At 33.9% G+C, this 57671-nt stretch carries 51 protein-coding genes and 1 riboswitch (2 of these 52 running past the window's edge); of the genes, 30 read left to right on the top strand and 21 right to left on the bottom strand.

Annotation, left to right across the window (positions count from 1 at the left end; all coding sequences use genetic code 11):
- Positions 1-176: the 5' portion of a hypothetical protein gene (locus STERM_RS07455; RefSeq protein ID WP_012860975.1), read on the bottom strand. Its footprint begins 373 nt before the window's first position; the window shows 176 of its 549 coding nt (coding positions 1-176); it begins with the start codon at positions 174-176; its stop codon lies beyond the left edge, outside the window.
- A gap of 237 nt (positions 177-413) precedes the next feature.
- Between STERM_RS07455 and STERM_RS07460 the strand changes: the two genes are divergently transcribed.
- From STERM_RS07460 to STERM_RS07520, 13 genes are all read left to right on the top strand, one after another.
- Positions 414-1442, top strand: coding sequence for a LacI family DNA-binding transcriptional regulator (locus tag STERM_RS07460; RefSeq protein ID WP_012860976.1), 1029 nt, complete (start codon positions 414-416; stop codon positions 1440-1442).
- A gap of 200 nt (positions 1443-1642) precedes the next feature.
- A complete protein-coding gene (locus STERM_RS07465; RefSeq protein WP_012860977.1) occupies positions 1643-2737 on the top strand; it encodes an ABC transporter ATP-binding protein in 1095 nt (364 codons plus the stop codon).
- Positions 2738-2803: 66 nt separating this feature from the next.
- Positions 2804-4489 (top strand): sugar phosphorylase, encoded by a 1686-nt coding sequence (locus STERM_RS07470; protein ID WP_012860978.1) that lies wholly within the window; start codon positions 2804-2806, stop codon positions 4487-4489.
- Between the two features lie 23 nt (positions 4490-4512).
- The gene (locus STERM_RS07475; RefSeq protein ID WP_012860979.1) at positions 4513-5832 is read left to right on the top strand and encodes an ABC transporter substrate-binding protein; all 1320 of its coding nucleotides are present in this window, start codon (positions 4513-4515) and stop codon (positions 5830-5832) included.
- A gap of 142 nt (positions 5833-5974) precedes the next feature.
- Positions 5975-6853: a carbohydrate ABC transporter permease gene (locus STERM_RS07480; RefSeq protein ID WP_012860980.1), complete on the top strand. Its 879-nt coding sequence runs from the start codon at positions 5975-5977 to the stop codon at positions 6851-6853.
- Positions 6840-7691 (top strand): carbohydrate ABC transporter permease, encoded by an 852-nt coding sequence (locus STERM_RS07485; protein WP_012860981.1) that lies wholly within the window; start codon positions 6840-6842, stop codon positions 7689-7691. Before STERM_RS07480 ends, STERM_RS07485 begins: the two co-directional genes overlap by 14 nt.
- Before the next feature lie 64 nt (positions 7692-7755).
- Complete coding sequence (locus STERM_RS07490) at positions 7756-8826, top strand: zinc-dependent alcohol dehydrogenase (RefSeq protein WP_012860982.1); 1071 nt, start codon at positions 7756-7758, stop codon at positions 8824-8826.
- Positions 8819-9613: a sugar phosphate isomerase/epimerase family protein gene (locus tag STERM_RS07495; protein ID WP_012860983.1), complete on the top strand. Its 795-nt coding sequence runs from the start codon at positions 8819-8821 to the stop codon at positions 9611-9613. The genes STERM_RS07490 and STERM_RS07495 overlap by 8 nt, the downstream gene beginning before the upstream one ends.
- A gap of 9 nt (positions 9614-9622) precedes the next feature.
- Positions 9623-10669, top strand: a complete 1047-nt coding sequence (locus tag STERM_RS07500; RefSeq protein ID WP_012860984.1) for a Gfo/Idh/MocA family protein — start codon at positions 9623-9625, stop codon at positions 10667-10669.
- On the top strand, positions 10666-12945 hold the full coding sequence (locus STERM_RS07505; RefSeq protein ID WP_012860985.1) for a glycoside hydrolase family 65 protein: 2280 nt from the start codon (positions 10666-10668) through the stop codon (positions 12943-12945). The genes STERM_RS07500 and STERM_RS07505 overlap by 4 nt, the downstream gene beginning before the upstream one ends.
- 77 nt (positions 12946-13022) lie before the next feature.
- Positions 13023-13667 carry a beta-phosphoglucomutase gene (gene pgmB, locus STERM_RS07510; RefSeq protein WP_012860986.1) on the top strand — a complete coding sequence of 215 codons (645 nt, stop codon included), beginning with the start codon at positions 13023-13025 and terminating at the stop codon, positions 13665-13667.
- A 520-nt stretch (positions 13668-14187) separates the two neighbouring features.
- A complete protein-coding gene (locus tag STERM_RS07515) occupies positions 14188-15312 on the top strand; it encodes an NADH-dependent flavin oxidoreductase (protein WP_012860987.1) in 1125 nt (374 codons plus the stop codon).
- 292 nt (positions 15313-15604) lie between these two features.
- On the top strand, positions 15605-19360 hold the full coding sequence (locus tag STERM_RS07520) for an autotransporter domain-containing protein (RefSeq protein WP_012860988.1): 3756 nt from the start codon (positions 15605-15607) through the stop codon (positions 19358-19360).
- 60 nt (positions 19361-19420) lie between these two features.
- On the opposite strand, the gene STERM_RS07525 is transcribed toward STERM_RS07520, so the two are convergent.
- From STERM_RS07525 to STERM_RS07565, 9 genes are all read right to left on the bottom strand, one after another.
- On the bottom strand, positions 19421-20155 hold the full coding sequence (locus STERM_RS07525) for a helix-hairpin-helix domain-containing protein (protein ID WP_012860989.1): 735 nt from the start codon (positions 20153-20155) through the stop codon (positions 19421-19423).
- Between the two features lie 39 nt (positions 20156-20194).
- A complete protein-coding gene (locus STERM_RS07530; protein WP_012860990.1) occupies positions 20195-20605 on the bottom strand; it encodes a hypothetical protein in 411 nt (136 codons plus the stop codon).
- 23 nt (positions 20606-20628) lie between these two features.
- Positions 20629-21576: an AEC family transporter gene (locus STERM_RS07535; protein ID WP_012860991.1), complete on the bottom strand. Its 948-nt coding sequence runs from the start codon at positions 21574-21576 to the stop codon at positions 20629-20631.
- A 26-nt stretch (positions 21577-21602) separates the two neighbouring features.
- Entirely contained in the window at positions 21603-22298 is a 696-nt protein-coding gene (locus STERM_RS07540; protein ID WP_012860992.1) for a ComEA family DNA-binding protein, read from the bottom strand.
- An 83-nt stretch (positions 22299-22381) separates the two neighbouring features.
- Entirely contained in the window at positions 22382-23284 is a 903-nt protein-coding gene (locus tag STERM_RS07545) for a hypothetical protein (protein WP_012860993.1), read from the bottom strand.
- 128 nt (positions 23285-23412) lie between these two features.
- The gene (locus tag STERM_RS07550; protein ID WP_012860994.1) at positions 23413-24264 is read right to left on the bottom strand and encodes a transporter substrate-binding domain-containing protein; all 852 of its coding nucleotides are present in this window, start codon (positions 24262-24264) and stop codon (positions 23413-23415) included.
- A 2-nt stretch (positions 24265-24266) separates the two neighbouring features.
- Positions 24267-25037 carry an amino acid ABC transporter ATP-binding protein gene (locus tag STERM_RS07555; protein ID WP_012860995.1) on the bottom strand — a complete coding sequence of 257 codons (771 nt, stop codon included), beginning with the start codon at positions 25035-25037 and terminating at the stop codon, positions 24267-24269.
- Between the two features lie 12 nt (positions 25038-25049).
- Positions 25050-25706 carry an amino acid ABC transporter permease gene (locus tag STERM_RS07560; RefSeq protein WP_012860996.1) on the bottom strand — a complete coding sequence of 219 codons (657 nt, stop codon included), beginning with the start codon at positions 25704-25706 and terminating at the stop codon, positions 25050-25052.
- Positions 25699-26352 (bottom strand): amino acid ABC transporter permease, encoded by a 654-nt coding sequence (locus tag STERM_RS07565; RefSeq protein ID WP_012860997.1) that lies wholly within the window; start codon positions 26350-26352, stop codon positions 25699-25701. Before STERM_RS07565 ends, STERM_RS07560 begins: the two co-directional genes overlap by 8 nt.
- Positions 26353-26562: 210 nt before the next feature.
- Here STERM_RS07565 and STERM_RS07570 point away from each other — a divergent pair, with 210 nt between their 5' ends.
- Positions 26563-26997, top strand: a complete 435-nt coding sequence (locus tag STERM_RS07570; protein WP_012860998.1) for an RrF2 family transcriptional regulator — start codon at positions 26563-26565, stop codon at positions 26995-26997.
- Between the two features lie 157 nt (positions 26998-27154).
- On the opposite strand, the gene STERM_RS07575 is transcribed toward STERM_RS07570, so the two are convergent.
- Entirely contained in the window at positions 27155-27355 is a 201-nt protein-coding gene (locus tag STERM_RS07575) for a hypothetical protein (RefSeq protein WP_012860999.1), read from the bottom strand.
- A 489-nt stretch (positions 27356-27844) separates the two neighbouring features.
- On the opposite strand from STERM_RS07575, the gene recQ reads away from it, so the two are divergent.
- Positions 27845-29623: a DNA helicase RecQ gene (gene recQ / locus STERM_RS07580; protein ID WP_012861000.1), complete on the top strand. Its 1779-nt coding sequence runs from the start codon at positions 27845-27847 to the stop codon at positions 29621-29623.
- A 107-nt stretch (positions 29624-29730) separates the two neighbouring features.
- Here the strand turns inward: recQ and glmS are convergent, their stop codons facing one another.
- Positions 29731-31560, bottom strand: coding sequence for a glutamine--fructose-6-phosphate transaminase (isomerizing) (gene glmS / locus STERM_RS07585; protein ID WP_012861001.1), 1830 nt, complete (start codon positions 31558-31560; stop codon positions 29731-29733).
- Between the two features lie 599 nt (positions 31561-32159).
- Between glmS and tkt the strand changes: the two genes are divergently transcribed.
- Together tkt and STERM_RS07595 are read left to right on the top strand one after the other, a co-directional pair.
- A complete protein-coding gene (tkt, locus tag STERM_RS07590; protein WP_012861002.1) occupies positions 32160-34139 on the top strand; it encodes a transketolase in 1980 nt (659 codons plus the stop codon).
- 360 nt (positions 34140-34499) lie between these two features.
- Positions 34500-34889, top strand: coding sequence for a hypothetical protein (locus tag STERM_RS07595; protein WP_012861003.1), 390 nt, complete (start codon positions 34500-34502; stop codon positions 34887-34889).
- Between the two features lie 107 nt (positions 34890-34996).
- On the opposite strand, the gene STERM_RS07600 is transcribed toward STERM_RS07595, so the two are convergent.
- Positions 34997-35794: a tetratricopeptide repeat protein gene (locus tag STERM_RS07600; RefSeq protein WP_012861004.1), complete on the bottom strand. Its 798-nt coding sequence runs from the start codon at positions 35792-35794 to the stop codon at positions 34997-34999.
- A gap of 84 nt (positions 35795-35878) precedes the next feature.
- A complete protein-coding gene (gene trhA / locus STERM_RS07605) occupies positions 35879-36514 on the bottom strand; it encodes a PAQR family membrane homeostasis protein TrhA (protein ID WP_012861005.1) in 636 nt (211 codons plus the stop codon).
- Between the two features lie 81 nt (positions 36515-36595).
- Between trhA and glpQ the strand changes: the two genes are divergently transcribed.
- Positions 36596-37600, top strand: a complete 1005-nt coding sequence (gene glpQ / locus STERM_RS07610; protein WP_012861006.1) for a glycerophosphodiester phosphodiesterase — start codon at positions 36596-36598, stop codon at positions 37598-37600.
- A gap of 106 nt (positions 37601-37706) precedes the next feature.
- Here glpQ and STERM_RS07615 read toward each other — a convergent pair whose 3' ends face one another.
- Entirely contained in the window at positions 37707-38003 is a 297-nt protein-coding gene (locus STERM_RS07615) for a DUF6506 family protein (protein WP_012861007.1), read from the bottom strand.
- Positions 38004-38307: 304 nt separating this feature from the next.
- Here STERM_RS07615 and STERM_RS07620 point away from each other — a divergent pair, with 304 nt between their 5' ends.
- Positions 38308-39696 carry a DKNYY domain-containing protein gene (locus STERM_RS07620; protein ID WP_012861008.1) on the top strand — a complete coding sequence of 463 codons (1389 nt, stop codon included), beginning with the start codon at positions 38308-38310 and terminating at the stop codon, positions 39694-39696.
- A 111-nt stretch (positions 39697-39807) separates the two neighbouring features.
- On the opposite strand, the gene STERM_RS07625 is transcribed toward STERM_RS07620, so the two are convergent.
- The 4 genes from STERM_RS07625 to guaA form a co-directional block, all read right to left on the bottom strand.
- Positions 39808-40818 carry a hypothetical protein gene (locus STERM_RS07625; protein ID WP_012861009.1) on the bottom strand — a complete coding sequence of 337 codons (1011 nt, stop codon included), beginning with the start codon at positions 40816-40818 and terminating at the stop codon, positions 39808-39810.
- A 79-nt stretch (positions 40819-40897) separates the two neighbouring features.
- Positions 40898-42604, bottom strand: a complete 1707-nt coding sequence (gene ade, locus STERM_RS07630) for an adenine deaminase (protein ID WP_012861010.1) — start codon at positions 42602-42604, stop codon at positions 40898-40900.
- 139 nt (positions 42605-42743) lie between these two features.
- Entirely contained in the window at positions 42744-44204 is a 1461-nt protein-coding gene (gene guaB / locus STERM_RS07635) for an IMP dehydrogenase (protein ID WP_012861011.1), read from the bottom strand.
- 142 nt (positions 44205-44346) lie between these two features.
- Positions 44347-45885 carry a glutamine-hydrolyzing GMP synthase gene (gene guaA, locus STERM_RS07640; protein ID WP_012861012.1) on the bottom strand — a complete coding sequence of 513 codons (1539 nt, stop codon included), beginning with the start codon at positions 45883-45885 and terminating at the stop codon, positions 44347-44349.
- Between the two features lie 74 nt (positions 45886-45959).
- Positions 45960-46057, bottom strand: a riboswitch (purine riboswitch).
- 402 nt (positions 46058-46459) lie between these two features.
- Here guaA and STERM_RS07645 point away from each other — a divergent pair.
- Positions 46460-46735 carry an HU family DNA-binding protein gene (locus STERM_RS07645; protein ID WP_012861013.1) on the top strand — a complete coding sequence of 92 codons (276 nt, stop codon included), beginning with the start codon at positions 46460-46462 and terminating at the stop codon, positions 46733-46735.
- Between the two features lie 146 nt (positions 46736-46881).
- Here the strand turns inward: STERM_RS07645 and STERM_RS07650 are convergent, their stop codons facing one another.
- Positions 46882-48054, bottom strand: a complete 1173-nt coding sequence (locus STERM_RS07650) for an iron-containing alcohol dehydrogenase (protein ID WP_012861014.1) — start codon at positions 48052-48054, stop codon at positions 46882-46884.
- 158 nt (positions 48055-48212) lie between these two features.
- On the opposite strand from STERM_RS07650, the gene STERM_RS07655 reads away from it, so the two are divergent.
- The 9 genes from STERM_RS07655 (at position 48213) to STERM_RS07695 (ending at position 55168) form a co-directional block, all read left to right on the top strand.
- Entirely contained in the window at positions 48213-48668 is a 456-nt protein-coding gene (locus tag STERM_RS07655) for a MerR family transcriptional regulator (protein ID WP_012861015.1), read from the top strand.
- Positions 48669-48934: 266 nt separating this feature from the next.
- Entirely contained in the window at positions 48935-49522 is a 588-nt protein-coding gene (locus tag STERM_RS22375; protein WP_012861016.1) for a ribonuclease domain-containing protein, read from the top strand.
- Between the two features lie 25 nt (positions 49523-49547).
- Positions 49548-49835, top strand: coding sequence for a barstar family protein (locus tag STERM_RS07665; RefSeq protein WP_012861017.1), 288 nt, complete (start codon positions 49548-49550; stop codon positions 49833-49835).
- Positions 49829-50986 carry an ABC transporter permease gene (locus STERM_RS07670; RefSeq protein WP_012861018.1) on the top strand — a complete coding sequence of 386 codons (1158 nt, stop codon included), beginning with the start codon at positions 49829-49831 and terminating at the stop codon, positions 50984-50986. The genes STERM_RS07665 and STERM_RS07670 overlap by 7 nt, the downstream gene beginning before the upstream one ends.
- Positions 50979-51659 (top strand): ABC transporter ATP-binding protein, encoded by a 681-nt coding sequence (locus STERM_RS07675; protein WP_012861019.1) that lies wholly within the window; start codon positions 50979-50981, stop codon positions 51657-51659. Before STERM_RS07670 ends, STERM_RS07675 begins: the two co-directional genes overlap by 8 nt.
- Before the next feature lie 61 nt (positions 51660-51720).
- Complete coding sequence (gene hpf / locus STERM_RS07680) at positions 51721-52041, top strand: ribosome hibernation-promoting factor, HPF/YfiA family (protein ID WP_012861020.1); 321 nt, start codon at positions 51721-51723, stop codon at positions 52039-52041.
- Between the two features lie 114 nt (positions 52042-52155).
- Positions 52156-53130 carry an SMI1/KNR4 family protein gene (locus STERM_RS07685; RefSeq protein WP_012861021.1) on the top strand — a complete coding sequence of 325 codons (975 nt, stop codon included), beginning with the start codon at positions 52156-52158 and terminating at the stop codon, positions 53128-53130.
- A 392-nt stretch (positions 53131-53522) separates the two neighbouring features.
- Positions 53523-53948, top strand: coding sequence for a MarR family winged helix-turn-helix transcriptional regulator (locus STERM_RS07690; RefSeq protein WP_012861022.1), 426 nt, complete (start codon positions 53523-53525; stop codon positions 53946-53948).
- 143 nt (positions 53949-54091) lie between these two features.
- On the top strand, positions 54092-55168 hold the full coding sequence (locus STERM_RS07695) for a gluconeogenesis factor YvcK family protein (protein WP_012861023.1): 1077 nt from the start codon (positions 54092-54094) through the stop codon (positions 55166-55168).
- A 178-nt stretch (positions 55169-55346) separates the two neighbouring features.
- Here the strand turns inward: STERM_RS07695 and hydF are convergent, their stop codons facing one another.
- A complete protein-coding gene (gene hydF / locus STERM_RS07700; RefSeq protein WP_012861024.1) occupies positions 55347-56570 on the bottom strand; it encodes a [FeFe] hydrogenase H-cluster maturation GTPase HydF in 1224 nt (407 codons plus the stop codon).
- Positions 56571-56877: 307 nt separating this feature from the next.
- Here hydF and mreC point away from each other — a divergent pair, with 307 nt between their 5' ends.
- Positions 56878-57671, top strand: the 5' portion of a protein-coding gene (mreC, locus tag STERM_RS07705; RefSeq protein WP_012861025.1) for a rod shape-determining protein MreC. It continues 85 nt past the right edge of the window; only the first 794 of its 879 coding nucleotides appear in the window; it begins with the start codon at positions 56878-56880; its stop codon lies beyond the right edge, outside the window.

Raw genomic sequence — 57671 nt, forward strand, 5'->3', positions numbered from 1 at the left:
TTTATTAATTTTTTTTCTTCCAGTACCTGCGGTGTGTTTTTAAAAACAGGTTTTTCTATTTTCTGATTCTTAAGGGAAGAAGCGGTTACTAGATGTTTAGCAGCAACAGAACCTAATGCAAGAATTATAAAAATAAGAATTCCTGTGATCAGAGTAATTTTTTTCTTTTTTGTCATGTGAACTCCTTAATGAAATTTTATGATATTTTATCATGAAGAAAAAAATAATGCAATTTTGCAGAAAAAAATTCTAAAAACAGAAAAAAATATCTGAAGGCTAAAAAAATAAAACTGCAGAATAATCAGATAAATACCAGTATTCCAAATAACAGAGAGGAAAATAGAATTGTTGAAATATTGACACAAAATAGAATTTATGCTAACATAGAAAAAACGTTTTCTGTAAGGAGAATTATGAGTAAAATAACAATAAAGGATGTGGCAAAAGAAGCCGGAGTTTCTGTTTCTACAGTTTCACGCGCTTTGTCCAAACCTGAAAATGTAAAAAAAGAATATGTAAAAAAAGTTTTGAAAGCTGCGGAAAAGCTTAATTATACACCAAGCATAACTGCTCAAAACCTAAAGGGAAAGCTTAATAATATAGGTGTCATACTGAATGCGAATACTGACGAGTCTTTTCTTTCTCCTTATCTCTCGGAGGTTTTGCGGGGAATAATGACTATAACTCAGCAAAAGCATTATTTTATACAGCTTTTATCATGTGAAAGAAGCGCAGAAAAAACCAAAGAACTGATTTCACTTTATAACAGCGGAAGAGTGGACGGATTTATACTTTTAAGCAGTAAGCTGGATGATATGTTTATAAAAAGCTTTGTAGAAAATGACGTGAAATTCATAATAAACGGAAATGTATATGATGAAAATCTGATAAATAAGGTCTATACAGTGGATACATTAAATGAAGAGGATTCTTTTCTTGCAGTAAGCTATCTGATTAAGCTGGGACACAGAAAAATAGCAATGGTAAATTCTTCTGCTGAATTCACTGTAAATTATGAAAGATATATGGGATATAAAAGAGCATTGAGTGAAAATAACATAGAGGAAGATAAGGAAATAATACTGGAGACAGGGGACAGCATAGAAAGTATAACGAGTATTGTAAGAGGGCTTTTACTGAAAAGAGGAGATATCACGGCAATATTTTGCAAAAATGATATAAAAGCAAGAATAGTAATGAATATTGCTGACGAGCTCGGTATAAAAATTCCCGAAGAGCTGTCAATAGTGGGGCATAATGATACATATATGTCAGAAATAGCAAAACCGAAGCTGACTACCGTAAAAGTACCGATTTATGAGATGGGAGTAGAGCTTGCCGAAAGATTAATGCTTCTTTTGAACGGAACAGAGGTAGAAAAAAGAAAAATATTTGAAACGGAATTAAAATTAAAAGATTCATGTGCAAAGATAAAATTATAGAGTTGCTTTTGTTATAAAAGCAGCTCTTTTTTTAGTTTTTATAAAAATAAGATGATTTTTTCTATTGACAGAATAAAAAACTTGAGGTATTATCATATTGAAAACAATTTCTCTAATAAGGCTTAATTTAGAAAATGTTTTCTCATAAAATTTTAGATTCATAAAAAAGATTAATAAATAAAGTAGCTGGAGGAGTTAAAATGGCCAAAGTAACATTAAAAGGGGTAGAAAAACAGTATCCAAATGGATTTAAAGCAGTACACGGGATAAATCTTGATATTAAAGACGGGGAGTTTATGGTCTTTGTCGGTCCCTCGGGATGTGCTAAATCAACTACGCTTAGAATGGTAGCAGGTCTTGAAGAGATCACGGGAGGGGAAATATATATCGGTGATAAGCTCGTTAATGATGTGGCACCAAAAGATAGAGGAATAGCAATGGTTTTCCAGAACTATGCCCTTTATCCGCATATGAGCGTTTATGATAATATGGCTTTCGGGCTGAAGCTAAAGAAAACACCGAAAGCAGAAATAGACAAAAGAGTAAGGGATGCAGCAGAAAAGCTTGAAATAACAGATCTGCTGGACAGAAAACCAAAGGATATGTCAGGAGGACAAAGACAAAGGGTAGCACTTGGAAGAGCAATAGTAAGAGAGCCGGAAGTATTCCTTTTTGACGAGCCTTTAAGTAATCTTGATGCAAAGCTGAGAGTATCCATGAGGGTAAGAATAAGCCAGCTTCATAAAGAGCTGGGGTCTACAATGATTTATGTAACACATGATCAGGTTGAGGCAATGACAATGGGAGACAGAATATGTGTCTTAAGAGAAGGAAAGATCATGCAGGTGGATACACCGTTAAATCTGCATAACCATCCAGCGAATAAGTTCGTAGCAGGCTTTATAGGATCACCGACAATGAATTTTTTGAACGGAGTAATAGAAGAAAAAGACGGGAAGCTGTTAATGAAGGTAAAGGGGACAGAGCTGGAATTTCCAGAGAGCATGAGAGAGAAGATAAAAGGACATACAGGAAAAGAGGTGTCATTTGGAATAAGACCGGAACATATCTCACTGGGAAAAGAAGGAGAGCAGAATGCACTGAGAGGGAATATACTGGTAAAAGAACAGATGGGAAATGAAGAGATAGTGTATTTTGAGAGTGAAGGAAACCAGATAACGGCAAGACTGACGCTGAATCAGGAGGAAAGTCTGAGCCTGAAGGAGAGCGGAATATTTAAGATAGATATGGAAAAATGTCATTTATTTGATACAGATACTGAAAAGGTACTCTGAATATCATACTTAAAAAAATAAGTTTATAGAAAAATAAAATATTTAAACAGAAGGGAGCATATTAAATTGGCAGCGATTAGAGAAAGACTGATAAAAGTGTACGGAGAAGAAACGGCCGGAAAATATACAGAAATAATAGAAACCATGATAAATAATGCCCAGAAAAAACAAAAGGAACAGAAAAAAGTGAAATGGGATGAAAAGGATGTAGTTTTGATAACATACGGAGACCAGATATACAAAACAGGCGAAAAAACACTGAAAACATTTGATGACTTTTCAGAGAAATATTTTAAAAATGTATTTGAATTGGTGCATTTTCTTCCATTTTTTCCATATTCATCAGATGACGGATTTTCTGTAATTGATTATAAAAAAATACATGAAAATATGGGAGATTGGGCTGATATAGAAAAAATCAGGAAGAATTTCAGATTAATGTTTGATTTTGTATGCAATCATATATCTGCGAAAAGTGAGTGGTTTCAGGAATATTTGAAATGTAATCCCGAGTATGATAATTTTTTCATAGCAATAGATAAGAATACTGATCTTAGTCTGGTTACAAGACCCAGAACACTTCCGCTGCTTTCGGAATTTGATACTGCCTGCGGTAAAAAATATATCTGGACAACATTTAGTGATGATCAGATAGATTTGAATTTCGAAAATCCTGAGGTTCTGATAAAAATGCTTGATGTATTACTCTTTTATCTGGAAAAAGGTGCAGACTGGATAAGACTGGATGCTGTGGGATTTATGTGGAAGGAAGCGGGGACTACCTGCATACACCATGAAAAGACACATGAAATAATAAAGCTTTTCAGGGATGCAGCGGAACAAACTGCTCCGGGAACTGTAATAATAACTGAGACAAATGTTCCTCATAAAGATAATATTTCATATTTCGGGAACGGAAGAGACGAAGCACAGATGGTATATCAGTTTCCGCTTCCTCCGCTGGTGATTTACACATTTATGCACGGGGACAGCTCGGCAATCAGCAGATGGGCTTCGAATCTGGAAGTTCCAGGTGATGAAGTGACATATTTTAATTTTCTTGCTTCGCATGACGGAATAGGGATAAATCCTGTAAGAGGTATTATTGAAGAAGAAGAAATTTTGGAAATGGTAAGAAATCTTGAAAAAGAAGGTGCATTGGTTTCTTATAAAAAAAATACAGACGGGACATTAAGCCCTTACGAAATAAATTCTTCATACATAAATGCAGTATCAAGAAAGAATGATACAGATGAGATGAAAACAGGGAAATTTTTAAATGCACAGGCTGTTTTACTTGCATTTAAGGGTGTACCCGCAATATATGTACATAGTATACTCGGTTCCGAGAATTACTATGAGGGTGTAAAAATTACTGGAATGAACCGTACAATAAACAGGGAAAAGCTGGAATACGGAAAAATTACTTCGGAACTGGAAAATAAAAACGGAATCAGAAGCAGAATTTATAACCGTCTAAAAGAACTGATAAAAGCAAGAAAGACCGAAAAATCTTTTAATCCTGATGCGGAACAAATAATTCAGAATTTTGGCAGTGAGGTATTTTCTTTTATCAGAATATCTGTGGATAAAGAGGAAAAAATTCTGATTATCAATAATATTTCAGATAAAGAGATCACATTGAAAATTCCTTATGAAATAAAACGTACAGTGATCGCTGAAAATTCTCTGACTGATGAAAATCATATCAGGCTTGCATCTTATGGATTTACATGGCTGGAAATTAAATAATATTTAGATAAAGGAGAGAGATTATGAAAAAAATAAGTATGAGGTTAATGATTTTAATTACTGGAATTATTTTTCTGACTGCCTGCGGAAAAAAAGATGATACAGGAACAACTGAAACAGGTGCAGCAGCCGGCGGGCAGGTAACTGTGGAATTTATGCATTCAATGGTAGAACAGGAAAGACTTGATCAGATAAATGAAATAATAGCAGAATTTGAGAAAGAAAATCCGGATATAAAAATAAAACAAATACCGGTAGATGAAGACTCTTACCAGACTAAAGTAACTACACTCGGATCAAGCGGAAAGCTTCCGGCAATAATAGAAGTGAGCAATGATTATGCAAAAGTAATGGCTAAAAATGAGTTTGTAGATTATGAGGCAGTAAATAAAGTAATACAGGATAAAGGTGCTGACAGTTTTTATGACGGGGCATTAAGAGTATTAAAGACAGAAGACGGGGCTAATTATGCAGCTGTTCCTATCAGCGGATGGGTTCAGGGTGTATGGTATAACAAAAAAGCCTTTCAGGAAAAAGGACTAAAAGAGCCTGAAACATGGGAAGATATTCTGGCAGCAGCCAAAGCATTCAATGATCCTGCGAATAAAAAATACGGGATAGCACTTGCTACTGCAAAAAGTGTAATGACAGAACAGGTATTTTCACAGTTTGCATTATCAAACGGGGCAAATGTACTGAACGGAGAAGGAAAAGCAGCACTTGACACTCCTGAAATGAAAGAAGCGATAGAATATTACCAGGAGCTTGCAAAATATACAATGCCCGGATCAAATGACGTATCACAGGTAAAGGATGCGTTTTTAAACGGATCGGCTCCTATGGTGATTTATTCTACTTATATACTTCCGGCTGCATATAAAGAAGGAATAACAGATGATCTTGGGTATGCTGTTCCTACAAAAAAACAAGGAGCGGCTTTCGGGGTAGTTTCTGCACTTACTATTACAAATGGTCTTGATGATAATCAAAAGGCAGCGGCAGAAAAATTTGTAGCATTTATGTTAAAAGATCAGTCTAATGCAAAATGGATACTTATGTCTCCGGGCGGATTACAGCCTGTAATAAAATCTGTAGCTACGAGTCCTGAATATACATCTAACGAAGTAATAAAAACATTTTCGGCATTCAGTAGTGATCTGACATCTTCATTTAATAACCTTCAGATGTTTGGTGTAGTGGACGGGAAAAATTTCATAGTAATGGGAGATATTACCAATGCAGGAATTATAGGCGGAATGATTAATGAAATAGTGGTAAATAACAAGGATATAGCTGCCGGTATGAAAGCAGCACAGGAGCAGATAGCTGAAATTGCACAATAAAAAAATAACAGAATTAGGATAAAATTTACATTTTATATTAGTGTTGTGAACCTGACAGTTTAATTAAAAATAAACAGGTCACAGCACTAGTTCTGTGTTTATATAAAAACAGCGGCAATAAATAAAAAAATAGGAGAAAATTATGAAAAAACATAAAGTTTATAAGGATACAAAGCTGGCTGTGGCACTTCTTGCTCCAAGCATATTATTAATAGTTCTTTTGATAGGTTATCCTATGATTTATAACTTTATAATAAGTTTTCAAAAAATTCCTTTAAATCCAAGACTGACACCTAAATTAGTGGGATTAAAAAATTATTCTACGGTTATAACAGATATAAATTTTTATAAATCACTGCTTCTTACTATTTTGTATACATTTTTTTCTGTAGCGGGAAGTACTGTGGTAGGATTAGGAGCAGCCATTTTTGTAAACAGAAACTTCAAATTTAAAGGAACAGCAAGATCATTGATAATACTTCCTTATATAGTTCCTTCAATATCTCTGGTATTTGCATGGAAATATATGTTTAATAATATATACGGAATCATAAATTATATGCTTGTAGATAAACTGCATATTTTGAAAGAGGCTCCGCTATGGTTTGATAATCCCACAAGTGCCTTTATACTGGTAGTATTATTTTCAGTATGGAAATTTTTCCCGTATGCATTTTTATCATTTCTGGCGATATTACAGACACTGGACAGTACACTGTATGAAGCGGCAGAAATAGACGGGGCAAATAAATGGCAGCAATTTCTGGCTATTACCATTCCGTGTATAAAGCCTGTGCTTATGGTAGTAATAACACTGAGAACCATCTGGGTATTTTATATGTTTGCGGATGTATATCTGCTTACCAAAAAAGTAAATATACTGGGAGTATATCTATATGAAATGGCCTTTGCAAGAAATGATCTCGGTAAAGCGGCGGCAATTTCCATACTGCTCTTTGTAATAATATTCTCATTTATAATATTTATAAGAAAGAAGGTGGATATAAATGAACAGAAATAGTAAAACAGCGAGAAGAATAAATAAAATAGTGTTTTATGTATCACTGGTATTTATGCTTTTTATAATTTTATTTCCTTTTATAATTATGCTGTCTACATCTCTAAAAGGAGCGAAAGAAGCAATACAGTATCCGCCGACTATAATACCCAAAAATATAACATTTGAGCATTACAGGGATATATTTAATCCGAAAATATTTCCGTTTCTGAATTATTTTAAGAACAGTCTTTATGTGGCGGTATTTACAGCAATAATATCTGTAGCTGCGGGAATTTTCGGAGGATACAGCTTGTCAAAGCTGAATTTTATGGGAAAAACAGTTATAAATGACAGTTTTTATACTGTCTATATGTTTTCGGGAATTCTTCTGGTAGTACCGCTGTTCAGAATAATGTCAAAGCTCGGGCTGCATGATACGAAGACAGCATTGATAATAACACTGGTGGTACAAACACTGCCGACATCAATTTATATGCTGAAAAGTTACTTTGATACAATACCTAAGGATCTGGAAGAAGCCGGAATGATAGACGGGCTGAACAGAATACAGATTATTTTCAAAATAATAATACCACTTTCCCTTGCAGGGATTGCATCTGTATTTATATATTGTTTTATGATTGCATGGAATGATTATTTATTTGCAGTGGTATTCATATCATCACCGGAATATTTTACACTCCCTATAGGGCTTAATGCATTATTTAATACACCTGATTATATTTGGGGAAGAATGATGGCAGCATCATTAGTAACAGCACTTCCTGTAGTAATAATGTATGCTGTATCGGAAAAATTCATAAGGGGAAATATGGTAGCCGGCGGAGTAAAGGGATAATATTCACTGGCTTAATAAATACAAAAAACAAATTTTATAAGATAACAAACAGGAGGAAAAAATCATGAAGGCATTAATTGCTACAGCACCCAGAAAGGCTGAATTACTGGATTATGAAGACAGAGAAATGGCAGAGAACGAAGTAAAGGTAAAAGTGGAATTCGCTTCGCCGAAGCACGGTACAGAGGTAGTGGATTTCAGAGGACTTAGTCCTTTTATAGATGAAGACTATGATACTGAATGGCAGATTTTCAAAAAAAGGGGTGATGATGAAGCAAGAGGTGTAGTATTTGGGGAATTTAACCTAGGTAATATGTTTGTAGGGAAAATTACTGAAAAGGGCAAGAATGTTACAGAATATGAAATAGGGGATACTGTATGCTCATATGGTTCTATAAGAGAAACACAAATAGTAAATGCAGTGGATAACTATAAATTAAGAAAGCTTCCCGAAGGAGTATCATGGAAAAATGCAGTCTGCTATGATCCGGCACAGTTTGCCATGAGCGGGTTTCGTGATGCTAATGTAAGAGCCGGGGATTATGTGGTAATAATAGGTCTTGGAGCAATAGGGCAGATATTAATACAGCTTGCTAAAAAAGCAGGAGCCGGAATAGTAATAGGTGTAGATCCCATAAAAATAAGAAGAGATATAGCAGAAAAACACGGTGCTGATTATTGTTATGATCCTACAGCATGTGATGTAGGATTGGAAATAAAAAAAGCAACAAACAAGATGGGCGCGGATTCTGTCATAGAAACGAGCGGAAGTGCACAGGCTCTTCAGGCTGCATTAAAGGGAATAGCTTACGGAGGGACAATATCGTATGTAGCTTTTGCAAAGCCGTTTCCCGAAGGTTTGAATTTTGGACGTGAGGCACATTTCAGCAATGCAAAAATAGTATTTTCAAGAGCATCAAATGAACCAAACCCTGATTATCCAAGATGGAACAGAAAAAGAATAGAGGATACATGCTGGAATCTACTGATGAGTAATTATATCGACTGTGAAGATATTATAGATCCGGTGGTAAATTTTGCGGACTCAGCAGAAGCATATGAAAAATACGTAGACCAGCATCCCGATTTAAGCATAAAAATGGGAATAATAGTAGGAGGGGAACAAGATGTTTAAAATTTGTACACAGGATCAGGCTTTTTTGCCGAGAGAGCTGAAAGAAAGATTTCAAAAAGTACAGGATATGGGGTTTGACGGTTATGAAATAGACGGAGCATTATTGCTTAATAATCTTGATGAAGTAAAAGAAGCCATAAAGGAAACCGGACTTCCCGTAGTAAGTGCATGCGGAGGATACAGAGGCTGGATAGGCGATTTTATAGAAGAAAGAAGATTAAATGGGATAGAGGATATACAAAAAATACTGGAAGCTCTGCAGGAGATAGGTGGAAAAGGAATTGTAGTTCCGGCAGCATGGGGAATGTTTACTTTCAGACTGCCTCCGATGCAGTCTCCGAGAAGTGCAGAGGGTGACAGAAAGGCAATACTGGATTCATTAAAAATATTGGATAAAAAGGCAGGAGAAACAAATACTGTCATATTTCTTGAGCCTCTTAACAGATATCAGGATCATATGATAAATACTCTTGCAGCAGCAAGAAGTATAATAGAAGAAGGAAAATTTCAGAATGTAAAATTAATAGCTGATGCATATCATATGAACATAGATGAGGATAATATGTTTCAGTCACTTATAGATAATAAGGATATGGTAAAACATATACATATTGCGGAAAATCACAGATTTCAGCCGGGATCGGGAAGCATGGATTTTAAAAAGCTGTTTAAGACTCTGAAAGATATAAATTATGACGGATATGTGGTCTATGAATGCAGAATAAGGGGTGAAAATCCTGAAAAAGAATATCAGAAATCACTGGAATATCTAAAAAGCTGTGAATAGGAGATTTTTATGTCTAAATTAAAAGCCGGAATAATAGGAGCGGGACAGATAGCAGAAACGGTACATATAGCAAATTATCAAAAATATCCGGAAGAAGTGGAAGTAACGGCAATCGTAGATACTATTCCTGAAAAGGCTCGTGCAATAGCAGAAAAATATAATATCCCGTATTATTTTTCCTCTGCAAAAAAGATGTTTGAGGCTCTGGACTTAGATATTGCAAGTATATGCACTCCTAATAAATTTCATTATGAGAATGTGATGCTTGCACTAAAAAATAACTGCAATGTTTTTTGCGAAAAGCCGCCTGGGATAAAGGCAAAAGAAGCATTGGAAATGCTTAATCTGTCAAAGGAAAAAAACAAAGTTCTTGCTTATAACTTTCACCACAGACACTCTACAGATGTGGAATATATGAAAAAATCAATGGATTCAGGGCAGCTTGGTGATATTTATTACGGCAGGATAAAGGCTCTGAGAAGAAGAGGGATCCCCGGATGGGGAGTTTTTACCAATAAAGAGCTGCAGGGAGGAGGTCCGCTCATTGATCTAGGGGTTCATATGCTTGATGCAGCATTATATCTCGCAGGATTCCCGAAAATAAAATCAGTTTCTGCTTTTTCATATACTAAAATAGGAAATGTGAAAAATAAAGGGACTTTAGGTGAATGGAATCCAGAAAAATTTCAAGTGGAGGATTTTCTTACAGGTTATATAAAATTTGAAAACGGCAGTGTCTGGAATCTGGAAACATCATTTGCCCTGAACATAAAAGAAAAAAACACAATAATGAATGTCGAGCTGTTTGGAACAGAGGGCGGAATGAATCTTGCAGATATGGAAATATATACAGAGGCAAACGGTGAACTGACTGATATAAAAAAAGCCGCTTTGGCAGCTGAAGATAAGCAGGAAAAAAGTGTAAGAGACTTTATAAATGTGTGTAAGGGAGATAAAAATGCCCTTATTACAAACGCCGAAGAAGGCTATGAAATTCAAAGACTGGTGGAAGCTCTGTATACTTCAGCTGAAACAGGAAAAGAGATAGAGCTATGATAGATAAATGGAGAATAGAAGAGAATGTATTTTCAGAAAAAACATCAGGAAAGCATGAGGCATTGATGACTCTGGGAAATGGTTATATGGGAATCAGAGCAGGATTTGAGGAAGAATATGCCGGTCAGAAGAGGGGCTTTTTTATAGCCGGAACTTATAACAGGGCGGGTCTGAATGAAGTCGCCGAGCTTCCTAATGCTGCTGATATAACAGCATTTGAAATAATTATTGATAATGAAAGATTCAGTCTTTTGAAAGGGAAAATACATGAATATAATTTTACTCTTGATATGAAAACAGGAGAACTGAAAAGAGAGCTTGTATGGGAAAATACAGGAAATAAGAAATTTAAAATGATTTTCAGGCGTTTTGTATCCTTGGAAAACAGACATCTTGTATGTTCGAAGGTGAGTATAGAGGCTCTTGATGAAGACAGTAATGTAAAAATAAAAACCGGCGTTGACGGAAGACAGACTAATTCAGGCGTACAGCATTTTCATGAAATGGAGAAGAGAGTGTATGATGATAAATTTATCCAATATGTACAGAGGACAACTGAAAGCAATATAGATATGTACCTTAATACATTTTTGCATATAAATCCGGTTTTAGAGAAGTCTTTTACAATAGAACGGCGGAAGCTTCTGGCAGAAATCACAGGAGTTATAAGGAAAAAAGAAATTTTAGAAATAGAAAAAATTTCTTTGGTTTATACATCTGTTGATAAGGAATTCATTAATAAAGATATTAATATCGGAGAATATTCTCTGGATAAGATAAGAGAACTGAAGGACAGCAGATATAACGAGCTGTTTCATAGCAGCTCGGAAAGCTGGAATAATTTTTGGGAAAAAAGCGAAATTAATATAGAAAGCAGTGATGAATTCGATAATTTTGCAGTAAATTTTTCATTATACCATATGCAGATTATGACCCCGTTTCATGATAACAGATTCAGCGTAGGCGCAAAGGGTCTGACTGGCGAAGGATATAAAGGGCATGTTTTTTGGGATACAGAAATATTTATGCTTCCGTTTTTTCTTTATACTAACCCTGAAACAGCAAAACAGCTTTTGGAGTACAGATATGGAAATCTTGATGAAGCACGTAAAAAAGCAGCTTCCAAAAACTGCAGAGGGGCATTGTTTCCTTGGGAAAGTGCTTTTGACGGAAAAGAAGAAACACCTGAATTTGCAGCAATAAATATAAAAACAGGAAAAGCAAACAGAGTATGGTCTGCGGAAAAAGAGATACATATAGTGGCAGACATAGCCTATGCAGTCATAGAATACTTTCATGTAACAGGGGATACAGAATTTATGAAAAGTGCAGGTCTGGAAATACTGGCTGAATGTTCTGAATTCTGGGTAAGCAGAGCAGAGATCGATTCTAAAACAGGTAAATATGTAATAAAGGATGTAATAGGGCCTGATGAGTATACAGAGCATATTGATAATAATACGTATACTAATTATATGGCAGAATATACAGTTTCTGAAACTGCAAAATTATTAGAAAGCTTTGAGAATAAAAAAGATAAAATATATTTGAAGCTGGCTGAAAAACTCGGCTTAGAAGAAAAAATACCATTATTCAGGGATTTTGCCGCGAATATCTATCTTCCTGAGCCTGCTGAAACGGGTATAATTCCTCAGGACGATACTTTTCTTTCAAAAAAAATAATAGATATAAGCAGATATGCGGACAGTGATTCAAAACAGGGGATACTAAAAGATTATACACGTGATGAGGTAGTGGATATGCAGGTATTAAAACAGGCAGATCTTGTGATGTTTTTATACTTCTTTAAAGATAAATTCGATAAGGATATTATCAGAAAAAACTGGAATTATTATGAAAGCAAAACAATTCATGATTCATCGCTAAGTATGGCTATCCATGCGATAACAGCTTTATATTTCGGAGAAAAGGAAACTGCTTACAAGTGTTTTCAAAAAGCCTGTCTTATAGATCTCGGTCCAAATCCGCATTCTTCGGATGACGGAATACATGCTGCCTCTCTTGGTGCTGTATGGCTCACATGTATAAAGGGCTTTGGGGGAATAAGTGAAAATGGCGGAATGCTGAATATAGAGCCTGTACTTCCTGATAACTGGGAAAAACTTGAATTTCCTCTGGTTTTTAGAAAAAAAGCATTCAGGATAAAAATAGATAAAAAATCTGTAGAATTATTTTCAGAAAGTAATGATATTCTGGAAATATTTATTAATAAGCAAAAGTATGAATTAAAAGATTATCTCAGGGTTTTATATTAACAAAAAGCTTTATAATTAAAATAACAAAAAGAAAAATGACAGTTTGGCGGCTGTTTTTAGAAAGAGAGAAATAAAAGATGAAAAAAGGAGTAATATTTGATCTTGACGGAGTTATAGTAGATACAGCACCGTTTCATTATCTTGCATGGAAAGAAACAGCAGATAAGCTGGGAATACAGATAGATGAAGAATTCAATGAAAGTCTAAAAGGAATTGACAGATATAATTCACTTCAAAAAATACTTGAGTTTGGTAATGTAGCTTTGGAAGAAGAGGAAAAAGAAAGACTGATGAAGGAAAAAAATGACAGATATCTGGAATTGCTGGAAAAATTAAATGAAGAAAGTATTCTGCCGGGAATAGAGAGCTTTATATTTGAGTTAAAAAAGAACGGGTATAAGCTTGCTTTAGCCTCTGCTTCAAAAAATGCACCCCTGATTTTGAAAAAAACCGGATTATATGAATATTTTGATAATATAGCGGAGCCGGGATCTGTACGAGCAAAGCCGTTTCCGGACATTTTTCTGAAAGGTGCTGAACTGTTGGGACTAGAAGTGTCAGAGTGTGTGGGAATAGAAGATTCCTATGCCGGAATTCAGGCTATTAATGATGCGGATATTTTTTCAATAGGGATTGGAGATTTTGAAATTTTATCGGATGCAGATTTGAATCTAAAATCTACGGATTTTCTAACTTTGGAATTAATAAATAATATTGTTTAAAACAATAGATAATCTGTCGATCTCTGGTAAGGATCAAAATGCCGGAGATCGACAATTTTATATTTTATAGGTATTAGAGTTCAGAATTTGATGAACTATGACATGATTATGTCATAATTTCGGCAGACGAAAAAAAGTGATCGACAGAAATGTTTATTTGAGGTATAATAAATAGAGGTTTTTTTCATACAAGACTATTAATATAACTATCTTAGAATGTAAATTTAAAGGGAAGAAGACTAAATAAAATAGTTAATAGTCTATTAATATAACTATCTTAGAATGTAAATTCTGAAATATGATCTGAAGCAGTGCTTGTTCCAGTTACTATTAATATAACTATCTTAGAACACAACAGTCTATCAAAAGATTCCATATAGTCACAATATTGGTTAATTACACATAAGATTTGGTTTATATGTTTAATCCTTTTATTTTTTACTTCCTTATTTTCTATATATCTGTTATAATGATTTATAATTGTATAAACAAATTAATTTGGAAAGTGAGGGTAATTATAATGAAAGAAAAGTATAAAAATCTATTTATTCCAATAACTTTAAAGAATGGTGCAGAAGTGCGGAACAGAATAGTAATGGCACCAATGACAACATTTTCCGGAAATTCTGACGGAACGGTTTCCGAACAGGAGCTTAAATATTATAAAAGAAGAGCAAAAGGATTAGGAATGCTCATTACTGCATGTATAGGAGTTTCTCTTGACGGAATAGCATTTCCCGGACAGTTTACAGCATTTGCAGAAAATGCAGATGAGAATTTGAAAAAGCTGTCTGAAATAATCAGAAATGAAGGAACAAAAGCTATATTGCAAATACATCACGGAGGAAGAATGGCTGTGCCGGCTTTGATTCCCGGCGGTCAGGCAGTAAGTGCCGGAAATATACCAAGTCCCAGAACTCCTGATGTAATTCCGCGTGAATTACACGAAGCGGAAATAGACAGAATTATAGAAGATTTTGGAAAGGCAACTAAAAAGGCTATAGATACAGGTTTTGACGGTGTGGAAATACACGGAGCCAATACTTATCTGATACAGCAGTTTTTTTCACCGCACTCAAACAGAAGAACAGACAGATGGGGCGGAGATATACAGAAAAGAATGCTTTTCCCGATGAAAGTAATAGATAAAGTAAAAAGAGTAGCAGAAGAATACGGGAAAAAAGATTTTATTGTAGGCTACAGATTTTCACCTGAAGAAATAGAGACACCGGGAATAAGAATAGAAGATACACTGGTTTTAGTAGAAAATCTGATAAGCAAAGAGCTGGATTATATCCATATATCTCTTCAGGATATACATGCTAAGCCGAGCATGGGTTCAGGATACGATAAGTCAATGGTAGAAATGATAATAGATAAAGTAAACGGAAGAATACCGGTAATAGCTGTAGGAGGCATTCATACACCGGATGAGGCTCTGAAAATAGTTGAGGATGGTGCAGATATGATAGCATTGGGCAGAGAACTGATAATGGAGCCTGACTGGGTAAAAAAGGCAGAAGAAGATCAGGAGGATGAAATAGCTGTAAAAATGAGCCGTGGTTCTAAGGATAAATTGGTTATACCCGATGCTTTATATAAGCAGATAGAAAATACAGACGGCTGGTTTCCATTTGAAAAATAATTTATTATTTAAATAAAGATTTATAAAAACATATATAAAGATTATGAGATATATAATAATACTCATGATCTTTTTATTTTATAGTGTTTATAAAATATATTGCAAATATTGCAAATCTTAGAAAATGATTTTAATGTAACAGAATGGTAACATTAAAATTAATGAAAAATTTCTATATGATTGTTTTTTGTATAATTAAGTTGCTATGCTGAATTATGAGTGTTATAATTAAAATATAGGACAGTAATATGTTAAAGATTGCTGTATAAATAAAAACAGGAAGTGAGTTTAAATGAAAGAAAAACCAAAAAAACTGATGAATACGATCTTTTTACTATTGGCAATAAATTCCGTTTCTATGGCCAAAGAGGTAAAAGAGGAAAACGAATTCATTATCTTAGGGACAGAATATAAAATGTCTGATAAAAATAAAAAGTTAAAGAAATTATCTAATACAAACAATGAAAAACCGGAAAATTTGTCTGATGATACTGAAGGCTCTGATGAACCGTCTGATGATTCTGCAGGTACTAAGGACTCAGATAGCGAAACAGAAAAAATAACTGTGATAAAAGAAAATGGCGTAGTTAAAGCAGAAAAAACAGCTTTTGGAAGTTCGCTGAGCTATGAAACTACGGGAAATATTCTGGGAAATGACAATACAGGGTTATGGGCGGCGGATAATAATACAAGTGTAGCAAATAAATATATTATAGAATCATATTATACAAATAATGAGGCTAAGAATTTTTCAGCAGAAATAGTAAAAAATGCAAATTTTATAAATGAAGGAACAATAGGCGGGAACAGAGGCGGGGTGCTTCTCCAGTCCGGTGCTGTAATGTCAAATGAAGGAACAATTAATAATACAGGAGATTACGGGATATATCTGGAAGATTCCGGAACTGTACTGAATAATTATTCTGCTGGGAAAATAGAGAATTATGGGAATTATGGAATTTTTCTTAATGAAGGAACTAAAGCAGAGAATAACGGTCTTATAGCAAACAGAGGAAAATTCGGGATATACATTAATAACGGCGAGGCTGTTAACAGCGGAGTGATAGAGAATAATGATGATTTTGGTATATATGCTCTAGGCAGTGAGTCTGTTATTGAAAATAATGGGACAGTAAAAAATACCGGGAATTACGGCTTGTATGCTGGAAATGAAGCGAAAACCGCAAATAATGCAGAAGGAATAATAGAAAATACCGGTGATTATGGAATATACACAGAAGGTAACAAAAGTATAGCTGAAAATTTCGGGATTGTCAGTAATGAAAAAGCATATGGAATGATAGCAAAAAACGGCGGAACAATTGTAAATACAAAAAATGGAATTGTAAACAACGGAACTGATTATGGAATGTATGTTGATGGTACAGGAAGTACAGCTCAAAATAACGGTAAAATAAAAAATGACGGTAATAGTGGAATACATGCAGTTTCAGGCAGTGAAGGAATAAACAGTGAAACCGGAATAATACAGAACACTGGTAATGTAGGAATGTATTCAGAATCAGGAAGCAAAACATTAAATTATGGGAGAATAGAAAATAGCGGATTATATGGTATGTTTACAGCAGATAACAGTCAAGGCTATAATTATGGAGAGATAAAAAATAATTCTAGTAATGGTGCATATGTGACTGGTTCAGGTTCTGTTTTTATAAATGAAGAAACAGGAATTATATCAAATAATGGAAAAGACGGTATACATATAAGCTCTTCTGCAGAAGGTATAAATAAAGGAATAATAGCTAATAATGGAACAGAGGGCATGTATGTGGAAAGTCAGGGGCAGGGGAGAAATTTTGGAGAAATAAGAAATACATCAGATAATGGTGTATATATAAATGGAGCTGGTTCCAGATTTGTAAATGAAGAAACAGGTGTTATATCAAATGCAGGAACAGGAGGAATTTATGCGACTTTTGGAGGAACGGTAGAAAATAAAGGAGTTATATCAAATAATGGAAAAACTGGAGTATTTATAACCAATAACAGTCGTGGATATAACTACGGAGAGATAAGCAATACCTCAGGTTATGGTGCATATGTAATAGATGCAGGCTCTGTTTTTATAAATGAAGAGACTGGGATTATATCTAATGCCGGATCAATAGGAATTTATGTACTGGAAGGAGGAAGAGCAGAAAATAAAGGACTTATATCAAATACTGATACAGATGGTATGTATATAGCTAGTGAAGGTCAGGGATATAATTACGGTGAAATTAGGAATAGTTCAGATAATGGTGTATATATAACAGGAACAGGCTCGATTTTTGTGAATAAAGAAACAGGAATAATAGCTAATGAAGGTAATTACGGGATATATTCAAAAATGCTTTATTCAGGTATTCAGCCGATAGTAATAAATGACGGAACCATACACTTAACAGGTGATAATAAAACAGGGGTATATATAAATAATACTAATTTTACAAATAACGGGATAATACGTATAGATGGAGAGAATGCAACAGGAATAAAAGCAGAAAATAACAGTACAGTAAGAATAGGACAGAATTCACAGATAATTCTTGACGGGAACAGTCCTGTAACTCAGACAAATACTGATTATGAAGATACTGCGAGTATAGGGGCAAACAATAGCAATTCCGGCGGCAGAGCCTATGTTCTGGATAGTACATCTACATTAGTAAATGCGGGAACTATAACAAGTTCTGGAAAATTCACAGTAGAAAGTGAAGGAAAATTTGTGCTGGATACACAAACAGGAGAGATAGAGGCTTCTACACTGAATTTAGAGGGAGATATGTATCTAAATGCTGAGGGAACTCTGGATTCATCAGAAGACAGCTATCTTTTGAAAAGTGTAAAAGTAAATGATGTAACAGGTACAGGAAGTATAGTATCGGATTCATATTTATTCACGGCTTCTGCGGAAAAAGACGGAGACAATTACAGCATGGTAATGAAAAGAAAAGATTTTAGCGATGTGTTTAGCGGAGATTTGGGCGAAGTGCTTGAAAATAATTATTCAGGTTCTGAAAATAATAATGTTCAGAATGCTTTGTATAATTCATTAAAGAAAAATGTGACTTCAGAAGCTTTAGCCAAAACAGCACAGGAAGAAATAACAGGTGAAAGTATAACAGCAAATTTGACATATCAGCAGCTTCAGCAGAACAAAATACTCGAAGATGGTATATTTCAATTATTAGATAAAAAATCAGATGTTAATCAGGGATTTTATCTCAATTTTCTTGGCGGAAATACAAAGGCAGATACTAAAGAAAATGCCCTTGGTTATGATGAAGACAGCTATGGCTTTACAGCCGGAATAATGAAAAAAGCCGGAGATAAAACATCTGTCGGCGGATTTGTCGGCTATCTTAATTCTGATGTAGATTACAGAGATGACAGTAAATCCAGCCAGACTACAGATACATGGACAATAAAAGGAGCTGTAGAACAGATAATAACAGATAAACTGACATGGACAAGTACTCTTGGTTATAATATCTCATCAACTGACACAAGCAGAAAAATAACTTATGATAATACAAACCGAGAAGTAAATGGAGATTTTGATTCATGGTCTGTAAATGCTAAAACACAATTGAAATACACTTATGATATAACAGACAGAATAAATTTACGGCCAATGGCAGGGATAAGCGTGGATTACTTATCACAGGACGGCTATACAGAAAAAGGAAACGGATACAGCATGGACGTAAAAGCAGCAGATGCTTTTTCAGTAAGACCTGAAATTGGACTGGAATCAGAAATGACAGTATTTAATAATAATACTTCAAGCTTTAAAGTAATACCAAAAGTAAAATATTCTTATGAAGTGGGAAATCCTTATAAAGACAGAGATATAAATCTTGCAGGATTTAGTGATGCAGTATCTGTAGATTCAAGAGAGACAGGAAGAAATGATCTGAATCTCGGTCTTGGAATAGAATATGGATTTAAAGATAAAATAAAATTATATGGAGAATATAATAAAGGAATAGCAGACGGTAATGATAATCAGGTCATAAGAGCAGGATTTAAAATAGCATGGTAAAATAACAGGGTCTATATCAAGAGGGTTTAACTTTTTTGATACAGACCCTTTATAATTACTTTATTTATTTGTATTTTTTTTAGCAGATTTTTTTTTCTTGGTACTAAAAGTCACTAAATTTTCCAAAGTAGCAGCAGATTGATCATCTATATGAAGAAATTCCTTCAGGTCTTCCATATTATTAAAGAGAATTCCGGATTTTCTATTTTCAACAGCTTCTTCTGCAAAACTTGAATTGAAAAAAGGAAGAGCTGATAATTCTTCATATTTAATAGTATTAATTGATATTTTAGGCTTATCGGATACCTGTGTTTTTACTTCAAGTGAGTTATTTTCATTAAGAGAAATATCTTTTACAGTAATTGAAGATACAGCATCTTTTAGTGCCTGCGGGTTTTGCTCAATAACAAAGTTTTTGAGCTCTTCATTGCTCATAGCATAAAAATCTTTATTTTTAACAGTAAAATCATCAAGGTATTTAAAAAATGAAAGTCTTTTATAGGCATCATATGAGCAAACACAAATTGCAAGAAATCCAATAATATATGATGCAATAATTAAAATGCAATAAACAAACAGTATCAGCGGATGAAGAATTTTATCAAATACTTCAAACAAAGATAAAAGAACAAAACCAACCAAGTAAAAATGACCAAGTAATGTACTGGTCTTATATTTTCCTCTGGCTCCTAATATATAAAATATTATAAAATTAAAAATTCCGCCAAGAGAGAGAAAAATTAAAAGGATTCCCAAAGCATCATTATCTTTATTATTAGTATTTTCAGTATTCATATATGTCACCCCTTATTTTAATATTATTAGTGTTATTAGCTATTCAAAAACAGAACCTGGCTGGGGAACTGTTGAATTAATCAGATAATAAAGATCATAATTGTCAGTTACAGTAATTTTTTGATTTATCAAATTTAAAGAAGCTGCTTCTTTAAGTAAAATAAGACGGTAACTATAATATTTTCTTGAAGAAAATCCGAGATATATTCCAGCCGGATAAGAAAACATATATATTAAAGGTATAATAGAGCTAAATGAATTGTCTTTAATTATAAGTGAGAATATATATAACAGCCATATAAATGTATAAAAGTGACCAAATTGAATATATCTCCGATATTTAGACCTTATACCTATATAATAAAATATAAAATTATTGAAAATTCCAAAAAATAAGAATAATAACCAGAAATTAAAATTTCGTGTTTCTTTTAATGTATTATTTTCCATAAAAACTCCTCTGTTTAATATAGTTATATAACTCCAAAGCTCTTGAAAAGATAAATTCCCAGAGTATTGGTAAAAGCTGTGATAATTGTAGAAAATATAACAATGCTGGCTGCAAGATCACTGTCCCCGTCCATGATAACGCTGAGAATATATGAACTGATAGCTGTGGGAGCAGCTGCCATAACAAATATGATAATAAGGTCCCCTCCTGTAAAACCTGATAATACAGCAAAAAATATCACAAGGGAAGGAATTATAGTAGTTTTTAACAAGGCTGCCAAAACTGCAGGCTTTAATTTTGTTCCTGCACTCCTAAAACTGAAAGACCCTCCGATAACAATAAGTGCAAGCGGAGTGGAAATAGTTCCGAGAGACTCAAGAGGCTTATCCAGAAGATACGGTATTTTTATATTCAAAAGTGAAAAAACTATACCGGACATAATAGATATAATCAGCGGATTTTTCAGAACATCTATTAGTATTCTTTTTATTTTCAGTTTTTTCTTTTTTGAGGAACGTACAGAAAGTATGAAAACAGAAAGAATATTATATATGGGAACGACAAACATAACTACGAGTGATGTTTTTGCCGCATCTTCACTTCCCAGGATACTTATAACCATAGGAATTCCAATGAAAGCAAAATTTCCCCTGAAAGAGCCCTGAACAAAAGTTCCTATAACAGCCTTATTTTTAAATAAAAATTCAGCTCCGATCCAGACAGCTAAAAAACTAAATGAAGTTGCTGCAACAATAAAAAAGATGAACTTTAAATCCATAATTTCATGAAAATCAGTTCTAGCAGTGGAACGAAATAAATATGCCGTAATGGCAGCCATATAAACGAATTTATTGGCAGTGCTGATGAAATTTTCATTGATAAGATTTATACGCTTAAAAATATAACCCAGTGAAATCATTATGAAAACAGGGAGAACAGCATTTATTGTAAATATAAAATTATCAATCATAAAGCCCCTTTGTCAGTAAGAATATTTTATTTTTTATTTTTAAATGAGAAGTCGATTCTTTGTGCAAGTATTCTGGCATTACGATCACTGAGTCCGAGCTTATTACACAGATCATCAGTATTTCTAAATCCGCTTCCCAGCTCTCTTTCTAATATAATTTTTCTGACAAGCTGCTTTGTTATAAAAGGAAGAGCAGACAGCTTTTCTTCAGGATCTATATTTATTTTAGTTTTTATACCAAGATATTTTGGATATTCATCTTCACTGTTTTCCGAGAAAATAACAGGATCAAAGCTTTTTGAATCAGTAAAAACAGATGTTTTTATATTATTTTCCAAAGGAACAGGTGAATTATTTTTTATTAGATTTTCCAGACTTTGGTTATCCAACAGATATATTTTTTTGCTGTTTAAAGTACTGCTGTCCGCATATTCCAGCATAGTAAGTCTTTTTCTGTATGCGGGCAAGGTTTTTAGAGCAAAAACCAGTCCGAAAATATAACCGCCTAAATATAAATAAGATAAAATATTTGTAATAAAAGGAATACTTGAATTTACGAAAAACGTAAGAAAAATCAGAAATAAATAAAAATGACCTACTTTTATATATTTTCCGGATTTTGATTTTATACCGGCATAATAAAAAAGTACGGCATTAAAAACACCAAAAGCTGTAAGAATAGCCCAAAAAGCATGTATAGATTTTTTATTATCTGAACTCATAAATTCTCCTTTTAAAAATAATTTATTAAAATGAAAAGCTTTAATTTATACTTGGAAATAAGCAGCTATAATATTAGCTAAATTTATTTTTTCTTCTTCATTTTAGTTTTAGAACTAAAAGTAACCATATTTTCAGAATCTTCAAAAGTATATTTTATTTCTTTCTCAATATCAGTAACAGCTTTCTTTATAATTTCTTTTGTAATATCAGTAATATCAATCGAATCTTCTAAATCAATATTATCAATATTCATTCTGCGGCTTTCTTTTTTATTTCCACGCTCATCAATAATATTGACTATAATATCTATATCGCTGTCATCGCTGATATCAGATGCCAGTTCCGAAGCCGGTTCATTTTCATCTGTAATATCAGTAATATCAATCGAATCTTCTAAATCAATATTATCAATATTCATTCTGTGAATTTCTTTTTTATTCCCGCTCTCATCAATAATATTGACTATAATATCTATATTGGCGTCATCGTTGATATCAGATGCTAGTTCCGGAGCCGGTTCATTTTCATCAGCTTTGGATACATACGGCTGTGAATAACTGTTGTTTTTGGTTGCAGCATCTGAAAATGGTTTTGTCTGTTCAAAAAAATGTTCATTTTCTTTGACAAATTCATCTAATGCCTGATTATCTAAGGTATATATCATTTTTATTTTAGAATTCAATATAAGAGGATCTAGTAAATCCAAAAGTTTCAATCTTTTATAAAAAGCTTTTATAGTAGCAAAAGCAAAAATTATTCCGAAAAAATATCCTGCTATTGACAAAAAAGAAATCAGCGAACTGAAAAAGCGTAGTTTGATTACAGCGGAAGCCAGTTTTAATACTAAATATATATGTCCGATGAAAATATATTTTTTTGATTTTGATTTATAACCGGCGTAGTAAAAAGCCAGAAAATTAGCAAAGCCAAATAAAGTGACAAGGCACCATGCTCCGCTTATTATACTGAAATGTTTTTTCTTCATAGCTACTCCTTTAGATACAGATATTGCGAACCTGATATTATTCTATTATTAAAAGAATTAATTGTCAAGGGGCTAAAAAATAAGACCCTGAAATAATCAAGGTCTTAGATATTATATTTTGAAAAGAGTTACTTTAATATACCGCCCTCAGTAACGACTTCATCAGGGGAGCTTACTGCTGCTCCGAAGATATCTTTTAGTTTCTCATCATAAATTTTATGAAGATAGTTTTGTTTTCCTAATTCTGTCAGTTCATTATTGATCCACTCTCTCAGCTCATTGTTTCCTTTCTTTACGGCTGGAGCAATAGGAGATGGTTCTTCAAGCTTTTCGTTAACTATAGTAAAGCCCGGATTAGTCTGTGCCCATGCATAAAGAAGAAGACTGTCATGTGCAAGAGCAACACCTCTGCCGTCTTTCAGAGCCTGAAAAGCTTCTGTATTATGGTCAAAACGAAGAAGCTCTATATCAGGATAATTTTTAGTGAAAAATATATCAGCTGTTGTACCTTTATTAACAATTAATTTTTTACCTTTCAGGTCATTTAAAGATTTTATATTATCTTTATCGTTTCCCAAGATTTGTATAGCGACTTTCATATACGGATTTGCAAAATCTACGACTTTTTCCCTGTCAGGGGTAACAGTCATATTAGCCATAATAATATCTACTTTGTCTGACTGCAGAAAAGGAACTCTGCTTGCAGCCTCCACGGGAACAAATTCTATTTTGTTTTCATCACCAAGAAGATCTTTTGCAAATTGTTTTGCCAGTGCGATATCAAAGCCGTCATTTTCATTTTTTTCATTGATAAAACCAAAGGGCGGTTTGTCTGTGAAAACCCCTACAATCAGTTTTCCTCTTTTTTGAATTTTTTCTATTTCTCCGCTAGTTTTGGCATTATTATCATCGGTATTTTTGTTTCCGCATGATACAAATAAAACTAAAACCATCAGACTTAAAAACAATAATTTTTTCATGATTAATCTCTCCTTTTCATATTTTCGATATATGTAAATTTATTTAAAAATAATTTTGCACGTTCTGTTTCAGGATTTGTAAAAAAAGTCTCAGGATCTTTCATCTCACATATTTTTCCTTCATCCATAAAAATAATTTTGTCGGCAATTGCTCTGGCAAATCTCATTTCGTGAGTAACAATTACCATTGTTATTCCTTGTCCTGCTAAATTCAGCATAACCTCCAGAACCTCCATTACCATTTCCGGATCAAGAGCAGCAGTTACTTCATCGAAAAGCATTATTTCCGGATTCATGCAAAGTGCTCTTACAATTGCGATTCTTTGTTTCTGACCGCCTGACAGTTCTTTGGGATAAGAATTTTTTCTGTCTGCAAGTCCGACTTTCTCCAAAAGTTCCTCAGCCTGAGCCAGTACTTCGCTTTTATCACGTTTTTGTACTTTTAGAGGGCCAAGAAGTATATTTTCAATGACAGTCATATTAGGAAACAAATCATAGCTTTGAAAAACCATGCCTATTCTTTGTCTTATTTTTTCCCATTTTATTTTTTTATCATTTAAGTTTATTCCTGAAAATACGATATTTCCTTCCTGTATAGGCTCGAGTCCGTTCAGACAGCGAAGGAGCGTGCTTTTTCCGCATCCGCTCGGACCGAGAATGACATTAACACTGCCTTTTTTTATTTTCAGGCTTATATTGTCCAGGACTTTCTTTTTATCATAATATTTTGAAACATTACTTAGTTCCAATATTAATTCTGTAATTGTTCTCACCTCGCAATAATATTATTTTTCTCGTGATTTTTCCAGCTTTCTGGAATAATAGGACAATGGATAGCAAATTATAAAATATATTAAGAATAACAGAGCATATATAAAGAATGCACTTTTTGTCCTTTCAATTATCTGCTGTCCTTTTTTTACCACATCAACTACTCCTATAAGAACAACAAGGGAAGTAGTTTTGATAACTCTGGTACTCAGATTTATGGCAGAGGGAATAACCCTTTTCAAGGCCTGCGGTATAAGAACATAATAGTATATCTGTATTTTATTCAATCCTATGGATTTAGCCGATTCAGACTGTATCTTCGGAAGGGACTCTATTGCTCCTCTTACAAGATCACCCATTTCAGCACTTCCCCACATTGAAAATACTAAAACAGCGGCACCTTCGCCTGTAATATTAAGGCCGGTTCCCATAGGGATCCAGAAAAATACTATAAAAAGCCATACAATAACAGGTATAATTCTGAAAAATTCAAGATATATTCTGGTAATCACACGAACAAGAATATTCTTTGAATTCATAATAATTCCCAGAATGATTCCGAAAATAACGGAAAAAATTATCGAAAGCAAAGCAATTCTCAAAGTAACCCATAATCCCTCGAGCAAAGCAGAAAAAATCTGAGCAAGACTGCCGTAATCTAAATTAATCATATTTCATCCTTCTTTCTGTGATATATAAAATAAAAGAGAGAGGGCCTATAAGGATAAAGTATGAAATAACAAGTAAAAACAGCATTTCATAAGTTTTGTAATATATCGCAATAAGGCTGTTTGTAGTGTATAAAAGCTCTGCCACGGAAATTGCAGAAACAACCGAAGTTTCTTTTAAGAGAAAAATAAAGTTTGCTCCTGTGGCAGGCAGTGCAATACGAAATGCCTGCGGAAATATTACATAACGCATAAGCTGTCTTCTGGAAAGCCCTATGCTGAGTCCGGATTCTATCTGGACTTTTTCTATGGATTCCAGCCCGGCTCTGAAAGCTTCTGTCATATAGCTTCCTCCGAGAAAAATTATTCCGGTTAGAGCACAGGTATAGTTGCTTAATTTTATGCCGAGTGCCGGAAGACCGAAATATAAAAAGAAAATCTGTATTAACAGCGGTGTATTTCTTGAAACCTCTACATATACAGCAACAACTTTATTAAGTATTTTTATTTTGTAATAAAGTATGATACTGTTTACTATGCCTAAAAGAACAGAGCCGGCTATTCCGAGTAAAGCTATCTGAAGAGTCAGTATAGAAGCTTTTACAAATAACGGGATCTGTTCTTTCATAAAGATAAAATCTAATTCCATAACCTCTCCTGTTTCAATTCATAGTTTTTTAGTATGATTTATTTTATATGATTGTATATAAAAAGTCAATTTAAAAATATATATTATAGAATATAATTGATAAATGCATTGAAAAAAATCCTAGTAATTTGATATGAATTATAAAATGTGATATAATATTTCGCGTAGTAAATAAATATATTTTATATAACTAAATAAAGGTGATAATAAATGAGAATATCCACTAAAGGAAGATACGGTCTGTATCTTATGATGGAACTCGCAGGAAACTGCACAAAAAGCAGATGTATATCATTAAAAAATATAGCAGCCAGTCAGGGTGTTTCTGAAAAATATCTGGAACAGATAGTTCAGATACTGAATAAGGAAAAACTGCTCATCAGTACAAGAGGAGCATACGGGGGATATAAGCTGGCCAGTAAACCGTCGGAAATATCTGTGGGAACTATATTAAGATGTCTGGAAAAAACCATAGATATACCTGAATGTGAAGAAACTGCCGATAAATCAGTTTTTGTATCAATAGTCTGTAAAGAGGTATATGAAAAAATAGATGAAGTAGTAAATAATCTGTTGAATAATATAACTCTTGAAGATCTTTTGAATAAATATGATGAAAATTATGTGCTTGATTATATAATATAGACTGCCTTTTTTAGGGCAGTTTTTTATGCATTTCAAAAAAGCCCTGAAAGCAGAGTAATTATAAAGTATGTTAAAAATATACAGTAATAATCTGTAAAAATAAATAATATTGAATATATCAGAGTATTCTTAATCCTGTCCTGTTTTTATTATAGTATCAGAGGATCTTTTTCATTTTGTCAGGATCTTCTATGATAAAGTTATAAAATGGAGTAGTTTTCTTTACGCTGTTACATTCACATTCCTCTTCGTGAATTTCTTCGTCCTGAGTTCTTTCAAAAAGGCACATTCCTGCAGCAGCAAGTAATATAAGCAGTCCGCCTTCCAATAAAATCTCTATGAATTCTTTTATAAACATAATTACCTCCTATGTTTCTTTCTTATTTTATATGGTAATTTTATCATTAGAAATAGAAAAATCCCATTTGGATATCGACAGATTAGAGGTGATTTTGAAAGTGAAGGTATATTGAAAATTTGGCATTTAAAACAATATTTTTAAAAAATCTTAGATTTTCTAGTGTTTTTGGGAAATGGATTTTAGGAGTGTTTTGATCCATTTTGATTGCGATCTTGATTTTGTTTAAGTAATTATTTGTTGTCCCTCGAAAGGGATGGGAAATAGAGTATCACTTTATCGCGGTTTAACACTTAGTAACCTTTCATAAATTTGTTTATGGTAAGAGGAATTATGTGAATGAAAGCCGACTAACTGTAAAACCCCGATTCTGCTCAACTAATTATTTCTTGTCCCTTTCGAGGGACAAGAAATAAAGTTTCGCTTTATTAAATACCCCAAAAATGTTATTATTTAGAATAGGAATAAAAAAACAGACAAGGAGTTCTTATGAATAAAGCAATTTCCATTTTAAATAAATATTTCGGATACGACTCTTTCAGAAGAGGTCAGGAAGAAATAATAAATACCGTAAATGATAAAAAAGATGTACTTGCCGTTATGCCAACCGGAGGTGGGAAGTCTATATGCTATCAGATTCCCGCTCTTATGCTCGAGGGAATAACAATTGTTATTTCTCCTTTGATATCACTAATGAAGGATCAGGTAGATACGTTAAACGAACTCGAAATAAAAGCGGCATATATAAACAGCAGTCTCAGTGATAATGAAATATTCTATATACTTACCGATGTGAAAAATAAAAAAACTAAAATACTTTATATTGCTCCAGAAAGATTAAACTCCATGAGCTTTGTCAATCTGATGAAAAATCTGGATGTATCGATGATAGCAATAGATGAGGCACATTGTGTATCTCAGTGGGGGCATGATTTTAGAAAAAGTTACCGTAATATTCCCGATTTTATAAATATATTTCCCAAAAGACCTGTAGTAGCATGTTTTACTGCAACTGCCACAAAGGAAGTAAGAGATGATATTGTAAGTGTTCTGGAATTAAGGAATCCCAAAGTCTTTATTACAGGGTTTAACAGAGAGAATCTGAAAATCAAGGTTATTAAAGGCGAAGTGAAAAAAAAATATATTCTGGATTATGTAGGTAAAAACAGCGGACAATCCGGTATTGTTTATTGTTCTACACGAAAGGAAGTAGACAGCGTCTATGAACTTTTATTTGGGAAATTCCGTACTGTTACAAGATATCACGGCGGTCTTAGTGATGAAGAAAGAAAACGCAATCAGGAAAATTTTATTTATGATAAATCTAATATTATAGTAGCAACTAACGCTTTTGGTATGGGAATAGACAAACCCAATGTAAGATACGTTATTCACTATAATATGCCCCGTAATATTGAGAACTATTATCAGGAAATAGGACGTGCGGGCAGGGACGGACTGAACAGCGAGTGTATAATGCTTTATTCGCCGAGAGATGTTCAGATTCAGAAATTTTTAATAGAAAACAGTACTGAATCAGAAGAAAGAAAAGCTCACGAATATAAGAAACTAAGAACAATTACTGATTTTATCCATACCGATAACTGTCTGAGAAATTATATTCTGGATTATTTTGAGGAGAAATATGAAGGAGAATGCGGAACATGCAGTAATTGCAGCGGTAATTACGAGATGACCGACAGAACTATAGATGCACAGAAGGTGCTTTCGTGTGTTTACAGAATGAAACGGCCATATGGAATAAACATGATAGTAGATGTATTAAAAGGATCAAAAAATCAAAAGGTTCTGGGATTTAAGCTAAACGAGCTTACTACATACGGGATCATGAAAGAATATACAAAAGAGGATCTGAAAAGCTTTGTAAATACTTTGATTGCCCATAATTATCTGGATTATATCGACGGCGAGTTTCCTGTGGTTACAGGCAATGAAAAATCTGTCAGGGTATTAAAGTCACAGGAAAAGGTTCTGTTTAAAAATGTCAAGAAATCAGCACCTGTATTTGAGCATAATGAATTGTTTGACAGACTGAGAAACTTGAGAAAGCAGATAGCTCAGGCGGAAAATGTTCCGGGATATATAGTTTTCGGTGATAACTCGCTGAAAGAGATGAGTGTAAAATATCCCCGTACATTTGAACAGTTTCTTGAAATCAGCGGTGTAGGAGAAGCGAAGCTGAAAAAATACGGAATGGAATTCTTGAGCATGATAAATGAATATGTAATAGAAAAAGGAATAGGATAAATAATATTATAGAATAAAAAAACCGGAGAAAGAGGAACATGTAAAATGCTCTTAAACTCCGGTTTTTGTTTTTTGAAATATAGATATTAATTTTAAAAATAAAATTATTATTCCACGGTAACCGATTTTGCCAGATTTCTAGGTTTATCGACATCATTGCCTTTGGCAACAGCCAGATGATAAGCAAATAACTGATGGATAATAATACTTAGAAAACATGCAAGATCATCATTTACTTTTGGTATGTAGAATACTTTGTCGCATACTTCCTCGATATTTTCCGCTCCTTCTTTGGCAATAGCAATAACATAGGCACCTCTTGCTTTTACTTCCTTTATATTGGAAACGGATTTATCAAGCAGTGAATCCTGTGTAACATTAATGACTACAGGCACTCCGTCGTCAATAAGGGCAATGGTACCATGCTTCAGCTCTCCGGAAGGAAAAGCTTCTGAATGTATATATGATATTTCTTTAGACTTTAATGAGCCTTCCAGTGCAGTAAGATAATCAAGACCTCTTCCAAGATAAAACATACTGTGCTGTTTAATAATGTGCTTTGAAATCTCTTCAAGCTCTTTTTCATATAATAAAGTCTTAGCTACTTTTTCTTCCAGTCCGAATAATTCTTTTACAAATTCCTTTGCATTTTCAGAAGAAAGCTTTCCTACTTTTTGTGCATAATCTATTGCGATTAAGTACAGTATAACAAGCTGTGTAGTGTATGCCTTAGTAGAAGCTACGGCAATTTCGGGACCTGCCCAAGTATAAACCACACTGTCAGCTTCTCTTGAAATAGAAGAACCCACGACATTTGTAATTGCCAGTACTTTTGCACCTGATTTTTTCGACTCTTTCAAAGCTTCGAATGTATCAAGAGTTTCACCAGACTGGCTCAAAACGATAACAAGAGTTTTATCATCAATAATAGGATTTCTATATCTGAATTCAGAAGCAATATCTACTTCCACTCTTATTCTTGTGAGCTTTTCAAGGATATATTTTCCGATAAGTCCCGCATTATAAGCTGTTCCGCATGCTACAATATATATTTTATTTATATTTTCAAGAAGTTCTTTTGTAAGTCCTATATCTTCGAATTTAATATTATAATTTTCATCAACTCTGCTTTTCAAAGTTTTTGTGATAACTTCAGGCTGTTCGTATATCTCTTTAAGCATAAAGAAATCATAACCGCCCTTTGAAGCAGCCTCGATATCCCATTCTACATGAAAAACATCTCTGTTAATGGGATTTCCGTCCTGATCCATGATTTTGATACTGTCTTTTTTTATTTCTACAATTTCCCCGTTTTCAATAAGATACATATCTCTTGTATATTTAAGGATAGCAGGAATATCAGATGCAAGATAATTTTCTCCTTTTCCGATTCCTACAATAAGCGGGCTTTCTTTTCTCACTGCTATAATTCTGTCAGGATCTTTAGTAGACATAACACCGAGAGCATATGCCCCCTTAAGGGATTTCAATGATTTTCTTACAGCTTCAAGTATATCTCCGTCAAAATTCATATCCAGAAGATGAGCAATAACCTCAGTATCTGTTTCCGATAAAAATTCATAGCCTTTTGAAATCAGATCCTTTTTTAATTCAAGATAATTCTCTATAATACCGTTATGTACTACAACGATTGTTTTGTCTTTATTAAAGTGTGGGTGTGAATTTGTATCAGACGGCTTTCCGTGTGTAGCCCATCTTGTATGTCCTATACCTATTGTACCTTCGATTGGGTTAGTGTGTAATTCATCTGCGAGTCTCTGCAGTCTTCCTTCCTTTTTGGTAACAGCAAATTTACCGTTTCCTGTGTTAACTGCTATTCCTGCAGAGTCATACCCTCTGTATTCCAATTTTTCTAATCCGTCCATCACAAAATCTTGGGCTCTTTTAGTCCCAATATAACCAACTATTCCGCACATAATATGCCTCCTCAAAATATTTAATTTTCAAGGAAGATTGTCACTGCAGTAATTTTGTATCTGTAATTGCTTACAGGATTTGTTTACTGCTGGGGTTGTGACCACCCTAAGAGTACCCGCCGAAATATTCGATAACTCTTAACTCCTCGTCACCTTTATTTTCAGAACTAATATAAATTTTATGTGATTAATGAAACAACTTTTTTCAAAAATCAGGTGTTATTTATTTATATTGTAAAGCTCTAAAAATTAAAGGTCTGGCGCTTGTATGATGTTTTTAACCTTCCATAGAAAGCATTGTATCAGAAATAGAAAAAATAAGCAATACTTTTTTGAATGAAAAATGAATTATTAATTTTTTTGTTTTTTTAAGCGGTTTGAAAGCTTTGAAATTACTAATGTTTATAAATTTTGAAAATTCATTTTTAATGAATTTAATTCATAAGGTGCAAATTGCCGGAAGAAAATCGGAAATAAAAAAACCATTCAGAAGCTGGACATTAAGATTAAATATCTGATATAATAAATAAACGTTGTAAAAAATAAAAAGTTTCAAAGTCACTATGATTCAAAATAAATGTGAAAGAGGAGATGTAGAAATGGAAAAAAATGTAAAACAATTGTCAGTAGATGCAATAAGAATGCTGGGAGTGGATGCGATAGAGAAGTCAAAGTCAGGACATCCGGGAATAGTATTAGGTGCGGCACCTATGGCGTACACACTTTGGAGCGAACACCTTAACGTGAATCCAAAAGAACCTGAATGGCTGAACAGAGACAGATTTGTACTGTCAGCTGGACACGGATCGATGTTAATATATTCATTATTACATTTAAGCGGTTTTGATGTGTCTATGGAAGACATAAAGAATTTCAGACAGTGGGGCTCTAAGACACCGGGACATCCTGAGTTCGGACATACAAAAGGAGTGGACACGACAACAGGTCCCCTTGGACAGGGAATCGCCACAGCGGTGGGAATGGCACTGGCAGAAACACATCTTGCGAAAAAATATAATAAAGAAGATATGAATATAATAGATCACTTTACATATGTAATCTGCGGAGACGGAGATCTTATGGAAGGTGTGAGCGGAGAGGCAAGTTCATTTGCAGGAGTACAGAAGCTGGGGAAGCTGGTAGTACTTTATGATTCCAATGATATATGTCTTGACGGTGAAACAAGAGAAACATTTACAGAAGATGTGGCTAAGAGATATGAAGCTTACGGCTGGCAAGTACTAACGGTAAAAGACGGCAATGATCTTGGAGCAATAGATGCGGCAATAAAAGAAGCAAAGAAAGATGTAACAAAGCCGACATTAATAGAGATAAAAACAGTAATAGGATACGGAGCACCAACAAAAGCAGGAAAGAACAGTTCACACGGGGCACCTTTGGGAGCAGAGGAAACAAAAGGATTAAGAGAATATCTGAAATGGGACTATGAAGCATTTGAAGTTCCGGCAGAGGTATATGAGGACTATAAGAAATCAGTAGCAGAAAGAGGAGCGGCAAAGTCAGAGGAATGGAAAGCCCTTGTAGGAAAGTATAAGGAAAAATATCCTGAGCTGGGAAAAGAGATAGAAGAAATAGCAGCAGGAACATTATTTGATAATATAAAGATAGAATTCCCGGCATATGAAGCAGGACATTCACAGGCAACAAGAAATGCATCAAATGATGCGATAAATGCAATAGCAGGACAGATACCGAATTTCATAGGAGGCTCGGCAGACTTAGCACATTCAAATATGACAATGATAAAAGGAGAAGGACTGTTTGACGCAGAGCACAGAGAAAACAGAAATATTCAGTTTGGAGTAAGAGAATTTGCAATGGGAGCGATACTGAACGGAATGGTATTACACGGAGGACTGAAGACATTCGGGGGAACATTCTTTGTATTCAGTGACTATGTGAAGGCAGCAATAAGATTATCAGCATTAATGGGATTACCGGTAACTTATGTACTTACCCATGACAGTATAGCAGTAGGAGAAGACGGTCCGACACATGAACCGATAGAACAGCTTGCAGGTTTAAGAGCAATTCCGAACATAAATGTAATAAGACCAGCAGACAGCAGAGAAACACAGGGAGCATGGAAGGTAGCTGCAGAAAGTAAGAAGACACCGACACTTTTAGTATTAAGCAGACAGAATCTGGATGTAACAGAAGGTTCGTCAATGGAAGATGTAGCAAAGGGAGCATATGTATCTTACGAGACAAACAAAGATTTTGGAAGAATAATAATAGCAACAGGATCAGAAGTATCTCTGGCAGTGGGAGCAGCAAAGGAACTGGAAAAATCAGGAGAATCAGTAAGGGTAGTAAGTATGCCGAGTATGGAGCTTTTTGAAAGACAGAGCTGTGAGTATAAGGAAAGTATCCTTCCAAAAGGAGTAAGAAGCAGAGTATCACTTGAGATGGGATCGACATTCGGATGGCATAAATATGTAGGAATGGACGGACTGGCAATAGGAATAGATACATTCGGAGCATCAGCACCGGCAGGAAAAGTAATAGAAGAATACGGATTTACAGTAGAAAAAATCGTTAATAAAATAAAAGGATAAATCTGGTATTTTATAAAAATGTTGATTAAACGGCACAGAAAAATCTGTGTCGTTTTTTTAATCTGACATATTGGCAGTAACTATGGAGATACTGTCATTACGAGGAATATGTTAAATTCCTTGATATTGATATATTGCTATAAATAACAACAGAATTTTGATTTTACTTAACTGATCAGAGATACTTATTTGGTAGAATATAATCAGGTATGCTAAGATAATAATGATTCATCAAAAATACTTATTTGAAATTGTAAAATTTTGTAATATTAAAAAATAAATTTGCTAATAATCAGGATTTTTTCGGCAGATTTTACTGCTGACAAAACAGAGCAAAAAAATGATAGAAGGTGGTCTGGGATGATATCAGCTTTGATTGGAAGTTTTTTATTCGGTATGGTAATTGTGCTGTATATTTTAATTGTACTGGGATTCCCACTTGGGGAATATGCAATGGGCGGCAAATATAAAATTTTACCGAAACACATGCGGATTGTTTTTGTGTTTTCTATAATACTGCAATTAGCAGGAGTTCTGGTATTGCTGCAAACGGGAGGTTATCTGAAATTAATGCTTCCCGCCGGAATTACCAGAGGAATGTGTTTTTTCTATGCTTTTTACTTAACATTAAATGTAATAATGAATTTTATGTCGCAGAGTAAAAAAGAAAAGCTGGTTATGACACCTCTTTCAGCAATAACAGCAGCATGCTTTTGGATAACTGCCATGAATAGCTGTGTAATTACGTAGTTTTTTTGGTATTATTTTAGATTAAAAAAATTCTTCTTGGTACTGTAGTTTGTACAATGGAAAACATACTAAATTAACTGATATAAATATAAAAAATGCATATATTTTCAGACATGCATTTTTATATTTAATGTTTTATTTTTTAGCCTTTTCAGCAGATATTCGGCAGGCTTATAATCTTCATTAATTGCCATCTGATAATATTTCTTTGCTAAATCCAATTTTTCCTTTGACTGGTAAAATTTTCCCAAATGAACCATAGATCTGGGATGTTTATTATATTCTATGCCCATTTTGTAATATTGTACAGCCGGTTCATTCATACCCTGTTTTTCATATAAAATTCCCAGATTACACATTGCTTCAGATTTATAAAATTTTTCTCCAAAATCTTTAGGCTCGGATTTAATAGATTCTTTATAATATTTTTCCGAAAGGTCATATTTTTTCATTTTAAAATATAAAAATCCGAGACTGTTTAATGCAGGATTATATTTCAGCTTTACAGCATGTTCCAAAAATTTCAAGGCAAGGTCATATTTTCCTTCATTTACGGAGATAACGCCCAAAGCATTTACTGCACGAATGTTCCCGTTTTTAGCAGCACTTATATAATATTTTTTTGCAGTTCTGCTTTTTCCCAGCAAGGAATATGAAAAACCTATAGAATACATTTCCTTTCCTCTTTTTTCAGGATCAGTTTCCAAGGCAGCAATAATTTTGTTACATTTTATTGAAAGACAGATTTTTCTGTCCATAAGAAAATCATTACTCAAATATTTTATTTCCTGTTTTGACTTTTTTAGTATTTTCTCGGCATTTTTATAATTTCTCTTTTTCAATTTTAATATCTTTTCCTCCAGAGAAAATTTTCTAATTTTGTTTTTTATAATTACTGTATACATTAACTTTGTCCTCCTGATTAATTATAACACATAAAAATTAATAATAAAAAAAGCACACTTATTAAATATGCTTTTTTAATATCTTTAAAGAATGAAATAAACTGAAAAAAAATGTGCGATGCTGCCGAAAATAACAAAGATATGCCATACAAGATGATGATATTTGAACAGTCTCCACATATAAAACAATGTGCCGATAGTATAAAAAAGACCGCCGAGTATGAGAAAAACCAAAGAAAGATTACTGATGTTTGCCAGAAGGTCATACCATACGAAGACAACAAGCCAGCCCATTATAATATATAAAAGTGTAGAAAAAACGACAAATTTTTGTACAAAAAAGGATTTGAACACTATACCTAAAATACATATAAGCCATTCAATAACCAAAAGAGTAATACCTTCTTTTCCGCCGACTACAATAAGGAGAAAAGGAGTATATGTAGAGGCAATAAGGACATAAATAACTGAATGATCCAAAATTTCAAATATTTCCTTTGCTTTATTCCATTTTAAAGCATGAAAAATACTGGAGGTGGTATACATAAGAACAAGAGCAGCTCCGAAAATGGTAAATGAAACTATATCTAAAGTGTTTCCCAGAGAAACAGCACGGATTATCAAAATTACAAGTGCAGCAACTGAAAGGACTCCGCCTGCGGCATGACTTATAAAATTAGCCAGTTCTTCCCCAAAGGGAAATTTATTAATTATTTTCATATATGCTCCTTAATTAATGTGATATAATAAATTGTAGAATAAAATGAGGAAAAATGCAAATTATTTAAAGGAGGGTAAAGTATGAAAAAAATTTTAACTGTTATGATTTTATTTTCAATTACGGTTTTTGGAAATGCAGTAGTCATTGCCCACAGAGGAAACAGCGGGGAATACCCCGAGAATACTCTGGAATCCTTTAACAGTGCAAAATATTTTGCCGATTATCTGGAACAGGATCTTCAGATGACGAAAGATGATAAGCTGGTAGTTTTTCATGATACTGTCCTTGATAATGTTACTAATGTGAAACAGGTTTTTCCAAAGGAAAGAGCCAGAAAAAACGGCAGTTATTATGTTATTGATTTTACTATGGATGAGCTGAAAACATTACAGGTAACAAACCGTTATTTTATTCTGTGGAAATTCAAATTTGAACAGTTTAAAAACAGAAAATACAGTACTGATGATACTGCGAAAATAGCTTCTTTTGAAGAAGTACTGGATTTAGTAGAAGAATATAATAAAGAAAATAATACCAGACTGGGTATTTATCCTGAGCTGAAAGATGTGTGGTTTTATAAAAGTGAAGGAAAGGATACTACAGTTGCATTGTTTGATATATTAAAAAAATACAGTTATGATAATAAACAGGATGAAATTTTTATACAGTCATATGACAGTGCAGAGCTGCAAAGGGTAAAAAATATAATAAATCCTGAGTATAATGTTAATTATAAGCTGGTACAGCTGATACCAAAGAGAAAAAGCGGTGATATAAAAGTATTTCGTGACGGTAAAAAGGAAAAGTATGACTATAAGTACTTTTATACAAAAAACGGACTGGATGAAATAAGACAGTATGCGGATGCCATAGGGCCGGATAAGAGTCTTATCCATGGAAATAAATCAAAAGAAGATTATTATAAATATGCTAAAGAAATAGGTTTTTTGGTTCATGCTTATACATTTAATATCGAAAGAGTAGGGAAAGGCTTTAAGAGCTATCAGGATGAAGTAAAATATTACAGGGATGTATTAAAGGTTGACGGTTATTTTACCGATTATCCGGCTGTGGAGACAAAGTAGAGTTATTACGAAAAGATAAGGGTTTAAAAAAGAATATAAAAAGGAGCTGTGCAGAATAGAATTTTTAAATAAATCCTTTTTGGACAGCTCTTTTTGTTAAATAGATTTATGAGAAGAATTTCGCAAATAAATTATCCTGTTGCGGGTTATGTACTACATAACCAATTGCTATTTTTCCTTCGGTAAGCGTAATAAGCTCATCTGCAAGCTCAGAACCGAAAGCACCGCAAAGTTCAATAGCACCATATCCTTTATTAGCCAGCTCTGTTACTTTTGTTTTGGCTTCTTCAGGATTACGGACTGTATACAGGCAGGAAATAAGCTTTTCTGTTTCAAAACAAACCTGATCCTTTGTAATGTCAAAATCTGCTCCCATAAGTAAAAATGCATATTTTTTTTTCATGTATTATTCCTCCTGATTTTATATTTATTGTTTATTATACCATATTTTATAAACTATGATAAATTAAGAAACTGTATGTTAAGCTGGTTTAGAATATTGTTATAAAAATTATATATGAAATATCCGCATCTAAGTGAAAAGGAAAAGATAAAGCTCAGAATTTTTATTTATTAATTAAATGTTTTAAGATAAAATAAAGAGAAGTCATTTATCAGCAAAAAATTTCATATTAGAACCAATATGCTGAATTGATATAATGAAATAAAGTTAAATTAAGAATAATATTAAATAAGGAGGCAGAATATTGAAGAAATTAGTTTTTATTTTTATTTCACTGGTATTTTTTGCATATGGAGATGAATTTATAAGAGAATACGGAACATATGAGCTTGTAAAATGTGAACGGAAAGCTCATGACAGATGTATTAAAGTTTCAGATTATACTCCGATAAAAATAACAGATTTTGACAGAGATAAAGAAAAAAAATTTGTCAGTGACGGGAAGAATATTTATTATCAGAATGAAAATAATTATTCAGACAGCACAAAGTATTATTCTGTATTTCAGACAGCAGATGCCAAAACCTTTTCTGTTATAAATGACTTACTGGCAAAGGATAAGAATAATGTATATTATATAACAAAGTGGAAAAATATACCTTTAAAGGATGCTGATCCAAAAACTTTTGAATATATAGGCGAATCTTATCCCTTTGTTTATGTCAGGGATAAAAAGAGAGTATATGCAGTTGAAAAACTTGGTGATCCTATCTATATTATAAAAAATGCCGATCCGGCTACATTTATGGTACTGAAAGAAAATTATTCCAAGGATAAAAATAATGTATATTTTCAGGAAAAGTCCGCAAAAGGGATAGATGCCAAGACCTTTGAAGTTTTGGGATATTTTCATGTAAAGGACAAAAATAATATATATGTAAGAGAACACTATGATTATAAACCTATCAGAGGTGCAGATATGAAAACATTTGAAATACTGACATCTCTGTATACAAAGGATAAGAATTATGTTTATTATGACAGTAAAATTATTAATGGTGCCGATTCTTTGACTTTTATGATGATGAAAGAGATAAAAGAAAATGAACATGAATATGCAAAAGATAAAAAAAGAGTATATTACAGAGGAAGAGAAATAGCCGGATCTGATTCTGCAACATTTGAAATAATAAACAGGAATTTTTCTAAAGACAGAAATAATGTGTATTATAAAAGTAACACTAATACTGCAATTTCAGGAATATGTGAAAATAATTTTTCAGAAGAGAAAATCTCTGCAGATATACTTGAAACTCAAGTATCTGAGGAATTAACGGGACAATTTCTAAGAGGGTATCCTGCAGAAGAAAAATCTTATTATGAAATAAAAGAGATAAATAAACCTTTATTCGGAAGGTCATCAGAAGCAGTAAAAATATCACGCTGCGAGACCGAAGCAAAAGATTCATGGAAAAAACTTGAAAATGCCAATCCGTCTACATTTGAAGTTAATTATGAAATAAGACGGATTATACCCGCAGGTAAGTATTCTTCATCTGGGATTCCGCGTATTTCAGAATCGTATATATCTAATGACGGTAAAAATTACTATATCGATTTTTACCGTGTAGATGAACAGCTGTGGAGAAAAATAATTGCCAAATACACAAATATTTCAGAGAATAAAAAGTAATATAATAAAAAATGTATCTTAAAATTAGTATTGTGAATTAATTGAAAGATACATTTTTATATTGTATAAATTTATTTACAGTTTTATATATACGCAATCAGCCATCGGTATTTATACTATTTGATTGATAAGCATATCTTCATCAATAAAGATAGTAACAGGTTCATTGTCTTTGTCACTGGTTTGTGCTGTTAAAATATTTCCTGTCCGGTCAAAATACACAATACGGGAGCAGAGAGTATGCTCGTCTTTCAAATTCTTATAAATTTGATTTGCCGGTACAGGTTCATATCCTTGAAAGGCAATTTCATCAATCCTTTTTAATTTTACAGGATCAAAGAGAAAATGACGATAGTTCATATTTTGAACAATTGCAAGCCCGTTTTTGAGATAAATCATATTATAACCGGGCATTAAGTCTTCATCATCAAAATCCATATCTTCCTGTTCTCCAAGCAATTCATACTGCGGACAGGAAAAATGAGCATAAACCTGGGCATCATTTTCAAGAGTAATTATTTTAGTTCCGTCAGGCAACCATGCAGGTGTTATATATGAATTGTGCGGAAATAATTCTGTTAGTTCGATTTTATCTGTATATCTGCATTCAAATAAACATATGCCGTCCTGTCCTGCTGCCAGCTCTAGAATAATGTTATCAGAGTCCGGAATATCTGAAATATGGGGATCACTATCATATAATGTGTCTTTTATTTCAAGAGAATTCAACAGAGAACCGTTATTAGCATCAAATATTGAAATACGCAGATAGTTCCTGCTTAATTTTTCAACAGTCCAAATATAATTCCCGTTCTTAGTATAAGCCTGGCACACAAATAAACCTGATTTTTGCCAAAGGACATCAGCATTAAAATCATATACGGCAAGGGAGCTATCCTGCAAAATTACGGCAGCTTTTTTATCTGAAGGATGAAAAGATACAGTATTATGTTTTAATTGTGCTTCAGAGCTTAGTCTGCCGGCATTTTTCAGTTCACAGCCGGGCTCAAGACTATAAATACTGTAATTTTTATCATAAAGAAAAGTAAAGTCGGCAAAATTATTGCGGGAAATATATTTATATATTCCTTTGCAGATTTTTGTTGGTTCAATCAATATCATAGCAGCACCTCAAAATATAAATTTTCAGATATTGTTAATATAAATGTTTACTGACTATATTTTACAATAAAATCAGGATTTAAACCTCAATATTTACAAATCCGAATTTTTCAACATCAAAAAGTCCCATATCAGTTATTTTCAATTTTGGAATAACAGGGAGCGATAAAAATGACAAAGATAAAAACGGACTAAAGTCACCGGTAAATCCAATCTGAATCAAAGCCTTATTCAGTTCTTCCAGTTTCTCAAGCACTTCAGCAACAGGCCGGGAAGTCATGAGTCCGGCAGTTTCCAGCGGAAGCACGGCAAGAACATTGCCGTCGGCAACTACAGTAATACCTCCGTTCAGCTCTTTCAGTGTTTTTAATGCAAGTGAAAAATCTTCGTTATTATATCCTGCCATAATAAGATTATGTGAATCATGCCCTATAGTAGTGGCAATAACGCCCTTTTTTATTTTTAGGCCGTGTAATATACCTCTGCCTACATTATTATTCTGCGGACTATGTCTTTCAACGATAAAAAGCTTTACTGCATCTTTTTTGCTGTCAGGAACAAAATTTCCGTTTTTATCAGTTTCTACATTCATAATATATTCATTGGTAAAAAGATTATTGGGAACAAGCCCTACAGCACGTATTTTATCTGAATTCAGCTTTATGTCCCAGCTTATATCTTCGGAAATAAAGATTTTATGGTCATTTATTTTCAAAAAATCTGATTTTGGATTTTCGTCTATTAATTTTCCATCTTTATAAACAGCTGAAACAGTAAAATTCTCAAGATCATCCAGAATAACAAGATCAGCTTTCTTTCCCGGGGCTATTGCTCCTCTGTCATATAATTTATGAGCCTTTGCAGCATTATACGATCCCATTTTTATGGCAAGAAGAGGATCAAGTCCGAAACTGACAGCCTTTCTTACACAATAGTCGATACTTCCTTCTTTTTCTATATCTATTATTTCCTTGTCATCAGTGCAGAAGCATATCAGATCATTATTTTTGTAATTGACATATTTTATGAGAGCCTCAAGATTTTTTGCAGCAGTGCCTTCTCTTATAAAAACATACATTCCCCGTTCTAATCGCAATTTCATCTCTTCATAAGTTTCGCACTCATGATCAGTTGTGATTCCGGCAGAAATGTAGGCATTTAATCCCTGAGCGCTGATAGACGGTGCATGTCCGTCCACAGAAAGATTAAATGATTTGGCATCAAGTATTTTCTGTAAAAGATCAGCATCTGAGTCCAAAAGTCCCGGGTAATTCATTAGCTCTCCAAGCCCTAAAACTCTCGGATGTGAATAAAAATTCTTTAAATCGGCTGCTCTGAGAACTGCTCCCGAGCTTTCATAAGGAGTAGAGGGAACACATGAAGGAAGCATGACGAAAATATCAAGCTCAGTATTTTCAGTAGAATCTATCATATAACGGATTCCGTCAATTCCCATTACATTGGCTATTTCATGCGGATCTATGACAGCAGTGGTAATTCCGTGTTTCAAAAGTACAGTAGAAAAATTTTCCGGAATAATAAGAGAAGATTCTATATGTACATGTGCTTCGATCAAACCCGGAGAAACAAATTTTCCTTTAAGATCAATGACTTTTTTTGCATTATGGTACTTTCCGATACCGATAATCATATCGCCAAGAACAGCTATGTCGCCGTCAATTACTTCAAGTGAAAAAACATCTATGATTTTTGCATTTTTAAATACTAAATCAGGAAGCTCTTTTTCAATTGCAGCATTGATTATTTCCGAGATATTCTTATTCATATTTCCTCCTACAGAATTTGCAGCTTTATAAGTACTGCGAAAAATTCAAAATATAAGTTTATTATAATCAAAAATTTTTATAAAAATTTTATAAAAAAATATCTCTTTTTATTTTAGAGATATTTTTTTGTGTGCATTATTATTTTGAAGCCTGATAATTTGGGGCTTCCTTAGTAACTATTACATCATGAGGATGACTTTCTTTTAATCCTGCATTGGTTATTTTTATGAATTTTGATTTGCTTTTCAGAGATTCGATATCCGGTGTGCCGCAATATCCCATACCTGAACGCAGTCCGCCGCAAAGCTGATAGATAGTATCTTTCAGTCTTCCTTTGAACGGTACCATAGATTCTATTCCTTCGGGAACCAGTTTTTCTGTGGCAGATTCCAGCTGAAAATAACGGTCTTTGCTTCCCCTTTTCATGGCAACCAAAGATCCCATACCAACATAAGTCTTGAATTTTCTTCCGTTAAAAAGAACTTCCTCACCCGGAGCTTCTTCTGTTCCGGCAAGAAGACTACCGAGCATAACACAATCAGCACCTGAAGCTATAGCTTTTACGATATCGCCTGAAAGTGTTATTCCTCCGTCTGCAATTACAGAAACTTCATGTTTTTTACAGTAATCATAAACCTCCATAACAGCGGAAACCTGAGGAACACCGACACCTGAAACCACTCTTGTAGTACAGATGGAACCGGGACCTATTCCTACTTTTACAGCATCTACCCCGGCCTTGATAAGATCAGCAGCAGCTTCTTTGGTAACAATATTTCCGCCGATAAGATCAAGCTTCGGGAATTTTTTTCTGATTTTCTTGATAGCTTCTACGACACCTTTTGAGTGACCGTGTGCAGAATCAACAGTAACCACATCCACACCTGCTTTTACAAGGGCAGATATTCTGTCAACAGTGTCTTTTCCTATTCCTACCGCAGCACCCACTCTTAATCTTCCGTGTTCATCCTTTGCAGCATTGGGATAATTTATTATATTATCAATATCTTTTATGGTAATAAGACCTTTCAGCTTATTATTCTTAACAATCGGAAGTTTTTCGATTCTGTGTTCAAGAAGAATTTGTTTTGCTTCCTCAAGGGTAGTTCCTACAGGAGCAGTAACAAGGTTTTCCTTTGTCATAATATCTTTTACTTTTATAGTAAGGTCATCTCTGTATTTTAGATCACGGTTAGTAATAATCCCAATAAGAGAACCGTCTTTTTCTATAACAGGAAGACCGGAAATTTTGTAATGTTTCAAAAGCTCGTTTGCTTCACGAAGAGTAGCATTTTTTGTTAGTGTGACAGGATTGGCTATCATTCCGCTTTCATATCTCTTTACTTTTTCTACTTCCTCTGCCTGTCTTTCTATAGTCATATTTTTGTGTATAAAACCTATTCCGCCTTCACGTGCAATAGCTATTGCCAGTTCTGACTCAGTAACAGTATCCATTGCGGCACTGAGGATCGGAACGTTAAGCTCTATGTTTTTAGTAAGTCTAGTTTTTAGTGAAACTTCATGGGGCAGAACTGAGGAAGCCTGCGGAACCAGTAATACATCATCAAATGTTAAGCCTTCGCCAATAATTGTAGCCATTTTTTATTACCTCCTAGAATATAATATTTTTTGTTTTAATTTGATTTGGCGAACTGTATAAAATATAACAGTTCAAAAGCCCCCAATTTATCTGATTTAAACAATCAGAAGGCAGCTTTTCCGGCTCCTTCTGATATTTACATTACTCCCACTCAATTGTCGCAGGCGGCTTAGATGAGATATCATAAACTACCCTGTTAATTCCGTTTACCTTATTTATAATTTTATTTGAAATATTTTCCAAAAATTCATATGGAAGCTTTGACCATGTAGCTGTCATAAAATCAGTAGTATTTACGGATCTTATAACTGCCGTGTATTCATATGTTCTCTGATCTCCCATAACTCCTACGGACTTCACCGGAAGAAGGGCAACGAATGCCTGGCTTACTTTTCCGTAATAATCCTTGGCAATAAGCTCCTCAATAAAAATATTATCAGCTTCCTGAAGTATTTTTACCTTTTCTTCCGTTACTTCGCCAATAACTCTTATTCCAAGTCCCGGTCCCGGAAAAGGATGTCTGTTTACTACAAAATGCGGAAGTCCGAGCTCAGCACCTACTTTTCTTACTTCGTCTTTAAAAAGCTCTTTCAGAGGCTCTAAAAGCTCGAAAGCAAGGTCTTCAGGAAGTCCGCCTACATTATGATGAGATTTTATAGTATGTGACGGTCCTTTTATAGACTGTGATTCTATTACATCAGGATAGATCGTCCCCTGTGCAAGAAACTTGGCACCTTTTAGCTTATATGTTTCTTCATTGAAAATCTCTATAAATTCATGACCGATTATTTTTCTTTTTTGTTCAGGCTCGTCAGCGCCCTTTAATTTTTCAAAAAATCTATTTTTAGCATCTACAAATTTAATGTCAAGATCAAAGTGTTCCTTATAATATTCCAGAACTTTTTTAGCTTCATCTTTTCTTAGGAGCCCTGTATCCACGAAAATGCATGTAAGCTGTTTTCCTATGGCATTATTAATCAGGACAGCAGCAACAGATGAATCAACACCGCCGGATAATCCCAGTATAACTTTGTCGTCTTTTACAATTTGTTTTATTTTTTCTGTTTCTTCCTCTATGAAGCTTTTTATTATCCAGTTTTTTTCACATTTACAAATGTTAAAAATAAAATTTTCTAAAATTTCTTTTCCAAAAATTGAATGTGATACCTCGGGATGGAATTGGAGCGCATAAATATTATTATCATTCATTATTGCAGCTGAACATGAAGATGTTCTGGCTATTTCCCTGAATCCTTCGGGAAGCTTAGTAATGTGGTCGCCGTGACTCATCCAGATCTGCGAATTCTGCTTTACGTTTTTGAATAAAGGATTTTTTTCATCCAGAATTTCAAGCGACGCTTTTCCGAATTCTTTAGTTTCGGCTCTTTCCACACTTCCTCCGTTCAGATGGGCGATCAGCTGCATTCCGTAACAGATACCTAGGACAGGAAGACCGGCAAAGAACAGTTCTTTTTCTACAGCAGGTGAATTTTCCTCATAGACAGATTCAGGACCGCCTGAGAGTATAACACCCGTGATAAAATCTTTTTCCTCGGATATTTGTTTTAGAACCTGCGAATGATGTACAATTTCACAGTAAACTTCCATTTCTCTGATTCTTCTGGCAATCAGCTGACTGTACTGAGAACCGAAGTCAACAATCAAAATTTTCTTTTTCATTTAATATCTCCTTTCGCATATATAAAAAAACTTACACTTAAATTAAAAAAACTTTTAAGAGTGTAAGCTAAAAAAAACAATTTAGTTTCACCCATAGCAGCTGATTTCAGGTCAGCTATAGAGACACCGGACCATATTACCGGCTTATATGGCTTTCAAATTTTGTATATTTGAGTTATTATATATAATTTATATGGGTAAGTCAAATAAATTATATATTAATTTTCAAATATTGGCAAATACTATTTATAGAGGTAATATAAAACAGATGTTATATAAACAGATTACAGTATAATAAATCATATCTAAGAATAAGTTACATTAATCATTAAATGTTTGGAACCAAGTTTTTATATATACAGTAGAGCGTACAATAACTCTAAAGCCCCTAAAAAAAGAAAAAATTTTTTTTAAAGTCAAAGTTTTTAAAGTAATTGTTAACATTGAAGTTGACATAGTGACAATTAATCACATATATAATAAATGGGGGCGAAAATAATAAAAAAACTTGACAAAATCTGAAAAATGGCTAAAATAGTAGTGATATTATATTTGTTTATTAAGGAGGAAAAAAATGTCAAAAAAAGAATTTATTGAGGCTTACGCAAAATCAACAGGTGAAACTAAAAAAAGATCTGAGGAGTTAGTAAACGCTTTCTTAGAAACTGTAGAAAAAACTTTAGTTAAAGGGAATCCTGTACAATTCGTAGGATGGGGAACTTTTGGAGTTCAAAAAAGAGCTGCAAGAAAAGGAAGAAACCCACAAACTGGAAAAGAAATCAAAATTGCTGCTAAAAAAGTAGTAAAATTCAAAGTTGGAAAAAAATTAGCTGATAAAGTTGCAAAATAGTAAAAAATATTAGTATAGTGTTCAAGAAGACTGTAGATTAATACTCTACAGTTTTTTTTGTATAACTAAAGTTGGTTTTTTAACTATTTTTAATTATAAAAAGGACTGTATCAAAAAAATTTAATACAATCCCTTTTAGATTCTGGTCATGCTTTCATACTTTCTTTTAAAATACTGATAATTTCCTCATGATTAAGTACCTTGTAACCGCCCTCCAGAATAAAAGAACTCTTTGCAATACCATCAAGCATATCTTCAGTAACACCTAATTCTTTGATACTCATCACAAGACCTATTTCCTTCATCCATTTTTCCATACAGGCAAGACCTTCATTGGCAATCTGTACGTCACTTTTACCTTCTGCATTAATATTCCATACATTTACAGCAAAACGCTTAAATTTTTCAATACCGTAAGGCATAATGTATTTATAATAAGGAATTGATATTGCTGAAAGTGTCATTCCATGCGTTGCATCAGTATAGGCACCCACTGACTGACCAATCATATGTACCATCCAGTCAGTAGATTTTCCTTTGGCAATAAGAGTATTTAATGCCCATGTAGAAATCCACATAATATTGCTCCTTGCTTCATAATCATCAGGCTTTTTCACCGCAATTTCTGAAGAATGAATAAGCGATTTCAGCAGACCCTCCATAATATAATCAGAGGTATTATCATCAGTACCGGAAAAATACTGCTCAAGAATATGAGACATAATATCAAAAAATCCCGCAGTCATTTGATATTTTGGCAGAGTAAATGTGTAAACCGGATTCATAATAGAAAATTTTGGAAATACATTCTCGCCAAATACATGACCTATTTTCAGCTTACTGTCATGGTTGGTGATAACAGTACCGCCGTTCATTTCAGAGCCTGTTCCTGCCATTGTCAAAACACAGCCCACAGGAATAATTTTGTTATCAACATCTTCCATACGAAGAAAAAATTTCTCCCACGGATCATCCTCGCAGTAAACAGAAACAGAAACAGCCTTTGCATAATCACAGACAGAGCCGCCGCCCACTGCCAAAATAAAATCAACATTACCTTTTTTTGCTCTTAACCAGCCCTCGTATAGTTTTTCAACGGTAGGATTAGGCATAACCCCGGCATCTTCAAAAATCTCTTTATTATTAGCTTTAAGAATTTTTATAACTTCATCATAAATGCCGTTTTTTTTGATCGACCCGCTGCCATAAACCAGCAGTACATTCTTTCCATATTTAGGAAGCTCTTCATTTAGACCATTAAGAGAATCTTTTCCAAAATAGAGTTTTGTCGGGTTTGAATAAGTAAAATTTCCTAACATAATATTTTTTCCTCCTGATTTTTCTTTATTGACGCTTTCTTGTTTGTAGCATTTACTTAAATATGCTACAATATTTGAAGCTTGATATAATTGTACAACTTAAAGTTAACTTTAAGTCAACAAAATTTTTTATAATTTGTATAAGGAGGTAAATTAGCATGTCATATAGTATAGGGGAAATATCAAAAATGATGAATGTTGCACCTTCAACACTTCGTTATTATGAAAAAGAAGGGTTACTTCCGTTTATAAAACGCTCTGAGAGCGGCATTCGTGTATTTGGAGAATCGGATTTCGGATGGTTTTCTATTATACATTGTCTGAAACAAGCCGGAATGTCTATAAAAGATATTAAAAAATATATGGATATGATAGCAGAAGGAGATTCAAGCATTGGAGAACGTCTGGATATTTTTGAAAAGCAGCGTGTAAAAGTAGAAAGACAAATAAAGGAATTGAACCAAATTCGCGAAGTATTGGAATATAAGTGCTGGTATTATGAAACAGCAAAAGAAATCGGGTCAGTTGATGCAGTTGAGAATATGAAAACAGAGGATATGCCTGATAAATATGCACGTATAAAAGAAAAATTAAGCGGTTTGAAACTAAAATGATTTTTTATAATAAATTTTTCATAAGAATTGACTGGTATATTTCCGGTCTTTTTTCATATATTACTGCTAAACGTATTTTTTTCTCTTTTGACATGTTTGTTTCTGTACTGATCATTCCAGAGAATACAGCATAAAAATTGGACAATTCCTTCTGAATATATTATAATTTATAATATTTAAATATTTCGGTGCCGGAAAATTAAGACTGCCGGAATAAGAAAAAAAATTCAGAAAAAGGACAAAATTCATTATATTGAGGAGATAAAATGAAAAAGTTAATTTTAGTTATAAGTGCACTGCTTCTTTTACTTATAGGAGGTTTTTATTTTTGGGATTTGAGAAATGAAGTGTCTGAAATAAAAGCAGCAGTAACAGAGCAGGCTGAAAATACCAATGCTGAAAAGAAGAATATCAAAGAAACAGCGGAGGAGAGTAAAGAGGAGATAAAAGAAAATATAAAAAGAGAAACTGAGCCAAAAAACAATATGGCAGAAAAAAAGAGCATACAGAATAACCAAAGCATAGATGCTCTTACAGAAGAAAAAATAGTAACGGATTATCTGAAAGAAAACGGAGAGCTTCCTGAATATTATATAACAAAAAAAGAAGCACAGAGAGAAGGCTGGGTTGCCAAAGAGGGAAATTTATGCGATGTGCTTCCGGGAAGGGCAATCGGCGGTGACATCTTTACTAACAGAGAAAAAACTCTTCCTGTAAAAAAGGGAAGAATCTGGTATGAAGCAGATATAAACTACGACTGCGGAAGAAGAAATGCCCGAAGAGTTGTTTATTCAAATGACGGATTAATATTTGTTACCCATGATCATTACAAAAATTTTGAAGAAATAAAATAGCTTAATAAAAGTGCAGGTTTTGAATATGAATAATATAGTTATTGATTTTAAAAATATAAACAGCAGAAAAGATTTTTATCTGCAGTTAAGAAAAAAATGTGAGCTTCCCGAATATTTTGGCGATAATCTTGATGCATTGTGGGATGTACTTACAAGCGGGGAACTGGACTTTCCTCTTACGATTTCATTTACCAATTTTAATAAAAATAAAAACGGGTTTTACAGGGATCTTTATGAGCTTCTGAAAGATGCTGAAAAGGAAACAGAAAAAAACATTATTTTTAAAATAAACAGAGGAGAAAATAAATGGTAGAGTTATTTATAGCGGTCAGACACTTAAAGGAGAGAAAATTTCAAAGTATATTTTCAATACTGGGAGTAGCAATATCGGTAACGGTGCTTATGGTTTCACTTACAGTGTCAAACGGACTGGAGAAAAATATGCTGAAATCCCTGCTTACTCTGAATCCGCATATTGTTCTTACTAAAGGAAACGGGGATGTTTCCGAAGATTACATGGATGTAAAAAAGAAAATAGAGGAGATAAACGGGGTAAAAGGTGTTATTCCCAAGTATACAGCACAGTCTATCATAAAGACCGATGAGTATGCCAAAGGAGTGCTGGCAAACGGAATACCCAATGAAGATCTGGAAAAAACCATTGATCTGAAAATGGTGGCAGGGAAGAAATCTCTTCCTGAACTGGATTCCGCAATAATAGGTGAGGAAATGGCTTATGAATTCGGCGGACTGAAGGTAGGGGACGATATAAAAGTTATTACAACGGAAAATAAGGAAGTAAGATTCAAAATAAGCGGAATATTTAAAACCGGTTATTATGAATATGACAGAAATCTTCTTTTGATACCGCTGCAGACTATGCAGATATTACAGGAAAGAGGAGAAGTTATTTCCGAAATAGATGTCATGCTGAATAATCCCAAAGATGCAGAGGCCGTAAAACAGAAAATAGAAAAGCTGGGCTTTAATTATCAGGTAAATACATGGGGAGAGCAGAATCAGCAGCTGCTTAATGCAGTAAAATTCGAGAAATTCGTACTTGTGTCATTATTGCTGCTTATAGTGATAATAGCATGTTTCGCAGTCTCGGTAATATTGAATATGGTAGTAAGAGAAAAAATAAGAGATATAGGGATATTGCGTTCTATAGGATACAGCGGAAAAATGGTGAAAAAGATTTTTACTATAGAAGGTCTGATAATAGGAGTTTTGGGGATTATTTCCACATTTGCGCTGGTGCCGCTTGTACTGTTTGTACTGGACAAGCTCTTTAATAAAGTAGTGTCAAATACTTATTATCTTGATAAACTTCCGCTTTCTATTACATTAAAGGAAATAGGGATTATTTATCTGGTAACAATTATAATTGTATATTTATCGACACTTTATCCTTCTTACAGAGCTTCAAAACTAAATCCTGTGGAGGCGCTAAAACATGACTAGAATTTTAGATTTAAAAAATATAAATAAAATATATGAAACAAAGGTAGAAAAGCTGGAAATACTGAAAAACATTAATTTGGAGCTGAATACCGGAGACTTTATTTCTATACAGGGAAAGTCAGGAAGCGGAAAAACAACACTCTTGAATATTCTGGGGCTTCTTGATTCACCTACAAGCGGTGAGGTTATTTATGACGGCATAAATGTTGATTTTAAAAAAGAAAATCTGAAAAATACTTTGAGAAATGAGAAAATAGGTTTTGTATTCCAGTTTCATTATCTGCTTCCGGAATTTTCAGCTTTGGAAAATGTGATGCTTCCTGCACTTGTAAGAAAAAAAGCAGACAAGGAAATCGTAAGAAAAAAAGCAGAGGATTATCTGAATATGGTAGGACTCGGCGGAAGACTTACGCATAAGCCGTCGGAGCTTTCAGGCGGGGAAAAGCAGAGAGTAGCAATAGCAAGAGCAATGATAAATGATCCTGCAGTGATACTCGCGGATGAACCCACAGGAAATCTCGATGTGGACACAAGTCAGACAATACATGATCTTTTTTTTAAGATAAATAAAGAAAAGAGTCAGGCTATTATTATAGTTACACATAGTCTGGAACTGGCAGGGATTACAAAGGAAAAATTTGAAATAAAAAAGGGGAAATTAGAAAAGTTATAAGTTGACTTTTTCATTAATAAGGTTATAATATAATTAGAATACACAGGGAGGAAGTGGTTACATGAATATAATAATCAGTGGAAGACGCCTTGAGGTCACTGAACCTATCAAAAAATATGCTGAAGAAAAAATCGGAAGGGTGAATAAGTATTTTGATCATATTACTGAAATTGACGTTACGCTTTCAGTAGAAAAAAGTAAAGTGGAAGGGGAGATCCATAGAGCAGATGTGTTATTGTTCGGTAACGGACTAAAATTAAAAGTGGAAATGGAAGACAAAGATTTGTATGCGGCAATAGATAAAGCGACTGATGTATTGGAGCGAAAAGTGAGACAGCATAAAGAAAAATTAAAAGACCATAATAAAAAAGGAACACATTAAATAGAAGAAGTAACTTAAAATCCGCCTCTGGAAGGGGCGGATTTTTCATAGTTTAGTTTACGGAAATTATGAATTAATGTATTGCAGTTTTTAGAAAGAAATGAGGGATTTATTTTGTCAAAGGAATTATTAGCGGAACAAATTGCCGGCTGGCATGCAGCAGGAGAGCATAATAAAATCTGTGAGGCTGTTCTTGCCCTGCCGGAGCAGGAACAGACAGACGAGCTGATCTGTCTTCTTGCACGGGCTTTGAATAATAAGGATGATTTTTGCGGTGCTTTGGAAGTACTTGACAGCATTCGGAACAGATATTCCGATAATCCGTTTTTCTGCGTGCGTTACGGCTTTGCTCTTTATCAGCTTCACAGAGAGCATGAAGCACTTGACTGGTTTAGAAAGGCTCAGGCAGGAGGGCTTGAAGAGATTAATGAGACTCCCGGTACATATCATCCTAAAAGTATAGCAAAATGGATAATATTTGCAGAACGCTGGGCACCGCGGCGTATCGAAAAAAATGCATTTGAAGCAGAGTGCAGGATAAAAAGAAGCAGGGAGCCGCAGCATGCTGATTTTACGGATTTTGATTTTTCCGGTTTTTGGGATGATTGCGATTATTCTCTTGAAAAATATACAGGGAATACACCTGCTGATACAGAGATTGAAGAAGCGGAAGCAGAACTAGGCTACCGCCTGCCGGAATCTTATAAAGCACTTGTCAGACTTCATAACGGCGGTCTGCTTCTCGATAAATATTTTGAAAATCCTTTGCAAAGAGAATGGGAACCGCAAATTTTCGGGATCAGCAGTATTTATGGAATCAGCAGTGATAAAATGTATTCTTTGACTGGAGACAGAGGAAGCAGATTTTGGATTACAGAATGGGGCTATCCCGATATCGGGGTAGCGGTTTGTGACTGCCCAAGCGGCGGACATGATATGATTTTTCTGGATTATTCCGACTGTGGACCTGAGGGAGAGCCATGTGTTGTTCATATTCATCAGGAAGGGGATTATGAGAGAACTTATCTGGCTGATAATTTTGAGGATTTTGTAAGAGGGCTGATTTCCATGGACGAAGACGGGGAATAAGGAATGTTTTATATATAATACAGAATGTAAATGGGAATATATCAAAATACAAAAAAATTGATACATTCCCTTTTTTGCTTGGAAAGCAATAAACAGTAAAAATGAATCTGCTGTTTATCAATCAAAATAATAAAAGACAGGGGTAAAAATTCCTGAATATATTATTATTTAAGACCTTTGATATATTTGTCCATTACTGCTAATGCTCCGTTTTCATTGTAATATGTTTAGCTGCTTTTAATATACATTTTGATTTTATTCGGCGTAAAAACTTAATTCTTGACATTGTCACTAATTAGTGGTATTTTTTAAGTATGAAGTTTTGATGATTAGTGTAAATCTGGGAACTGAAAAGGAATAAGTGTTTTATAAACACTGGTAAGGAGAAATTTATGTATAGTGAGGAAGAACAGCTGGATTTGAGAATGGTAATAGCTCTCAGCAGAACAATGCAGGTAATTAACAGGAAGCAGTCCAGACTAATAAACGAATACGGGCTGACTATGCCGCAGTTTGGAGTTTTGGAAGCCTTGTATCATAAGGGGCCTTTGTGTATTAATGATATAATTGAAAAAACATTATCCACAAGCGGGAATATGACAGTAGTAATAGAAAATCTTAGAAAAGACGGATATATCAAAAAAGAAAAATCAGGGATAGATCAGAGAAAGTATATGATATCCCTTACAGATAAAGGAACTGGGATTATCAGCAGGATTTTTCCGTTTCATTTAAAAAATATAGGGGAAATATTCAGCAGATATTCCGTAAATGAAAAGGAGGAACTGCTGAGTCTGCTTGAAAAATTCAGAAAATAGCTGTTTTTGACAAAATTTATTAGAGAAAATAAGATGATAATGTGATATAATTTTTTTAGGCATAATTTAGTGCGGTGGACTCTTCGGCTGACGGCGGATAGATCACTGCATCAGGCAAATAATATTCAGAGGTGAGATTAAATATGTCTATTACTTTGGAAGTACTGATAATCATAGTGTTACTGGCAAATATAATGACTTTGTACTATATATACCGACAAAACAGAAGACTGAAAAAAAATAAAAAAGGGCCGAGAATTGTAGTAATAGGCGGAGGAACAGGGCAGTCCATGCTGCTTCGGGGATTAAAGCAGTATACTGACAATATTACGGCAATAGTAACCATGGCAGATGACGGCGGAAGTTCCGGTATACTCAGGGAAGAAATGGGAATGCTTCCTCCAGGAGATATAAGGAACTGTATAATAGCTCTTTCCAATGCAGAGCCCGAAATGCAGAAAATAATGCAGTACAGATTCAAGGAAGGGAGTCTGAAGGATCAGAGCTTCGGGAATCTTTTTCTTGCAGCTTTAAACGGTACATATGAGGATTTCGAGCTCGCTGTTACGAAGATATCTAATATACTGGCAGTAAAAGGACGTGTACTGCCTGTGACTCTTGAAGATGTGAATATAGTAGCAGAACTGGAAAACGGCGAAAAAATAACTGGAGAATCCAAGATAGCCCCTGTAGTGCTGAAAACCAAGAGCAGAATAAAAAAAATACATCTGCAGCCAGAAAATGTGGAGCCGTATGAGGATGTCATATCTGCACTGGGAAGTGCGGATCTTATAGTAATAGGTCCGGGCAGTCTTTATACCAGTATAATTCCGAATCTGCTTACTGACAGGGTAAGTGAGGCAGTTGCGAAATCAAAGGCAAAGAAAATGTATATTGCCAACGTGATGACTCAGGAAGGCGAAACTGACGGATTAAATATAGCAGATCATGTAAAAGCTATATTAAATCACTGTAATGACAGAAAAATAGTGGATCTGGTAATAGTAAACAAAGAAAAAATACCAGATTACCTGATTCAGAAATATGCAAAGCAAAATTCTGAGTCGCTTTATCTGACTAAAGATCAGAGAAATGAGCTTGAGAAAATGAAAATAAAAATTATAGAAGGTAATTTTCTTAAATTTAACGGTGAATATGTTCGGCATAATGAAGAAAAACTGGCAAAAGTGATAATCGACAATTATAATTATTTATTTTAGAATTTTTTTTAAATATCTGTATTAAGAGCAATACCCTGATACAGATATTTTTTATTAAATATAACAAAAAAACTGCTTTAAGAGAGTAATAAAAATCTGACGGAAAAATACCGGAATAATTTTCTGCTGTCAGAGAAATATGAGTCTTAAAACAGTTTTTAAAAATATAAAAATAGTTTCAGCTTATCCAGATATCAAAAGCTTCTTTGAAGGGCTTTACCGCCCTGTCCAGAATTCCGTTGACAAAAGCAATTGTCAGACCGTAGTTTACTATGGGAACTCCCTGTTCATAGCTCATATCTATTCTTGTAAGCATCTCTTTTCTGTTAATCATACATCCGCCGCAGTGAATAACTGCCTTGTATTCTTTCAGATTAGCGGGATAATCACGTCCGTTGCAGAAATCGAAGTGTATATTTTCGTTTATATGCTGTCTGATCCAGCGCGGAATTTTTACTGTTCCTATATCATCACACTGCTGATGGTGTGTGCAGGCTTCGGCAATAAGAACTTTATCATTGTCGGTAAGATTTTTCAGAGCCTTTACTCCTTCTATGAGCTTTGGCAGATCACCTTTGTACCTTGCAAACAGGATTGAAAATGATGTCAGATCAATATCTTCGGGAATAATTGCCGATACTTCCTCAAAAGCCTGTGAATCAGTGATTACAAGCTTCGGCTTTTTTACCAGATTCTTTAGGGTATTATCTAATTCCTCCACTTTACATGCAGTGAAAACAGCATTATTATCCAATATATCTCTCATTACCTGTACCTGCGGCAGAATAAGCCTTCCCTTAGGCATTCCTGTATCTACAGGAATTACAAGGACAATATGATCACCGGACTGAATAAGATCAGTGAGTATTCCGGGCTGTTCGAATTCTTTCGGAGAATATTTTATTATCATATCTTTCAGCTTATCAATATTTGTCTTATTTTTGGCAGAAACCTCAAGATAATGATAGTTTTTATTTTTTAGGTCAAGTATTGCTTTTTCCGTATCGCCGGATAAATCAATCTTATTGATTATAATAATAAAAGGAATTTTTGATTTATTAAGCAGTTCTATTACAGAATTATCAAAGCTGCTCAGACCGTCAGCATCTGTAATAACAAGAGCGATATCGGTTTTCCTTATGATGGTCAGTGTTTTTTCCACACGTAATTTTCCGAGGCTTCCCTCATCATCTATTCCGGCTGTATCAATAAGGGTAACAGGACCTATAGGCAGTATTTCCATTGCTTTATATACAGGATCTGTGGTAGTTCCTGCGAATTCAGAAACAATTGCCAGCTCCTGTCCTGTTATTGCATTTATAAGAGAAGACTTTCCCATATTTCTCTTCCCGAAGATAGCTATGTGAAGACGGTTTGAACTGGGTGTTTTTTGTAAGCTCATAATTTCAAGACATTCCTTTTTTATTTAAATTTTATCACAAAAGGTGAAGTATGTTCAATATATAGAAAAATTTTCTTTTGTCAAAGGATTCATATATGTTTTTATATGAAAAAGGCTTGATTTTAATGCTAAAAACAAGAATGAATAATCATTTGATATATAAAAAATAATATAATTTTTAAATTTGAAAATAAAATGATATTCAAAATGCTGAAAAAATGCTGGATTTATTGAGAAATTTAATTTACAAATTTGTTATTATAGTGTATAATTGATGAAAGTTTAAAAAAACATCGAGGAGAGAAATGTGAAAAGTTTTCGAATAAAAAAAAGTGTTCTTTTTATTATTTTGTTAGTTATATTTCTCATTTTCAAGGGTCAGAACATACTTAGACTCGGCGACAGCGCAAGGGAGTTTATTAACTTCAAGCTGGTTAAGGTAAAGTCAAAGGTTTATGTATATTCTGAATATATAAAAAGCAGTTTTAATGATATGTTATATGTGAAAAGGTTTATTAATAAGTCCAGAGAGGATAACCTGGATCTGCAGATACTCAGACTAAAGCTTATAGAACTAGAACAGGAAAAAGCTGAGAATGTAAGATTAAGGGAATTGTTGGAATTAGCACCGCAGGAAGGCGTGAAATATATTATTTCGGAAGTAATACTTCTTGAGAGTGTTAATGCAAATGAAAAAATATATATAAATAAAGGTACCAATCAGGGACTTGATGCAGATATGCCTGTATTAAGCCAGGGTGTACTTATCGGGAGAATAGTCAAGGCTGACGCCAATTACTCCGAAGTAATGCTCCTCACAAGCAAAAAGTCAAATGTGAGTGTGCTTATAGACGGACAGGAAACGGGGATTCTCAGAGGTACAGGTACTGATAAGCTTATTGTGGAAAATTATAACGGAGATGTAGACGGAACAGAAGGAAAACAGCTGAGAATAACTACTTCGGGAATAAGCGATATTTTTCCAAAAGATATTTATATAGGGACATATAATGTAGTTAATCCTATGGTCTTGAAAAAGACAAAGGAGATAAGTACAAAACCGTCATTTAATGTTTATAACCTGAGAGAAGTGATAGTATA

The organism is Sebaldella termitidis ATCC 33386 (genome assembly GCF_000024405.1).
Classification (GTDB): domain Bacteria; phylum Fusobacteriota; class Fusobacteriia; order Fusobacteriales; family Leptotrichiaceae; genus Sebaldella; species Sebaldella termitidis.

Coding starts and splice junctions, on each gene's coding strand:
- STERM_RS07460 (WP_012860976.1), top strand. CDS start 414: ATGAGTAAAATAACAATAAAGGATGTGGCAAAAGAAGCCGGAGTTTCT.
- STERM_RS07465 (WP_012860977.1), top strand. CDS start 1,643: ATGGCCAAAGTAACATTAAAAGGGGTAGAAAAACAGTATCCAAATGGA.
- STERM_RS07475 (WP_012860979.1), top strand. CDS start 4,513: ATGAAAAAAATAAGTATGAGGTTAATGATTTTAATTACTGGAATTATT.
- STERM_RS07480 (WP_012860980.1), top strand. CDS start 5,975: ATGAAAAAACATAAAGTTTATAAGGATACAAAGCTGGCTGTGGCACTT.
- STERM_RS07485 (WP_012860981.1), top strand. CDS start 6,840: ATGAACAGAAATAGTAAAACAGCGAGAAGAATAAATAAAATAGTGTTT.
- STERM_RS07490 (WP_012860982.1), top strand. CDS start 7,756: ATGAAGGCATTAATTGCTACAGCACCCAGAAAGGCTGAATTACTGGAT.
- STERM_RS07495 (WP_012860983.1), top strand. CDS start 8,819: ATGTTTAAAATTTGTACACAGGATCAGGCTTTTTTGCCGAGAGAGCTG.
- STERM_RS07500 (WP_012860984.1), top strand. CDS start 9,623: ATGTCTAAATTAAAAGCCGGAATAATAGGAGCGGGACAGATAGCAGAA.
- STERM_RS07505 (WP_012860985.1), top strand. CDS start 10,666: ATGATAGATAAATGGAGAATAGAAGAGAATGTATTTTCAGAAAAAACA.
- pgmB (WP_012860986.1), top strand. CDS start 13,023: ATGAAAAAAGGAGTAATATTTGATCTTGACGGAGTTATAGTAGATACA.
- STERM_RS07515 (WP_012860987.1), top strand. CDS start 14,188: ATGAAAGAAAAGTATAAAAATCTATTTATTCCAATAACTTTAAAGAAT.
- STERM_RS07520 (WP_012860988.1), top strand. CDS start 15,605: ATGAAAGAAAAACCAAAAAAACTGATGAATACGATCTTTTTACTATTG.
- STERM_RS07525 (WP_012860989.1), bottom strand. CDS start 20,155: ATGAATACTGAAAATACTAATAATAAAGATAATGATGCTTTGGGAATC.
- STERM_RS07530 (WP_012860990.1), bottom strand. CDS start 20,605: ATGGAAAATAATACATTAAAAGAAACACGAAATTTTAATTTCTGGTTA.
- STERM_RS07535 (WP_012860991.1), bottom strand. CDS start 21,576: ATGATTGATAATTTTATATTTACAATAAATGCTGTTCTCCCTGTTTTC.
- STERM_RS07540 (WP_012860992.1), bottom strand. CDS start 22,298: ATGAGTTCAGATAATAAAAAATCTATACATGCTTTTTGGGCTATTCTT.
- STERM_RS07545 (WP_012860993.1), bottom strand. CDS start 23,284: ATGAAGAAAAAACATTTCAGTATAATAAGCGGAGCATGGTGCCTTGTC.
- STERM_RS07550 (WP_012860994.1), bottom strand. CDS start 24,264: ATGAAAAAATTATTGTTTTTAAGTCTGATGGTTTTAGTTTTATTTGTA.
- STERM_RS07560 (WP_012860996.1), bottom strand. CDS start 25,706: ATGATTAATTTAGATTACGGCAGTCTTGCTCAGATTTTTTCTGCTTTG.
- STERM_RS07565 (WP_012860997.1), bottom strand. CDS start 26,352: ATGGAATTAGATTTTATCTTTATGAAAGAACAGATCCCGTTATTTGTA.
- STERM_RS07570 (WP_012860998.1), top strand. CDS start 26,563: ATGAGAATATCCACTAAAGGAAGATACGGTCTGTATCTTATGATGGAA.
- STERM_RS07575 (WP_012860999.1), bottom strand. CDS start 27,355: ATGTTTATAAAAGAATTCATAGAGATTTTATTGGAAGGCGGACTGCTT.
- recQ (WP_012861000.1), top strand. CDS start 27,845: ATGAATAAAGCAATTTCCATTTTAAATAAATATTTCGGATACGACTCT.
- glmS (WP_012861001.1), bottom strand. CDS start 31,560: ATGTGCGGAATAGTTGGTTATATTGGGACTAAAAGAGCCCAAGATTTT.
- tkt (WP_012861002.1), top strand. CDS start 32,160: ATGGAAAAAAATGTAAAACAATTGTCAGTAGATGCAATAAGAATGCTG.
- STERM_RS07595 (WP_012861003.1), top strand. CDS start 34,500: ATGATATCAGCTTTGATTGGAAGTTTTTTATTCGGTATGGTAATTGTG.
- STERM_RS07600 (WP_012861004.1), bottom strand. CDS start 35,794: ATGTATACAGTAATTATAAAAAACAAAATTAGAAAATTTTCTCTGGAG.
- trhA (WP_012861005.1), bottom strand. CDS start 36,514: ATGAAAATAATTAATAAATTTCCCTTTGGGGAAGAACTGGCTAATTTT.
- glpQ (WP_012861006.1), top strand. CDS start 36,596: ATGAAAAAAATTTTAACTGTTATGATTTTATTTTCAATTACGGTTTTT.
- STERM_RS07615 (WP_012861007.1), bottom strand. CDS start 38,003: ATGAAAAAAAAATATGCATTTTTACTTATGGGAGCAGATTTTGACATT.
- STERM_RS07625 (WP_012861009.1), bottom strand. CDS start 40,818: ATGATATTGATTGAACCAACAAAAATCTGCAAAGGAATATATAAATAT.
- ade (WP_012861010.1), bottom strand. CDS start 42,604: ATGAATAAGAATATCTCGGAAATAATCAATGCTGCAATTGAAAAAGAG.
- guaB (WP_012861011.1), bottom strand. CDS start 44,204: ATGGCTACAATTATTGGCGAAGGCTTAACATTTGATGATGTATTACTG.
- guaA (WP_012861012.1), bottom strand. CDS start 45,885: ATGAAAAAGAAAATTTTGATTGTTGACTTCGGTTCTCAGTACAGTCAG.
- STERM_RS07645 (WP_012861013.1), top strand. CDS start 46,460: ATGTCAAAAAAAGAATTTATTGAGGCTTACGCAAAATCAACAGGTGAA.
- STERM_RS07650 (WP_012861014.1), bottom strand. CDS start 48,054: ATGTTAGGAAATTTTACTTATTCAAACCCGACAAAACTCTATTTTGGA.
- STERM_RS07655 (WP_012861015.1), top strand. CDS start 48,213: ATGTCATATAGTATAGGGGAAATATCAAAAATGATGAATGTTGCACCT.
- STERM_RS22375 (WP_012861016.1), top strand. CDS start 48,935: ATGAAAAAGTTAATTTTAGTTATAAGTGCACTGCTTCTTTTACTTATA.
- STERM_RS07665 (WP_012861017.1), top strand. CDS start 49,548: ATGAATAATATAGTTATTGATTTTAAAAATATAAACAGCAGAAAAGAT.
- STERM_RS07670 (WP_012861018.1), top strand. CDS start 49,829: ATGGTAGAGTTATTTATAGCGGTCAGACACTTAAAGGAGAGAAAATTT.
- STERM_RS07675 (WP_012861019.1), top strand. CDS start 50,979: ATGACTAGAATTTTAGATTTAAAAAATATAAATAAAATATATGAAACA.
- hpf (WP_012861020.1), top strand. CDS start 51,721: ATGAATATAATAATCAGTGGAAGACGCCTTGAGGTCACTGAACCTATC.
- STERM_RS07690 (WP_012861022.1), top strand. CDS start 53,523: ATGTATAGTGAGGAAGAACAGCTGGATTTGAGAATGGTAATAGCTCTC.
- STERM_RS07695 (WP_012861023.1), top strand. CDS start 54,092: ATGTCTATTACTTTGGAAGTACTGATAATCATAGTGTTACTGGCAAAT.
- hydF (WP_012861024.1), bottom strand. CDS start 56,570: ATGAGCTTACAAAAAACACCCAGTTCAAACCGTCTTCACATAGCTATC.